Here is a 55,496-nt window from a genome sequence, read left to right as displayed (position 1 = left end):
CGGCGAGCTGGGCGTACGCCTGGCCGACGGGATCGCCGCGGCGGTGGTCTCGTTCGGGCTGGGCCTGCTGATACTGCTGGTGCTGGTCCCCGCCACCCCGGGTGGGCGGCGGGGGCTGCGCGACCTGCGCGCCGCGCTGCGGGACGGTTCGCTGCGCCCGTGGCAGTGCCTGGGCGGGCTGTGCGGGGCGTTCCTGGTGGCCACCCAGGGGCTGACCATCGGCACGCTCGGGGTGGCCGTGTTCACCGTGGCGGTGGTCGCCGGGCAGTCGGCGAGCAGCCTCGCGGTGGACCGGGCCGGGGTGGGCCCGATCGGCCGGCAGCCGGTGACGGCCAGCCGGCTGGCCGGTGCGGCGCTGACCGTGCTGGCCGTCCTGCTGGCGGTGGGTGACCGGCTGGGCGACCCGGGTGCCCTGGTGCTGGCCCTGCTCCCGCTGCTGGCCGGCGTCGGCATCGCCTGGCAGCAGGCGGTCAACGGCCGGGTCCGGGTCGCCTCGGGCAGCGCCCTGGCGGCCACGCTGGTCAACTTCACCGTCGGCACGGTGGCCCTGCTCCTCACCCTCGCCGTCGACGCCGCGGTCCGCGGCTGGCCGACCGGCACCCTGCCGGAGGAGCCGTGGCTCTACCTGGGCGGGCCGATCGGCATCGTGTTCATCGCGATCGCGGCGGCCATCGTCCGCTTCACCGGGGTGCTGCTGCTCGGGCTGGCCACCATCGCCGGGCAGATCGTCGGTGCCGTACTGCTGGACCTGGTCCTGCCGACCGCGGCCTCGCATCCGGGGCCGGCGACCCTGGCGGGCGCCGCGCTGACCCTGGTGGCCGTGCTGGTCGCCGCGCTCGGCCCGGCGCCCCGCCGCTGAGCCGGACCGGGCCGGCGGCGGGTGACCCCGCCGGTCAGCGGCGCAGGGCCGCCACGGTCTCCTCGATCGCCCGGTCCAGCGGGGTCGGCTCGACGCCGAGGGTGGCGGTGGCGGCGGTCGAGTCCATCCGGAACGGCCGGTCGAACTGGTAGGCGGTCTCGCGCAGTTCCCTCGCGAACGGGTTGGCCAGGCCGCCGAGCCAGAGCACCGGGTAGGGCATCCGGGTCAGCTTCGGCGCGGGCGCGGCGACCAGCGCCGCCGCCCGGGTGGCCAGCTCCCGCATGCCGACGGCGGGCGCGCTGGGCACGTGCCAGGCCCGGCCCCAGGCCCGCGCGTCGGTGGCGGCGGCGACGAGGGTACGGGCGACGTCCGGGATGTACGTCCAGGTGTGCGGGGCGTCCCAGTCGACCGGGAGGAAGACCCGCTGCCCGGCGAGCACCCGGGGCAGCACCAGCATCGCCAGGGACATGCCGTCGGCGCCGAGGTAGTCGGAGCCGCGTACCTCGGTGACCCGGGCCCGCCCGGCCCGGTGCGCGGCGAGGGCGTCGGTCCACATCCGGTTGCGTACCCGGCCCTTGGTGCCGGTGGCCGCGAGCGGGGTCTGCTCGGTCATCGGGCCGTCGACCGGGCCGTACCCGTAGAGGTTGCCGACTCCCGCGAGCACCGCGCCGGTCCGCTCGGCGGCGGTGAGCAGCGCGCCGGCCAGCGGCGGCCAGTCGGTCGCCCACCGGTGGTACGCCGGGTTCGCGCAGTTGTACAGCGCGTCCGCGCCCTCGGTCAGCGCGGTGAGCCGGTCGGTGTCGGCGGCGTCGGCGGCGACCCGCTCGACGGCGGGGTGCTCCGGCCCGGCCCCCCGACGGGTCACCACCCGGACGCGCTCACCGCGCTCGGCGAGGAGACGGGCGGTGGCCGTGCCGACCGGGCCGGAGCCGACGATCACGTGCAGCGACATGGGAACGCCTTTCGAAGCGGGGTTACGAATAGAGAGCACTGCTCTCGCTTGCCGCATCAGCATGACCGAGCGCCCGGCGCTCGTCAAGAGCAGTGCTCTCGTTTTTGATTGCCGCTCCGATTCATGGCACAGTGGTCCCATGCCCGCTTCCTCGATCCGCGCCCGGGTCCGCGCCGAGATGCTCGACGAGATCAAGGCGGTGGCCCGCCGCCATCTCGCCACCGACGGCGCCAACCTCTCGCTGCGGGCGGTCGCCCGGGACATGGGGATGGTCTCCTCCGCCATCTACCGCTACTTCCCGAGCCGCGACGACCTGCTCACCGCGCTGATCCTCGAGGCGTACGACGCGCTCGGCGACGCGGTGGAGTCGGCCGACGCCGGCGCCGACCGACAGGACCTGCGCGGCCGTTGGCACGCGGTGTGCCGGGCCGCCCGGGACTGGGCGCTCGCCCATCCCGCCGAGTACGCGCTGCTCTACGGCAGCCCGGTGCCCGGGTACGCCGCCCCAGACGACACCGTCCTGCCGGCCCAGCGCCCCCCGGTGACCCTGGTCGGCATCCTGCGGGACGGGCTGGCCGACGGGCGGCTCGACGTGCCCGCCGACGACCTGCCCGAACCGGTCCACGCCGACCTGGCCGAGATCGCCGCCGGGTTCTTCCCCGGCCTGCCGGAGGCACTGCTGGCCCGGGGCATGGCCGGCTGGACGCAGCTCTTCGGGCTGATCAGCTTCGAGCTGTTCGGCCGGCTCGACCGGGCGGTCCCGCACCGGGACGCGTACTTCGACCACCAGACCGGGCTGATGGCCGACCTCATCGGCCTGCCCCGCTGACGGTGCCGGTCAGCCGGCGTCGGAGGAGTGGCCGGGAAAGAGGTGGGCGCTCGGGTCGATGGCGACGGCGGCGTTGTTGACCGCGGTGGCCGCCTCGCCGAAGCCGGTGGCGATCAGGCGCACCTTGCCCGGGTACTCGGTGATGTCCCCGGCGGCGAAGACGCGCGGCAGGTTGGTCGCCATCGCGCTGTCCACCACGATGTGCCGGCGGTCCAGCCGCAGCCCCCACTCCGCGAGCGGGCCCAGGTCGGCGGTGAAGCCCAGCGCGGCGACCACCGTGTCGACCGGCAGGGTCTCCGCGTCACCGCCGCGCACGGTGATCTCGGCGGCGGTCACCGTCGCGTCCCCGTGCAGCCGGGTCAGCTCGGCGTTGACGATCACCCGCACCGGCAGGGCCAGCACCCGGGAGACCGTCGACGCGTGCGCCCGGAACTTCTCCCGCCGGTGCACGAGCGTCACCGAGCGGGCCAGCGGTTGCAGGGTCAGCGCCCAGTCGAAGGCGGAGTCGCCCCCGCCGACGATCAGCACGTCCTGATCGGCCAGCGCGGCCGGCTCGGGGACGAAGTAGACGATCCCGCCGCCGACGAAGCTCTCCGCCACCGGCAACGGGCGCGGGGTGAAGCTGCCCAGCCCGCCGGTGATCACCACCGCGCCGCAGCTCAGCTGCTCACCGCCGGCGAGCCCGAGCACCGGCCGGCCGTCGACGTGGGCGAGCTTCTCGGCGCGGGTGCCGAGCAGGTACTCCGGGTGGAACGGCGCGGCCTGGGCGACCAGGTTCGCCACCAGGTCCCGCCCCTTGACGGCGGGGAAGCCCGCGACGTCGAGGATCAGCTTCTCCGGGTACATCGCGGTGATCTGCCCGCCCGGCTCGGGCAGCGCGTCGATCACCGCCACGGAGAGCCCCCGGAACCCGGCGTAGTACGCGGCGAACAGGCCTGTCGGGCCGGCCCCGATCACCGCGACATCGACCTCGCGCATGGGCGTACCGTCGCTTTCCGCTGGCGGATCAACGCGTGCTGATGCCGACGGTAGGCCCGCCGCCCCGGCCGGGCAAGGACGTCCCGATCCTCGCCGCGCATTGGCGGGTCGGCCCGACTCAGGGCATCGTCAGGGTCGACTCCGAGTGGTACGGCCCGCCCGCCTCGGGCCGGCGGCGGAACAGGATCGCCGCGACCACCCCGCCGAGCAGCCCGAACAGGTGCCCCTGCCAGGAGATGCGCTCGTCGGTGGGAAGGATGCCGAGCAGCTGCCAGCCGTAGAGCAGGCCGACCAGCAGCACCACCGCCAGGTTCCACCAGCTGCGCTCCACCAGGCCCCGGGTGAGCAGGATGCCGAGGTAGCCGAAGATCACCCCACTGGCGCCGACGACCACCGAGTTGGGCGCGCCGGTGAACCAGACGCCGAGCCCGCTGACCAGCACGATGATCAGGGTGGACCAGAGGAAGCGCCGGGTGCCGGCGGCGAGCACGAAGGTGCCGAGCAGGATCAGCGGGATGCTGTTGCTGTAGAGGTGCTCGAAGCCGTGGTGCAGGAACGGCGAGAAGAAGACCCCGTCGAGGCCCTGGATGCGGTGCGGGATGATCCCGGCCGCCACGTCGAGGCCGAAGTCGAGCCCCTGGTCGACCGCCTCGATCAGGAAGAGGAACGGCACCACCGCGCACATGGCGACGAAGGCCCGGCCGAGGGCGGCGTAGAACGCGTCGGTGCCGAACCGGGTCGGGTCGCCGCCCGTCGGGTGCAGGGTCACCAGAAAAGAGCTATCAGCAATCGGTCCGGACCGCCACCTGGGCGGCGCGCCGGGCCGGGACGCGGCGAGGGCGGGGCGGGTGGTCGCCCACCCGTCCCGCCCTCGTGCGCGACGATCAGTACCAGCCGACGCTCTGGCTGTGCGACCAGGCGCCGCAGGGGTCGCCGTAGCGGCCCTTGATGTAGCCGAGGCCCCACTTGATCTGGGTCGCCGGGTTGGTCCGCCAGTCGTCTGCGACCGAGCCCATCTTGCTGCCCGGCAGGGCCTGCGGGATGCCGTACGCCCCGGAGGAGGGGTTGCTGGCCTTGTGGTTCCAGCCGCTCTCCTTGGTCCAGAGCTTGTCCAGGCACGGCATCTGGTCGATCCCGAAGCCGGCGTCGAGCAGCAGCGCGCAGCCGATCTCGCGGTTGCCGCTGAACTCGTTGCAGGACGCCGGGATCGGGCCGGTGAACGGCTTGGCCTTGGCCTCGGCCTCCTTGGCCGCCGCCTCCCGCGCCTTCTTCCGGGACGCCGCGGCGGCCTCGGCCTCGCGGGCCCGCTCGGCGGCCTCCTTGGCGGCCGCAGCGGCCCGCAGCTTCGCCTGGTACTCGGCGGCCCGCTGCTTGGCGGAGCTCCGCTGGTGGTCGGCCTGCCGCTCGCGCTGGTAGTCGTACTCGACCTGGTCGACCTGGAGGCCGACCTGCGCGGTCAGGCCCTGTTGCTGGGTTTCTCGGTCTTCGCCCAGGTAGAAGCCGCCGGCAACGCCCACGGAGAGCAGTGCGACAGCAGCCGTACGGGCGCCGAACCGGCTCCACAGCCGACTCACGAAGTGTCCCTTCGTCGGGGGCAAGGACGCGGCGCGGGCCGGCCGTCTCCGGACGCGGTCGTGCCGCGAGCGCCCCGACCGGAGCCGGTCGCAACCGACGCACCGACCCTCGCCGGGGCTCGTCCGGGGTGGGACGAACGATGCTCGACGATCTTGTCGGGGCGCGGGCGCTCGTTGGACACCATTGCGCACAGTGAGACTGATGGGAAACCAAGCGGCCCTTTTGTGACCTGCGCCACAAAGTGAATACGGATGAAAAGGGGCGTAACGAGAACCCGGAGCGGCTACTGGGGGATGTCCTCCAGCAGATCAGTCACCATCGCGGCGATCGGCGACCGCTCCGAACGGCTCAGCGTGACGTGCGCGAAGAGCGGGTGACCCTTCAGCGCCTCGATCACCGCCGTGACGCCGTCGTGCCGGCCCACCCGCAGGTTGTCCCGCTGCGCGACGTCGTGGGTGAGCACCACCCGGGACCCCTGGCCGATCCGGGACAGCACGGTGAGCAGCACGCCGCGCTCCAGCGACTGCGCCTCGTCGACGATGACGAAGGCGTCGTGCAGGCTGCGACCCCGGATGTGGGTCAGCGGCAGGACCTCCAGGATGCCCCGGGAGGTGACCTCCTCCAGGACGTTCTCGTGCACCACCGCGCCGAGGGTGTCGAAGACCGCCTGCGCCCAGGGCGACATCTTCTCCGACTCCGAGCCGGGGAGGTAGCCCAGCTCCTGGCCGCCGACGGCGTACAGCGGGCGGAAGACGATCACCTTCTTGTGCCGGCGGCGTTCCATCACCGCCTCCAGGCCGGCGCAGAGCGCCAGCGCGGACTTGCCGGTGCCGGCCCGCCCGCCCATCGAGACGATGCCGATCGACTCGTCCAGCAGCAGGTCCAGCGCGACGCGCTGCTCGGCCGAGCGGCCGTGCAGGCCGAACGCCTCCCGGTCGCCCCGGACCAGCCGGACGGTCTTGTCCGGCAGCACCCGGCCCAGGGCGGAGCCGCGGGCCGAGTGCAGCACCAGGCCGGTGTGGCAGGGCAGGCCCGCCGCGGCGTCCACGTCGAGCGTCTCGCCGGCGTAGAGGCGACCGATCTGCTCCTCGCCCAGCTCCAGCTCGGCCATGCCTGTCCAGGTGGGATCGCTGGCCTGGCCGTGCCGGTACTCGTCGGCCCGCAGCCCGACCGAGGCGGCCTTGACCCGCAGCGGCATGTCCTTGCTGACCAGCGTCACCTCCCGGCCCTCGGCGGCGAGGTTCAACGCCACGGAGAGGATCCGGGCGTCGTTGGACTCGTTGCGGAACCCCGGCGGCAGCACGCCGTCGTCGGAGTGGTTCAGCTCCACCCGCAGCGTGCCGCCCGCGTCGTTGGCGGGCACCGGACGGTCCAGCCGCCCGTGCTGGACCCGCAGCTCGTCGAGCATCCGCAGGGACTGCCGGGCGAACCAGCCCAGCTCGGGGTGGTGGCGCTTGCCCTCCAGCTCGGAGATGACCACCAGGGGCAGGACCACCTCGTGCTCGGCGAAGCGGTGGAATGCCGCCGGATCGGACAGCAGCACCGACGTGTCCAGGACGAACGCCTGGCCGGCTGGTCGGGGCTCCTCGGTGCCGGCCGGGGCGGCGGCCGTCGTGCGGCGGCTCCGGGTGGCTCGGCGGGTCGTGGCAGTCGCGGCCGGGGGCTGGTCGGCACCGGCGGTCGTACGGCGAGTCGTCACAGGCCTGCTCCGACGGATGGGCACCCGCCACCCGCGTTCCGCCTCCTCCGGTGCCCGGGGACACGAGGTCGGATGCGGAACCCCGTGCGCGAGGTCGCAGTTCCGGGCGGACCGGCTGACCCGGGAAAACCCCGTGCCATGCCTAGACGCTAGCGGCGCCGGGTCACCTCGGCTAGAGCTGAAGATGGATCTCCCTCGACCGGGGCGTGAACGGGCGGCGGACCGGCCGGGATGCATGCCCCCTGCGCGCATCCCGGCCGGGTGGGACCAGCGTCACCGGTCTGACGTGGCCCCGACGGTGCGCGCCCGCCGCGGACGACGCACCGGGTCGGTGCCGGCGTGGGCCGTGCTCAGCCCTGCCGCCGGACGAGGGTCCCGGTCGGGTGCCGGCCGGTGACCGGCGCGACCGGGGCGGTGAACGAGGAGCCGGTGTAGGTGGTGCCCTGGCGGCCGACCGTGGTGCTGGTGACCGTCGCGGTGGTCACCACCGGCGGCCCGCTCACCGGCCCGGCCAGGGCCGTGGCGATGGCGGCCTGGGCGTCCCGGCGCCGCCGGTTCCACGCCCCCCGGTCGCCGTCGAAGTAGCCCTGGCGGTAGCCGAAGCGGTAGCCGATCCGGTAGCTGAGCTGCCCGTGCAGCCGGCCCGCCGCGTAGCTGGTGGCACCGAGGACGAGGACGAGGAAGACCGCGAGGAAGGGGCTCATCCGGCGGCTCCGCCGCGCCGCGCCGGCCCGGTCACCGGTCCTCCGGCTCGATCGTGGTGGGGTCGACCACCAGGAGCCGGTCCAGGTCGTCGGTGCTGACCTCCTCGACCAGCTCGACGCTGATCCGGCAGCCGTCCAGGACGACCTCGGCGACCGAGGAGCGACGGATCTCGCCGCCGGCGTCGTAGACCCGGACGCTCAGCTCCGGACACCCGAGATGGGTACGCCAGGCGTTCCACTCCTCCCGGTCCCCCACGCTCAGTGACAGGTAGCGGCAACCTCGGGCGAGGTAGAGGCGCCACGGCGCGCTCAGTCCCGCGGCCACCCCCTCCGCGATCAGGCCGAAGGCCTGGGCGCGGGTCGCGAGCTCGGTCACCGCACCCCCCTCGCGCAGGGGGCGTGACGCATGTGAGCACTGATCGTCTCAAGCACGTGACACACCGTAGATTGTCCCATGAGCGTGACAGTATCAGCTTTTCGTCCGGTTACCGCCGCACCTAAGTCCTCCTATTCTGCCCAGGTGACACCCCTCGGAAAGGCCTCTGGATCGTTTACCCGCGCCCGAATACCGTCGTCCCGTTCGCGTGACACCCGTACGGGCGGGCTCCCCGCCACGACCGTCCGGCCGTACCGTCACGGGGTGACCGAGACCGCCCCCGCCCGGAAGATCGCCTTCGCCAGCTTCGTCCGTCGGGCCCTGGACGACGCCCGCGCGATGCGGGCCTGGACCGGCACCGAGGTCTCCCGTCGCACCGGCGTCTCCCGGCAGACCATCAACCGCTGGGTCCGCGGCGACTGGGCCAGCGACCCGGAGGTCGAGCGGGTGGTCGCCTTCTGCGAGGGGCTCGGCCTCAACCCGGCCACCGCCTTCGCCGCGCTGGGCTGGGACCGGGCCGGCGCTCCGCGCAGCGCGGCGCCGGCGCCCCCGATGGATCCCGACGTGGAGGCGTTGCTGCGCCGGCTGGTCGACCCCGCCGTGTCAGAAGCGGAGAAGTTCCACATTCGGGAAACCATCCGATACCTCGCTTATCGCCCGACTCTGCCGGTGGATGACCGAAAACGAGACGAACGGGCCGGCTAGTTCCTCAGATGGCGAAAGAACGCCTGATCAGACCTCTTCGTTTCCCTACGGGCCAGGAACGGGCGCGCTAGCGTCCGTATTCGTACTGCTTGGGCTCGTCGTCGGCGGGGGGACGGGACAAGGCCGAACCCAGCCCTGCGGGACAGAAGGAGGGGTCTGTCCATGACCCTGAAATGGTGGGGAGTCGTGGTCGCGGCGGTGTCGCTGACATCGTTCGTGACCGCCAACGTCGCGGTAGGCGCGGTCGAGGGCGAGCAGATGCCGCTGTTCGTCAACCTCTTCGCGCTCACCACCGCCGGCACCGCGGTGGTGCTGGCGGTGGTCGCCGAGCTGCACGAGCGGCTCAACGACCGGGTCAGCGCACTGACCGAGTTCCTGGTCGCCCGGCTGAACGAGATCGAGGCGCAGGCCGGCGACCGGAACACCGGGTTCGTCGAGGGCTACCTGCTCAAGCACGGCCAGGATGCCTCGGTGGTGCCGTTCGGGCGAACCCGCCGAGGATCCGCCGAACGCTGACGACCACGGGGAAATTGCCGACCGGTGACGGCGTCGAGGCGTCATCGCGCGGCCACGAATGAGCCGCCGCCGCCGGGGTACGCTGTCGCGCGTGCCGCCGTTGAATCTGGGCAACCAGCAGCCGAAGACCCCGTTGGACGCCGACCACGCCTGGCGGGCCACCGCCGCGCGGGCGGCCCACACCGTGCTCTTCTTCGACTTCGACGGCACCCTGGCGCCGGTCGACGACGACCCGACCGCCGTGCAGCCCGCCCCCAAGGTGCTCGCCGCGCTGGAGGCGCTCGCCCCGGTGGTGCAGCGGGTGGCGATCGTCTCCGCGCGCCCGGTCGAGTTCCTCCGTGACCACCTCGGCGGCCTCGCCGGCGTCGACCTCTACGGCCTGTACGGCCTGGAGCACAGCCACTCCGGGGGCGAGACGGTCACCGAGCCGGCCGCCCTGCCCTGGGTGCCGACCATGGCCGAGCTGGCCGACCTGGCCCGGGCCGAGCTGCCGGCCGGCGCGCTGGTCGAGTTCAAGCGGTTGAGCGTCGCCCTGCACTGGCGTACCGCGCCGGGCCTGGGGCCGCAGATCGAGCAGTGGGGCCGGGCGCAGGCCGAGCGGCTGGGCCTGAAGGTGCAGGCCGGCCGGATGGTGCTGGAGCTCAAGCCGCCGGTCGACCGGGACAAGGGCCTGGTCATCGGCGAAATCGTGCGGGACGCCGGGGGCGCCTGGTACTTCGGCGACGACGTCTCCGACATCAAGGCGTTCGCCGCGCTGCGGGCCCGGGCCGCCGCCGACCCGGACTTCCTCGGCGTCTGCGTCGCCGTGGCCAACCCGGAGACCGGTCACGAGGTGGCCGACGCGGCCGACCTCACCCTCGACTCCCCCGCCGCCCTCGGCGACTTCCTCACCCGGGCCCTGCCCCACCTGACGACCTGACCGGCCGCCGCCGTCCCGCCGCCGCGGCGGCGGCGAGCGGGCTGAGCGTCAGACGCCGAAGCGGCGCTGGCGGGTGGCGTAGGAGCGCAGCGCGCGGAGGAAGTCCACGCGGCGGAAGTCGGGCCAGTTGAGTTCGCAGAAGTAGAACTCCGAGTGGGCCGACTGCCAGAGCATGAAGCCCGAGAGGCGCTGCTCACCGCTGGTCCGGATGATCAGATCCGGGTCCGGCAGGCCCCGGGTGTAGAGGTGCTCGGAGATGTGGTCCACGTCCAGCGCGCCGGCCAGCTCCTCGATGGTGCCGCCGTTGGCGGCGTGCTCCAGCAGCAGCGAGCGCACCGCGTCGGCGATCTCCCGCCGGCCGCCGTACCCGACGGCGATGTTGACCTGGGCGCCGCCGGCGCGGTCCCGGGTGCGTTCCTCGGCGGCCTTGAGGGCCTGGGCGTGGTGCGCCGGCAGCACGTCGAGCGCGCCGACCATCCGCAGCCGCCAGGGGTTGCCCTCCTCGGCCAGCTCGGTGGTCAGGTCCTCGATGATCTGGAGCAGCGGATCCAGCTCCTCCGCCGGCCGGGAGAGGTTGTCGGTGGAGAGCAGCCAGAGCGTGACGTGACCCACACCGGCGGCGTCGCACCAGCGCAGCAGCTCCTTGATCCGCTCGGCGCCCATCCGGTGCCCGTCGTTGGGGTCGACGAAGCCCATCTCCCGCGCCCACCTGCGGTTGCCGTCGCACATCACGCCGACGTGCCGGGGCACCGGTTTGCCCGCGAGCGACGCCGTCAGCCGGCGCTCGTACACGGAGTAGAGGAGGTTCCGCAGAGTCATCACCTTGCAGGGTAGCGACCCGCCCGGCCGATCGTGACCTCGGAGGTTAACTACGCGCCGAGAGACCGATGCCGATCATGGCCAGGGTGCGGGCGTCCAGCCGGCCGTCACCGAGCCCCAACTCGACGACGTTGCGGTAGACCCGGTCGTCGCGGCGGGCCGCCCGGACGGCGGCGTCGACCACTCGCCGGTGCCGGCCCAGCCAGGCGGCGACCGAGCTGTGCCGCAGGTGCGTGCCGAGCCGCCGGCGCAGCGCCCGGGCGTACCGGTCGGCCGCCCGCTCCGGTGCGGTCGCGGCGGCCGCGCCGGCCAGCGCCCCGGAGAGCAGCGCGTAGAAGATCCCCTCGCCGGTGAACGGGTTGATCAGGGAGAGCGCGTCGCCGGCCAGCACCACCCGGCCCCGGCCGGGGGACGGCCGGTGCGTCGACAGCGGCAGGTGGTGGGCGCGCAGCGCGGTCACCGTGGCCGGGTCGGTCGCCGGCAGCAGCGCGGCCAGCCGGTCCAGCAGGTGCGCGCGGCTCAGCGGCTCGCCCCGCAGCACCTCCCCGTACCCGACGTTCGCCCGCCCGTCGCCGATCGGGAAGGACCAGGCGTACGCCGGCCAGCGCGGCGCGGAGGTGACGATGAGCTGTTCGGGGGGGCCGGGCAGCGCCGGGGCGTACCCCCGGATGGCGAGCGCGAGGTGGCGGTCCGGGTTCGCCGGGTGGCCGAGCGCCCGGCGGACCACCGATCCGGCCCCGTCCGCGCCGATGACCGCCCGCCCGGCCACCTCCCCGTCGAGCACCACCCGGTCGTCGCGCGGCTCGACCCGGCGGACGGAGTGCCGGCGCAGCACCGCGCCGGCCGCCACCGCCGCCGCCACCAGCCGGGCGTCGAACACCTGGCGGGGCACCGTGTACGCGGGCCGGGGCAGCGCCCGGGCCACCGCCTGGCCGCCCGGGCCGACCAGGCGCAGGGCGGGCAGCGGGGCGTACCCGGTCACCGCGCCGGTCACCCCCAGCTCGGCGAGGACGTCCAGCGCGTGCGCGGCGATGCCGTCCCCGCAGGCCTTGTCCCGGGGGAAGTCGGACCGGTCGAGCAGCAGCACCCGGGCGCCTGCCCGGCGGGCGGCCAGCGCGGCGGCCGCACCGGCCGGCCCCGCCCCGACCACGATCACGTCGAACTCGTCGCTCACCGCGCCGCCTCCCGCCCGCAGCCGCCCACGGCCCCATCCTGCCCGCCCCACGCCCCCGACCCCCGCCGCCGCACCGACCCATCCACCCGCGCCCCCGGCTCACCCCTACCCGCCCGACACTGTTGATCAAGAAGTTTGCGTCGGGATTCGGTCCCGGTCCGACGCAAACTTCTTGATCAACGGGCTCGGGCGGCTCGGCCGGCCCGGTGGGGGGTGGTCAGGTGGGGGGTGGGGGTGTTTCGGCGTGGGTGGCGCGCCGGAGGCCGTAGAGGGCGAGGACGGCGGCGGCGACCAGCGGCGCACCGTCGCGGATCAGGCCGTCGACGCCGAGCAGCCACCAGCAGAGCGGCAGGTCGACGGCGAGCACCCCCAGGGTGATCGCCACCAGCAGGGTGCGGGCCCAGCGCCGTCCGCGCATCAGGAATGCGGTGCAGAGGAGCACCGCGTAGCTGACCGCGATGCCGGCGAAGAACCAGAACAGCACCGCCGGCACGGCGATCAGCCGGCCGTCCAGGATCGCGCCGCCGGCCACCAGCGCGGGCACCAGCATCAGCGGGCTGTACGTGAAGGCGGCGACCCGGCTGGTGAGCAGCCACCCGGTGACCGGCGGCCGCTTCGGGGCGGCCTCCCGCCAGGAGATCGTGCCGCCGGAGACCACCAGGGTCTTGCGGTGCCGGACGAGGTGCGCGCCGACCGCCTCCGAACGGTAGAGCAGCGCGACCACGCTCACGCAGAGCGCGGTGAGCAGGGCGAAGCCGAGCAGCCCGGGCAGCGGCGGCACCCCCTGCCGGGGCACCACCAGCCGGCCGACCGCGAAGACGGTGGTCACCGCGAGGATCAGCCCGAGCGGCTTGGCGACCGTACGACCCCGGTTGACGTGCCCGATCAGCAGCAGGAAGCCGAGCGAGCGGAGCATCGCCCAACCGGTGCGCACGGCCAGGCCGAACTCCTGCTCCGGGGCGTACCACCAGTTGAGCAGCTCGACCACGACGGTGGTCGCCGCCGTGACGGCGAGCAGGGTGGTCAGCGCCCGGACGGCGGACGGCCGCCGGACCTGGGTCTCGGCGGCCGTCCTCATGGGATCCGATGTTGCCCGGTACGGGCAACCGTCACACCTATTTCTGCGGCTGCTCCGCGTCGAGCCGGGCGCGCAGCGCGTCCAGCTCGGCCCAGAGGACACCCGGCAGCTTGTCGCCGAACTTCTCGAACCACTCGGTGACCAGCGGAAGCTCCTGGCGCCACTCCTCCGGGTCCACCTTGAGCGCGATCCGGACGTCCTCCGGGGTCATGTCCAGGCCCTCGACGTCCAGGGCGTCCTGGGTCGGGACCATGCCGATCGGCGTCTCGACCGCGTCGGCCCGGCCCTCGATCCGCTCGACGACCCACTTGAGCACGCGGGAGTTCTCGCCGAAGCCCGGCCAGAGGAAGCTGCCCTCGGGGTCCTTGCGGAACCAGTTCACGTAGTAGATCTTCGGCAGCTTGGCCTCGTCGCCGTCGACGCCCTTGCCCATCTCGATCCAGTGCCGGAAGTAGTCGCCGGCGTGGTAGCCGATGAACGGCAGCATGGCCATCGGGTCGCGGCGCACCACGCCGACCGCGCCGGACGCGGCGGCGGTGGTCTCCGAGGAGAGCGTGGCACCCATGTAGACGCCGTGCACCCAGTCGCGGGCCTCGGTGACCAGCGGGATGGTGTCCCGGCGACGGCCACCGAAGAGGATCGCGTCGATCGGCACGCCGTTGGGGTCGTAGTAGTCCTCGGCGAGGATCGGGCACTGCGTGATCGGGGTGCAGAACCGGCTGTTCGCGTGCGAGGAGAGGCTGTCGCTCTCCGGCGTCCAGTCGTTGCCCTTCCAGTCGATCAGGTGCGCCGGCGGCTCACCCATGCCCTCCCACCAGATGTCCCCGTCGTCGGTGAGCGCCACGTTGGTGAAGATGGAGTTGCCGCGGTCCAGCGTCCGCATGGCGTTGGCGTTGGTCTTCCAGTCGGTGCCGGGCGCGACGCCGAAGAGGCCGTACTCCGGGTTGACCGCGTAGAGGCGGCCGTCGGCACCGAAGCGCATCCAGGCGATGTCGTCGCCGATGGTCTCGACCTTCCAGCCCGGGATGGTCGGCTCCAGCATGGCGAGGTTGGTCTTGCCGCAGGCGGACGGGAACGCGCCGGCGATGTGGTAGACCTTGCCCTCCGGCGAGGTGATCTTGAGGATGAGCATGTGCTCGGCGAGCCAGCCCTCGTCGCGCCCCATCACGCTGGCGATGCGCAGCGAGTAGCACTTCTTGCCGAGCAGCGAGTTGCCGCCGTAGCCGGAGCCGAAGGACCAGATCTCCCGGCTCTCCGGGAAGTGCGAGATGTACTTAGTCTCGTTGCACGGCCAGGCGACGTCCTGCTGGCCGGGGGCGAGCGGGGCGCCGATGGAGTGCAGCGCGTGCACGAAGTCGACGTCGTCGCCCATCGCCTCGAGGACCTTGGCGCCCATCCGGGTCATGATCCGCATCGAGGCGACCACGTACGGGCTGTCGGTGATCTCGACGCCGAACATGGGGCTCTCGGCCTCGACCGGGCCCATGCAGAACGGGATGACGTACATGGTGCGTCCGCGCATGCTGCCGCGGTAGAGCTCGGTCATCGTCCGCTTCATCTCGGCCGGCGCCATCCAGTTGTTGGTGGGCCCGGCGTCCGCCTCGTCGACGGAGCAGATGAAGGTGCGCTCCTCGACCCGGGCGACGTCCGTCGGGTCCGTGCGCGCGTAGAACGAGTTGGGCTTCTTCTCCGGGTTGAGCCGGATCAGGGTGCCGGACTCGACCAGCTCGTCGGTGAGGCGCCGCCACTCCTCATCGGACCCGTCCACCCAGACCACGCGGTCGGGGGTGGTCAGTTCCGCGACTTCTCTGACCCAGGCGAGCAGCTTGGGATGGGTAGTCGGGGCCTGATCGATACCCCGAACAGTAGCCGGAGCAACCATGACACATCTCCTTGTGGTCGACGCTGACCGTTCTATGGATGCACGAGTCTGGCGGGCGCGAGCCGCGTCGCCATCGTGGAAACCTGGGATTGCGCTCAGCGTAAACCGGGCCGAGCCGCGAGTCAGTGGGACTGGTTGTGAAGAACTGCACAAGGTACGGCCCGGCTGCGGCATCACGAGCTAATACCCGCTTTCGCGCGCAGTTTCACGCAAATCCTGCGGCGAACTCTCGTCGCCCATCGGAACGGACGATGACGGACGGAGGAACCGGCCTTCCGGTGACGGACCCGTCGATGGACGATCCGCACGGCGATCGCCGCACGAGGAGTTACGCTCTCCTCACCGGCGGCGGTGCCGGACGACCGGCGTCAGGAGTGATCCGGCCCGGCTCGCCGTTGCTGCGCGTCCGGCTCGCTCCCGACCGGTACTCTCGGCGGGTGGCCGCGACGATGACCGGCGACCAGCCAGGGTCTCCGCAGACCCGTCCGAGCCTGGTCCGCACACTGCTGGACCGCTTCGGTCACCTCGTCCGCGAGCTGAGCAAGTTCGCCACCGTGGGCGGGATCGCCTTCCTCGTCGACTTCGCGCTCTTCAACTACCTGACGAGCGTGCGCGGCGTCGAGCAGGTGACCGCCAAGACGCTCTCCACCGTCGTCGCGGCCACCGTCGCCTTCATCGGCAACCGCTTCTGGACCTGGCGGCACCGCAAACGCTCCAACCCGGCCCGCGAGTACGCGCTGTTCTTCTTCTTCAACGCGGTGGGCCTGGGCATCGCCGTGGCCTGCCTGGCGCTCAGCCGGTACGGCCTGGGCAGCATCTGGCCCGGGGTGTTCCAGACGCCGCTGGCCGACAACATCGCCAGTTTCATCGTCGGCACCGGCCTCGGGACGCTGTTCCGGTTCTGGTCGTACCGACGGTTCGTCTTCGTGGAAGCGGGAAATCCCCCGGTTCTGGAGGCGGCGCACGACCGGCCGCCAAGGGCGTGACCTGCCGCCCACCCGTCCGGCCGGAACCTGCCGGCCCCGCCCACTGCCCTAAGGTGTTCCGCATGCGTCTTGTCCGTCTGCTGCCCGAGCGCTGGCAGAAGTTCATCCACGAGGCGCTCAAATTCGGCATCGTCGGCGGCATCAACACCGTCATCAATTACGCGGTGTTCAATGTCCTGGCACTCACCGTTTTTGTCAACGGTCAGCTGAAGGCGACCGTGATCGCCACCATCGTGGCGACGATCACGTCGTATCTGATGAATCGGCACTGGACGTACCGGGATCGACCGAAATCCGCGCTGAAGCGGGAATACGTCCTGTTTTTCCTCTTCAACGCGACCGGCCTCCTGATCGAGCTGGGCGTCCTCGCCGCCGCCAAGTACGGCCTCGGCGTCAACAGCCTGCTCGCGCTCAATGTGGCGAAGACCGGCGGCGTGCTGCTGGCCACCATGTTCCGGTTCTGGTCGTACCGGACCTTCGTGTTCCAGCCGGTGCCCGCGCACGCCGAGGAGACCTGGCACACGATCCACCGGGACGAGTGGGACACCATGGCCGAGATGGACCCGGTGGCCGAGCTGGCCGAGTCGATCAGCGAGCTGGAGGAGGCCCAGCAGCAGCCGGCGCAGCGCCAGGGCGCTCCGGCCGCCGAGCCGGTCTTCCGGCAGCCGAATGGACGCCCCGCCCCGCTCGACGCGGGCCTCGGCGGCACGGTCGACGCGGACCTCGACGCCGAATTGGCCGCGGAGCTGCAGGTCGGCACCCGCCGCCCCCGCCGCTGACGCCTCCCGCTGACGGCGGTCGTGGCGGTGTCCGCGCGGACACCGCCACCTCGACGAGCCGGAGGGCCGGTCAGTTGGTGGGATCGCGCAGCGGCTTGCCCTCGCGCATGTCCGCCAGGATGTCGCGCATCTCGCCGTCGCCCAGCGAGTGCTTGTCGTGGTGGGCCTCGACCAGCTCGTAGAGCTTGGTCTGCACCTGCCCCACGGACGGCACGTCGTGCAGCACGGACTGGCCGCGCTCACCCGCCGACTCGATGGTGAGCGTGCCGCAGCCGAGCAGCCGCTCGACGAAGCGCTGGCTCATCGCGTGGTCGTTGACCCGGGTGAGCGGGATGTCCCGCCGGTCCCGGGAGAGCACGCCCTGCTGGAGCAGCACCCGCTCGTTGGTGAAGAGGTAGTGCGTGCTGCGCCAGACCAGGAACGGCCAGAGACCCAGCCAGAGCGCCAGCACCAGGAACAGCCCGGCGATCACGTACAGCGCGATCGTGCCGCCGTCGCCGTCGGGCAGCAGGACCCAGCCCGCCACCACGGCGGCGACGCCGAGGACCAGCACCAGGATCGGCCGCAGCAGCGCCTTCCAGTGCGGGTGCAGATGCAGCACGACGTGCTCGTCCTCGGTGAGCACGTCTTCGGGGAACGCCACGGGAAACCTCCTCGGCACGGATCGGACGCGCTGACCGTAACCGGTCACCGCGACCCGGCGGATCAGCCGCGCGGGCCCGATCGCGCCCCACGGCCGCGCGGGCCGCCCACGATCCCGCTCAGCGCAGGTGCAGCACGTCCCCGGCGGCGAGCCGCCGCTCGCCGGCGCCCGTGTCGACCACCAGCTGGCCGTCGGCGTCCACGCCGGTGGCGAGGCCGGTCAGCTCGTCGCCGTCGGGCAGCAGCACCCGCACCCGCCGGTCGACCGTGGCGCAGGAGGCGAGGTAGGCGTCGCGCAGGCCGCTGGCCACCGCGTCGCCGCCGGCGCTACGCCAGCGGTCGTACCAGTCGGCGAGCGAGCGCAGCAGCGCCCGCAGCAGCGGGTCGCGGTCGGTGGCCGACGCGCCGGCCAGTTGCAGCGAGGTGGCCGGCAGGCCGGTCGGGTTCTCCGGCAGCTCGTCCTCGCGCAGGGTGACGTTGAGCCCGACCCCGAGCACGATCGCGGGCGGCTGGGCCGGGGACGTGCCCGGCACCGCCTCGGCCAGGATGCCGGCGCACTTGGCGTCGCCGACCAGCAGGTCGTTCGGCCACTTCAGCCGGGCCTCCAGCTCGGCCAGCCGGACCACCGCCTCGACCAGCGCGACGCCGGCGAGCAGCGGCAGCCAGCCGTACCCGGTGGGAGGTGCCGGCGGCCAGCCGCGGTCGGCGACGGCCTCGCCGGGCCGCAGCAGGACGCTGGTCGCGATGCCGGCCCGGGCGGGCGACTGCCAGACCCGGCCCCGCCGCCCTCGGCCGGCGGTCTGCCGCTCGGCCACCACCACCAGGCCCTCCGGCTCGCCCGCGCGGGCCGCCGCCACCGCGTCGGCGTTGGTGGAGCCGGTCTCGGTGCGCAGGTCCAGCCGGCGCCAGGGCCCCTGCGGCGCGGTCAGCGCCCGGGCCAGCCGCGCCGCCGACAGCGGCGGGCGGTCCAGATCGGTGTACGGCGAGCCCGGCATCCCGCCAGCCTACGGCGTTGCGACGGAGGGTATTGAGGCGTACTGCACAGCGGCGTCGTCCTGAACCATCGTTATATTCCCTGGGTGACTACCGAGACCGGGATCAACATCCACAGCACCGCGGGCAAGCTGGCGGACCTGGAGCGACGGGTCGACGAGGCGGTGCACGCCGGGTCGGCGCGCGCGGTCGAGAAGCAGCACGCGAGGGGTAAGAAGACCGCCCGGGAGCGGATCGAGCTGCTGCTCGACGAGGGCTCCTTCGTCGAGCTGGACGAGCTGGCCCGGCACCGGTCGACGGCATTCGGGCTGGAAAAGAACCGCCCGTACGGCGACGGCGTGGTCACCGGCTACGGCACGGTCGACGGCCGGCAGGTCTGCGTCTTCGCCCAGGACTTCACCGTCTTCGGCGGCTCCCTCGGCGAGGTCTTCGGCGAGAAGATCGTCAAGGTGATGGACCTGGCCATGAAGATCGGCTGCCCGGTGGTCGGCATCAACGACTCCGGCGGCGCCCGCATCCAGGAGGGGGTCGCCTCCCTCGGCCTCTACGGCGAGATCTTCTTCCGCAACGTCCGGGCCAGCGGCGTCATCCCGCAGATCTCGCTGATCATGGGTCCCTGCGCAGGCGGCGCGGTCTACTCCCCGGCGGTCACCGACTTCACCGTGATGGTCGACCAGACCTCGCACATGTTCATCACCGGCCCGGACGTCATCAAGACGGTCACCGGCGAGGACGTGGCGATGGAGGAGCTGGGCGGCGCCCGCACCCACAACTCGCGCAGCGGCAACGCGCACTACCTCGCCAGCGACGAGGAGGACGCGATCGAGTACGTCAAGGCGCTGCTGTCGTACCTGCCGTCGAACAACCTCGACGAGCCGGTGGTGTACGAGGCCCCCGCCGACCTCGACATCTCCGATGAGGACCGGGAGCTGGACACGCTCATCCCGGACTCGGCGAACCAGCCGTACGACATGCACCGGGTCATCGAGCACGTGCTCGACGACGGCGAGTTCCTGGAGGTGCAGCCGCTCTACGCGCAGAACCTCGTGATCGGCTACGGCCGAGTCGAGGGACGCCCGGTCGGCGTGGTCGCCAACCAGCCGATGCACTTCGCCGGCACCCTGGACATCGCCGCCAGCGAGAAGGCCGCCCGGTTCGTGCGTACCTGCGACGCGTTCAACATCCCGGTGCTGACCTTCGTGGACGTTCCCGGCTTCCTGCCCGGCACCGGTCAGGAGTGGGACGGCATCATCCGGCGCGGCGCCAAGCTGATCTACGCGTACGCCGAGGCGACCGTCCCGAAGGTCACGGTGATCACGCGCAAGGCGTACGGCGGCGCGTACGACGTGATGGGCTCCAAGCACCTCGGCGCGGACCTGAACTTCGCCTGGCCGACGGCGCAGATCGCGGTGATGGGCGCGCAGGGCGCGGTGAACATCCTCTACCGCTCCGAGCTGGCCGACGCCGAGGACCCCGCCGCCGTCCGGGCCGAGAAGATCGCCGAGTACGAGGACACGCTGGCCAACCCGTACATCGCCGCCGAGCGCGGCTACGTCGACAGCGTGATCCCGCCGCACGAGACCCGCGCGCAGATCGTCCGCGCGCTGCGGGTGCTGCGTACCAAGCGGGAGACCCTGCCGCCGAAGAAGCACGGCAACATCCCGCTGTAGCGGGCGGCTGTGCAGCTCCCCGTGTCCCTTGTGGGCGCGGGGAGCTGCCGGGTCAGCAGCGCGGGTGGGCGGCGACGCAGAGCCGACCGGCGGCGGTCCGCCCGAGCCCTTCCAGGTCGGCCTGGCTCAGGCCGGGGCCGGGACGGGTGCCGTCGGTCTTGAGGGTGTGCGGTCCGGTGGTGATCACGGTGACCAGGTCGCCGACCCGCACCACGACGGTGGCCTCCACCGGCGGGAGTTCGGGCGGGGTGCGACCGTCGGCGACGCTGACCGGCGCCAGCGCCAGGTGGCGCAGCAGCACCGACTCGTCGCCGGCGAAACCGCTGGCCGGCCGCTCCCACCGGTGCGGGGTCACGGTCGGCACCGTCCTGCCACGCACCTGTCCCGACCCCCTGGTCTCCCACTCTCCGCAGGTGTCGAGCAGCAGGGCGATGGTGCCGAAGAGCAGCCGGCTCTGCGCCGGACCGATCCGGTAGACGTCCTGGGTGAGCACCGGTGACGCGGCCCCGTCGGCCGCCGCCCGCAGCAGCGTCTGCGATCGGGAGTAGCGCGACCTCGCCGCCGCAGCCGACGGCACACCCCGCTCGCGGCCGCACGTCTCCAGCATCGGGTCGACCCGCACCGCCTCGCCCAGGCCGGCCTCACCCATCCGCACGTCGGTCTTCAGCCGCACGTCCTGCGGCGCGAGCATGGCCTCCCAGGGGATCTCGGCCGGCCCGGTTGCCGTCGACGCGGGGACGGCGGCAACCGGGGGCCCGGGAGGTGTCGGGTTGCCCGACCGGCCCGCCACCGCGTACCCGGAACCGGAGAGCACCGCGAGCACGGCGGTCGCCGCCAGCGCCGCCGTACGGCGGCTGCGACGCCGGGCCCGGGCGCGGATCTCCTCCGGTTCGGCCCAGCGGACCGCGCCCATGTCCCGGTGCAGCCGGTCGACGAAGCTCAGGTCCTCATGCATCAGGCCTCCTCCAGGTCGGACACGGCAAGCAGCCCGGCCAGCGCGGTGCGCCCCCGGGAGAGCCGGGCCTTCACCGTGCCCACCGGGGCCTCGGTCTGCCGGGCCACCTCGGCGACGGGCATCCCGAGCAGGTAGTACAGGGCCAGCGCCACCCGTTGCTCCTCCGGAAGCTGGCGCAGCGCGGCGACCACCTCGACGGTCTCGGTGCCCGGGGCGGGAATGCTCGCCTCCGCGCCATGGCGCAGATAGGCGCGGGCCCGGCTGCGCAGGCTGCGCCAGCGGCTGACCGCGATCCGGGCGGCCACCACCCGCACCCATGCCTCCGGGTCGTCGTACCCGCCGACGGTTGACCAGCGCTGCCAGGCCCGGATGTACGCCTCCTGCACGGCGTCCTGGGCCTCGGTCAGGTCGCCGGTCAGCACGTAGACGTACCCGAGCAGCCGTTGCCGGCTGCCCCGGTAGAACTCGTCGAACCCGTCGACGTCGGGCACCTGCTCACCTCCGGAGGGCGGTCGGAGGTGACACGCGCGGCGGCACCGCCACGGTTGCCCGGATCAGCTGATCATCTTCGCCAGCTCGGCGGGCGGGAAGCCGCCGGCCGGGATCCGCTCCCGGGCCGCCCGGCGCACCGCGGACGCGACGGCGGCGTTCACCGGGGTCGGCACCCCGTGCAGCCGGCCCAGCAGGACGATCTCGCCGTTGAGGTGGTCGACCTCGGTGGCGCCGACGCCCCGGGCCAGGCTCTGCCAGGTGGAGCTGCCGGAGCGTTCCTGCCCGTCGACCGGCCGGTGCCCGACCCGGTCGCTCCGCTCGGCGGCCTCCTCCTCGGTGCCGGTGTGCGCGATCCCGGCCGCCGCGAGCACGGCCTGCCCCTCGGCGCGGACCCGGTCGCGCAGGTCGGCGGGGACGTCGCGGCCGAGCAGCGCCTGGAGCCCGTTGCCGAGGTTGGCCAGCAGCTTGCCGTACTTCCACCGCATCACGTCGTCGCGCACCGGGACGACGAAGCCGGCGCCGAGGAGGTCGGCGGCCACCGCGTGGTCCAGCGCGTCCGAGCCGGACGGGTAGCGCCCCAGGTGCAGCATTCCCGGGTGCGGGTACCCGTTGGCGACGACCACGCCCGGCTCCAGGTGGGTGGCGGGCAGCCAGACGCAGACCGCGTGGACCCGGGCGAAGAGGCGCAACGCGGCCGGCTCGTTGGCGACCCCGTTCTGGGCGGTGAAGAGCGGCAGCCGCTCGCCGGCCGTTCCACCGCCGGCGACCGGCGCGTCCGCCCAGGCGGCCAGCGCGGCCGGGGTGTCCTGCGACTTGACGGTGAGCATCAGGACGGTGTCGGCGGGCAGCGGCCGCTCCCCCGGAGCGTCGATGGCCGGGCCACGCCAGGTCACCGTGCCGTCCGGGGTGCGCAGGGTCAGCCCGCGCCGCCGGATCGCGTCCAGGTGCGCGCCGCGGGCCACCAGCGTCACGTCGTGGCCGGCCTCTCCCAGCCGTACGCCGATGGTGCCGCCGACCGCGCCCGCCCCGATGATCACGTACCGCATGCGGCCATTCTGCTCCCCGACCGGGTCAGATCGTCAGGCCGGCGTCGGTGAGGATCGGGCCGGCGAGCAGCGCCGCGCCGACGGCCAGGGCGAGCAGGTTCACCAGCCCGAACACGGCCACCCAGAACAGCGCGGGGAACGGGGTCAGCCGGGCCAGCTGGTCCGCGTCGGACTGCGGCATCCGTCCCCGGCTGCGCAACCGTTGCAGCTCCACCACCGGCCGTACGCCGCCGAGCAGCAGGAACCAGACGCCGGTCCAGGCGAAGGCGGCCTGCACCTGCGGCGAGGCGTACCAGGAGACGGCGAGCACCACCCCGCCGGTGACCAGCAGCGACAGCACGCCGAAGACGTTGCGGATCAGCACCAGCATCGCCAGCAGCAGCGCCACCGCCACCCAGAGCAGCAGGGTGATCCGGTTGCCGCCGAGCAGCCAGGCGCCGGCGAGGCCGACCAGCGACGGGGCGACGTACCCGGCGAGCAGGGTGAGGATCATGCCGGGGCCGCTGGGGCGCCCGGCGGAGAGGGTGAGGCCGGAGGTGTCCGAGTGCAGCCGGATGCCGTGCAGCCGGCGCCCGGTGAGCAGGGCCGCGAGGGCGTGTCCGCCCTCGTGCGCGATGGTCACCGCGTTGCGGGCGATCCGCCAGGGCAGCCGGGTGGCGACCACCGCCAGCGCGACGAGGGCGGTGACCAGGACAAGCAGCGGGGGTGGGTCGGGCTGCGCGCCGAGAAGCTTGTCCCAGGTCTCACTCAACCCGTCGATCGACACCATGGGCGGGGAGCCTACCGGTACGGCCCGGCTGACCGATACGGATCAGGTGGGCCGCCACATACGTACGTCGATGAAAATTTCCTTAACCCCTCTTGTGATCTAGGGCAACTACCTCCAAGGATTGGCGTCAATCGATCGGCGTCCTCGGGAGGCAGTCATGACCCGTACCAGATTTTTCCTGCGCCGGCTCCTCGCCGCCGGCCTCACCGTCGCCGCCACCGCGGCGGCGGCCCTCGTCGGGACCGCCGGACCGGCGGCCGCGGCCACCACCCCCGGCATCGACGTCTCCCACTACCAGGGCTCCATCAACTGGACCAGCGTCCGCAACGCCGGCATCCAGTTCGCCTTCATCAAGGCCACCGAGGGTACGAGCTACAAGGACCCGAACTTCAACGCCAACTACACCAACTCCTACTACGCCGGCGTGATCCGTGGGGCGTACCACTTCGCCCGGCCGAACATCTCCTCCGGCGCCACCCAGGCCAACTACCTGGCCTCCAACGGTGGCGCCTGGTCGGCCGACAGCCGCACGCTCCCGGCGGCGCTGGACCTCGAGGCCAACCCGTACAGCGGCGGCTACTGCTACGGCCTGAGCACGACCGGCATGCGGAACTGGGTCCAGGACTTCCTCAACACCTACCGCTCGCGCACCGGGCGGTACGCGGTCATCTACACCACCACCAGCTTCTGGAACCAGTGCACCGGCAGTTGGACCGGCCCCTGGGCGAACCACCCGCTCTGGATCGCCCGCTGGTCCACCAGCCCCGGCACCCTGCCGGCCGGTGCCCCGTTCTGGAGCTTCTGGCAGTACACCGCCACCGGTCGGGTTTCCGGGATCAGCGGTGACGTCGACCGCAACTACTGGAACGGCGACCGGACGCGGCTGATCGCGCTGGCCAACAACACCTGATCGGCAGCCGCACGCGAACGGCGGCAGCGGGACCGGTGGTCACCCCTGAGGGGTCGACAACCCGTCCGGCTGCCGCCGTCGTCCGTACGCGTTCAGACCCGGCGTCGCGTGGCCATCGACACGGGCACGGCCTCCCGGCCGGCCAGTGCGGACCGCCGGGACAGGCGCCAGGCGGCGACTCCGGCGGCGGTGACCGTCACGACGGCGAACAGCGCCACCAGCGCCGGCATACCGGCACTGACCAACAGCAGAACGATGTCGCCGAGGGCAACGAGCATCCACAGTGCCAGCCGGGGGCGGGCGTCCTTGCGTCGGTAACCCATGTCGTGCCTCCTTCCGTCGTCACTGGAGAGATACCCCGGACGACGAAAGGTCATGCGAATGCATTTCACACGGATGCAATTCCCGTGTGTCAGCCCTGGCGGTCGGGCTGGAATCCCTTGACGATCACGTCGAAGTTGGCGAGCTGGGCCTGCCAGTCCTTCTCGGCGACCTCCCACCGGATGGCGTAGCCCCGGTTGCTGGCCGTCACGAAGCCCCGGTTGCGCACGTGGATGCGGGTGTTGTCCCGGCTTTCCAGCCACTCCCAGTCGGCGCAGGTCCGGTGCCAGTCGCAACGCTCGATGCCGAGCAGCTGGTAGTTGTTGACGAACTTGCGGCGGTCCGGCTCGATCGCCTTCCAGTCGGCGTACGCGTCGGGCTTCGGGTTGCTCGTCCACTGCACGAGCATCTCGCCCACCCCGCCGCGCTGGAAGAACACGACCGTGTCCGAGCTCGTGCGGCGGGCGCTCCAGCCCGCTGGGAGTGGAACGGAGAAGGTCGGTCCCTTGTGCAGGCTCCAGCCCGCCGGCAGCGCGTTCGGGTCCGTCGAGGGGGTGGCCGAGGGCGTCGGGCTGGGTGGGGCGGCGCTGGTCGGCGCTGGTGCGGCCGGGGCCGACGTCGGGACAGCGGCCGACGAGGTCGCCGCGGCGCCCGTGGGACCGCCGGCCTGCTGCCCGCCCTGCTCCGGGTCGTTCCCGCCCCGGCCGAGCAGCGGCACCAGCACCGCGAGACCGACCAGCAGCACCAGCACCACCGCGCCGATCAGCAGGTTCCGCTTCTGCCGGCCGCGCTTCGTCCCGTCGTACACCGAACCGGGAACGCGCTCGGCGGGCGCCGGCGCGGGCGCGGGGCTCACCGGCGCCGGCATGACCGACGTGGGGTTGCTCGGCTTCTTGGGCGGGTCCACCTTCGCCGTCGGCTCGGCGTCGGCGGCCGGACGCGGCGGGTCGACCTTGGCGGTCGGCGCGGCGTCCGCGCCCGGCGGCGTCGTGTTCGTCTCGTCCTCGGCGGCCGCGGCGACCCCGGCGGCACCCGCCGCGGCCTCAGCTCGCGGCGCGGGGGGCTTCGGCGTCGACTCGGCACTCGTTTCGGCCGGGCGCGGGGCCGGCACCAGCGGCTTACGCGGCTCACGCGGGCCGTTCGGCCCCGGCCGGCGTACCCCGTCCAGCAGCGAGATCCCCTTGGCGCGCTTGCCACCGGCCCGGCGCAGCAGGCGCTCGGCCACCTCGGCGGTGATCCGCTCCTTCGGGTCCTTGCGGAGCAGGCCCTGGAGCACCGGCTTGAGCGGCCCGGCGTTCTTCGGCGGCGGCAGCGGCTCGGTCGCCAGGGCGGCCAGCGTGGCGATCGCCGACGGCCGGGCGTACGGCGACTTGCCCTCCACGGCGGCGTAGAGCGTCGCGCCCAGCGACCACAGGTCCGCCTCGGGACCGGCCGTGCCGTCCTTGGCCCGCTCCGGCGCGATGTACGCGGGCGAGCCCAGGACCATGCCGGTGCGGGTCACGTTCGGGTCGCCGGGGATGGTGGCCAGACCGAAATCGGTCAGCACCACCCGGCCGTCGTTGCCGAGCAGGACGTTGCCGGGCTTGATGTCGCGGTGCATCACGCCGGCCTTGTGCGCCGCCTTCAGCGCGCCGAGCACACCGAGCCCGATCTCCACCGCACGCGCCGGCGTCACCGGGCCGTCCTCGGCGAGAGTGTCCTGCAGCGACTTCGAGGCGACGTACTCCATGACGATCCACGGGTCGCCGTCGGTACGCAGCACGTCGAAGATGCGGACCACGTTGACGTGGTTCAGCCGGGCGATGGCCCGGGCCTCACGCAGCGAGCGTTCGCGCATCTCGCGGCGCTCGTCATCGGTGAGACTGGGCGGCGGGACGAGCTCCTTGATGGCCACGTCCCGGTGCAGGACCTCGTCACGCGCCTTCCATACTCGACCCATGCCGCCCTGACCGAGCGGCGAGATGAGCCGGTACCGGTCAGCGACAAGTTGGGGAAGCGCGTCAGACATCGGAGAGACCGTACCCGGCGCCGTCGATCCTCACACCGGCGGCACGCCACTGTGCGGTGAAGGTCAAGTTCGTGACGCGTACGCTGACGCCATGTCTGCCGAAGAGCCGCTGTTCCGTGTCGTCCGGGGCGTCCCGACCGCCGACGAACTGGCCGCGCTGGTGGGTGCGATCGTCGTCCGGTCCCGGCCGGCCGCCGCGCCCGCGCCGGTGACCACCTCCGCCTGGGCGCGCAGCAGCCGCCCGGCCCTCGCAGCGCCCGCCGCCGGGCCCGGCGCGTGGCGCGCCTCCGGCCTGCCCCGCTGACCCTCCCCACGGATCCGAGCGGACTGAGCTGGGGCATCCGAGCGGACTGAGCTGGGGCGTAGCCACCCAGATGTGCTCAGGGCTGCCGCGATCCCGCCGCACCCACTAACCTCACTCAGGGAAACGGGGCCGTGACGGGTAGGGAGGATCGATGATCCCTGAGGAGGACCGCCCAGCTTCCTGGCTGCGCGACTACGGCGGCATCGAGGCCGACATCCGCCAGATGAGCGAGTTCGCCGATCGGCTCCAGGCCGAGGTCGAACGCAACTACGCGCCACACCTGTCGTACATCGCCGACGACATGAGAGCCGCCGTCCCCAACCCCTGCGACGCCTTCGTCGAGCTGGTGCAGTTCCTGCACGCCCACTGGGAGACCCAGCAGGCCACCGCCACCATGGTGCACGACCTCGGCGGGGCCACCGGCCACCTGGCCTCCGCAGCCGGCCGGATCGCCGCCGACTACCGGGGCGCCGACGCCTTCGCCTCCGCCCGGGTGGCCGACGTGGAGGCAGCGCTGGCCAACCCGTACTCCACCATGCCCGGCGGCCGACCCCGGTTGCCCGATCCCACCGGCCCGGACGGCGGGCCGGTGGTGCTGCCGTGATCGAGAGGGGCAGCGGCCGGACCTCCGGCCTCACCGACTGGCAGCTGATGGACGTGCTCAGCATGTGGGCCTGCGTCCAGGACCACGAGACCCAGGGACACTGGAAGCAGGTCGCCGGCTGGCGCAAGGTCTGCGACCTCGCGATGACCCACCTGCGGCGGCTGCACGAGTACCGGCGGAGCCTGGCCGAGGCGTGGCCCCCGGAGACCAACGCGGCCGCGCGGGCGTACCTGGGCGAACTCGACCAGCTCATCGACCGGGTCCAGCGCACCCACGACGCCGCCGCCGCCAACCACGACGCGCTGGCGGCCGCCACCCGCGCCATCGACAGCGCCCGGCCCGAGTTGAAGCGGCTCTACGAGCAGTACTCGACGAAGCTCCAGCAGAAGCGGTCGTACGAGGCGACGCTGGCCGATCCCAAGGCGGCGGCGGGCAGTCGGGTGGTCGACCCGCCGGTGACGGACGTGGAGTTGGAGCAGCTGAACAGCAAGGCCCGGGGGATCATGTACGGGTTGAGCGGCGAACTCCAGCAGGCCCAGGTGATGCTCCGTCAGCCTCCCCCGCGTTCCGCTCCGGGCCGGCACAATGACAACCCCGACGCCTATGGGGTGAGCCCAGCTCCGATCATTCCTCCGGTTGTGCCAGTGCCGTTTGCGGTTTCTAGTGGGGCACCGCCGGTAGGCCGACCTAGAGTCACGGGGCCCGTCCCGACGCCTACTGCACCGAGCATCGGTCCGGTGCTTGGCGGAGCTGGCACCGGGCTGGCGCCCACCCCGAGCGCTCCCGGGCTGCCTAGCCGTGCATCAACCAGCCCAATCAACTCATCATCTGCCATTGGAATACCACCCACCCTGCCGCCAGCGACCGGCGCTCCTTCCGATCGGGCAGCCCATGGGGGCGGACGGAAGGGCCAGGCCGGACCCGTTAGCCGTCCGGTCGGCGGTGGGGCCAATCAATCCCCACATGCCGCACACCCAGTTCCGCCACGCCCGATGCCGTCAGGCGGCTTGATCGGGGGCGTTCCCGGTATGGCTCTCGGCCAGCCAGCCGGAGGCGCCTCGCCTCGGCGGGTTAATCCGGTGGGTGGCGTGATCGGGGGAGGCGGAGCCGGGACAGCTCCGACCGGCGCCGCTGGCTCCCGCCCTGGGGGAGGTCGAGCCCAATTTAGTGGTGTCCACGGAATGCCTCCCATCGGCGGAGCGCCCGGTATGGGCGGCAGTGCTCACGGGATGAGTGGGGCAACCGGGAGGCCGTCGAAGCGGCAGACAGCTGAGGGTGACTCCCGACGCTGGGACCCTGACCACCCGTGGGATACCGACCAGGGAGTGAACCCGGTGGTCCGTCCGCCAGACGAGGAGGGTCCCATCGACCCTGGCCCGGCCATCGGCTTCAACCGGTGAGCAGTCGCACGACCCGTTTAGCCCTTATTGCACTGCTCCTATTAGCGACTGCGGGGCTCTCGCCAATCTCTTCAGCCCGGGCCACTCCTAAACCGACAGGGGCCGAGCGGGTGCGCGGCGACCAGTGGCATCTAGCTTTCCTAAATGTCCCGAGGGCGCATCGGATTAGTCAAGGCGAGGGAGTCACAGTCGCAATCCCCGATACTGGAGTCGACCCCCATCCTGATCTGCGAGGAAATCTTCTCAGGGGGACCGACATCGTTCCGGGCGGCAGCGGAGACGGCCAACAAGATCGCGATAGCCACGGTACGTCGATGGCCGGGCTCATAGCCGCTCACGGTCAAGGGGCGAACACTGGTGCGTTGGGAATCGCACCTAAGGCAAAGATCCTGCCGATCCGGTCAAGGATCATCAATACTGAGGGGGACACCGAAACCCTTGCTGCCAGCGTTGAGTGGGCGATCTCCCACGGTGCAGATGTAATCAGCATCTCCGCCGTCGCTGGCGCGAGCGCGCGACTTCAGCGAGCAATAAGAGCGGCTCTTCAGGCAAACATCGTCGTGGTTGCGGCAGCCGGTAACCGCCCAGAAGACATAGGAGTCGGATACCCCGCGTCGGAAGAGGGGGTCATCGCGGTAGGTGGCGTCGACCAAGCTGGCGTACATGCGGCCGTCGCGGTGACTGGGTTGGAAATTGACGTCGTCGCCCCAGCAGTGGGCATTTACAGCACCAGCTATGACGGGAAGTACTCAGAGGGCAACGGAACATCCGGTGCCACTGCCATAGTCGCCGGAGCCGCAGCCCTAATCCGAGCCAAGTATCCGTACCTGCCTCCTGAGGAGGTAGTACACCGACTCACGGCCACTGCGGTGGACAAGGGACGGCCCGGCCGTGACGATGAGTACGGCTATGGCGTCATCGATTTGGTAGCAGCTCTGACAGCAGACGTGCCTCCGCTCGGTTTTCAGTCGGAGGCGGCGACCTCACCGTCCGACGGCCACTCGATCACGACGGCCACTGCGGAGCCGGCCAGTAGCGCAGGCGCCGACAGCTCGACTGCCCGTGGCCTGGCCACCCTCGGCGTCATCGTCGCCGCGAGCGCCGGCTACCTGCTCTGGCGGCGGCGCCGCAACGCTCACGATCCGCCGCCGCGGATCAGCCGTTGACCACCGGCACCCATCGCTTCCGGGTCGACGCGGTGTTCGACCTGCCTGCCCGGCGCGGAATCGTCGCCTGCGGGAGCATGCTCGACGGCGTACCGATCGGCACGGTCCGCTTCGTGGACGAACTGACCGGTGCGCCGGTCCGAGTCATCGGCGTCGACTTTTCCACCCCGACGACGCGGCGCACCGGTCAGCACCTTCTCGTGGTCTCCAGGGAGGACGCCGCGCTGGCCCACCCGGGTCGGGTCTGGGCAGGGCATGTCCTCCCCGAGTCCTGACGCCCGGCCGGTCGACCGCCCCTCCCCGTAGCGCAGCCGGTAGCGTCGGAAACGTGCCGAACTCTCTGCCACTGCGCCTCGTCCTCGCCAGCCAGAGCCCCGCCCGCCGCAAGCTCCTCCAAGCTGCCGGGATCGAACCCGACGTGCTGGTGAGCGGCGTCGACGAGTCCCAGGTGGTCGCGGACCGGGCCGAGGATCTGTGCCTGGAACTGGCCCGGCTCAAGGCGCTCGCGGTGCTCGACCGGCTGCGCGCCACCCCGGACGAGCGCACGCTGGTGCTCGGCTGCGACTCGGTGCTCGCCTTCGACGGCGAGATCCTGGGCAAGCCGGCGGACGCGGCCGACGCCACGGAGCGCTGGCGGCGGATGCGGGGTCGCAGCGGGGTGCTGCACACCGGGCACTGCCTGATCGACGTGACGCACGAGGCCCGGGCGGAGGCGGTGGCGTCGACGGTCGTGCACTTCGCCGACGTCAGCGACGGGGAGATCGCCGCGTACGTGGCGACGGGCGAGCCGCTGGCGGTGGCCGGGGCGTTCACCATCGACGGGCTGGGCGGAGCCTTCCTGACCGGGATCGAGGGCGACCCCGGCACGGTGGTGGGGCTCAGCCTGCCGCTGCTGCGTCGTCTCCTCGGCGAGCTGGAACTGAGCATCACCGACCTGTGGACGAAGGTCGCGCCGGGAGGCCAGGAGGTCGAACATCTCGGCTAGCGTCCGTTCATGACCACCAAGCCGCTGCCGCTGACCCCGGAACTGCACGCGTACCTCGTCGCACACGGCTCGCCGCCGGACGAGATCATCCGCGACCTGGCCGAAGAGACGCTGGCCGTCCTCCCCGACCAGGCGATGATGCAGGTGGCGCCGGAGCAGGCCGCGTTCCTCACCTTCCTCACCCGGCTGCTCGGTGTCCGGCGGGCGGTGGAGGTGGGCACCTTCACCGGGCTCTCCTCGCTGGCGATCGCCCGGGGGCTGCCCGAGGACGGGCGGTTGACGTGCTTCGACATCTCTGAGGAGTACACCGGCATCGCCCGTCGGTACTGGGAGCGCGCAGGCGTGGCCGACCGGATCGAGCTGCGCATCGGTCCGGCCGGGGACACGTTGCGCGAACTGCCCCTGGAGCGGCACCTGGACTTCGCCTTCATCGACGCGGACAAGACGGGCTACCCGATCTACTGGGACGAGCTGGTGCCCCGGATGCGTCCGGGCGCGGTCATCGCGGTGGACAACACGCTGCGCGGGGGCCGGGTACTCGCCCCGCAGAACGCCGAGGACCGGGCGATCGCCGCGTTCAACGACGAGGTGCTGGCCGACGTGCGCGTCGAGGCGGTCATGCTCCCCATCGCCGACGGCGTGACCCTCGCCCGGGTCCACTGACGCACCTTGCGGCGTGTCGGGGTGTCCGAGCGGCTCGACACCCCGACACGCCGCAAACCGGGCCGCAACCAACCGCGCCGCGAGGCGGGCGGTGTAACGGCCGGCAGAGGTCAGCCGCCGACCAGGGCCGGGGCGCGGTCGTCGTCCGTCGGCGTGGCGCGCAGGGCGCGGCCGAGTCGCACGGTCAGCAGCAGGGCGGCGGCGATGAAGGCGGGCAGCAGCAGGAAGGCCAGGTGCGGTCCGATCCCGTCGGCCACCGCGCCCAGCGCCACGGGCGCGATCCCGAAACCCACCCCCATCGAGTACGCCGACCAGCCGGCCGCCTTGTCGGCGGCCCGACCGGCGACGGCCAGCGCGATCGAGATGGCCAGCGGGTAGTGCAGCGCGTTGCCGAGTCCCAGCACCACCAGGCCGGTGACGGCGAGCCAGCCGACGGGCGCGAGCCAGAAGAGGGCGAACCCGACCAGGGATACGGTCAGCGCGCCGAGCAGCAGCGGGGCGGGCGGCCAGCGCAGGGCGATCCGGCCGCCGACGAGCCGGCCGAGGAACATGCCGCAGACGATCGCGGCGACGGCGGCCGACGCGGAGGCGGCGGTCATCCCGGCGTGCGAACGGAGCACGTCGGCGGTCCAGAGCGACAGGCAGACCTCGATCGAGCCGGTGACCGACATCAGCACCCAGGCGATCCAGTACGCCCGGGGCAGCCGGTCGGTCGCGCCGGCGCCGCTGCGGGGCGCGGGGAGGCCATCGGCCTGCTCCGCCGCCGAGGCGGTCACCCCGACTCCGGCACGGCCGCTGCCGGGTGTGGGGAGGTCGTCGGGCTGCTCCGCCGCCGAGGCGGTCAGCCCGACCGGGTGGGCGGCAGCCGCGGTAGCGGGGGCGGGCTGCGGCAGGCGTACCCGGAAGAGGCGGGCGGCGAGCGCGACCAGCGCGATCAGCCCGACCTCGACGGCCATCACCGGACGCCAGCCGGCGCCCGCGTCGACGCTGACGCCGATGACCAGCGGGGCGAGAATGCCCATGCCGGCGCAGACGGCGTTGGCCTCGGTGAGCGCGGCGGGCGCGGCCGGGCCGTGCCGGGCGGTGAGGACGACGGCGACGCCACTGACCACCATCATGCCGGCGGTGGCGACGACGGCGACCGCGGCGAGGGTGGCGGGCAGCGGGCGGAGCAGGCCGAACGCGGTCACGCCGACGGCGAGCCCGGCCAGCCCGACCCAGATCGCCCCGCCCCGGCCGAACCGCCGGGCGAGCGGGGCGAAGAGTGCGCCGCCGAGCAGTGCGCCGACGGCGATGGCGGTGCTGTGCAGGCCGGCGACGGCGGCGCTGGTGCCCTGTTCGTCGCGGAGCAGCGGTACGACGGGGCCGAACCCGTAGAGGAAGAAGCCCCACAACCCCAGCTGGGCGTAGGTCAGCCAGGTGGTCCGGTCATGGGTGAGGCGGGGCACCGGCCTTACGCTACAAGCGCCTGGCCGATGCCCCGCTCCTGGGGAGAGGCAGCTCTCGTCAGCGGACGCTGCGGGCGAACTGCCGGGCGGCCCAGAAGACGCCGGCGACGGCGAGCACCGCGGTGATGGTCAGCCCCTGCCAGACCTTGTCGTCGCCCAGGTCCCCGGCGAAGAGCGCCCGGGTGCCGTCGACCGCCCAGGAGAAGGGGTTCCAGTCGGCGATGCCCTGGAGCCAGCCGGGGGCGAAGGTCAACGGCAGCAGGATGCCGGAGAGCAGCAGCACCGGCTGGGCGACGGTGTTCATCAGCGGGGCGAGCGCGTCCTCGCTCTTGACCTTGAGCGCGACACCATAGGACACCGCCGAGGTCATCAGCGCGATCAGGGCGAGCATCAGGTACGCGAGCAGCAGGTCGCCGATGAAGACGCGCAGGTCGAACAGGAGCGCGAGCAGGGTGATGATGACCGCCTGCACGAGCAGCGAGACCACGTCCCGCAGGGAGCGGCCGAGCAGCAGGGCGAGCCGGCTGACCGGGGTGACCCGGGAGCGTTCGATCACCCCGGCGCGCAGCTCGGCGATCAGGCCGAAGCCCTGGAACAGGCCGCCGAAGATGGCCAGCAGCACCAGCAGGCCGGGTACGAAGATCTTGTAGGCGGCGGCCTGGGTGGGGGCGTTCAGCGCGGGCTTGAGCAGCGGGGCGAAGAGCAGTAGGTACATCACCGGCTGGAAGACGCCGACGAAGACCCAGACCGGGTTGCGCAGCAGCAGCTGGATCTGGCGCTGGAAGATGAGCCAGGTGTCGCGGGCGAGTTTCATGACGTTTCTCCTGTGATGAATGCTCAGGACTCGCGCAGCGAGCGGCCGGTCTTGGTGAGGAAGACGTCGTCGAGGCTGGGGCGGTGCAGCTCGATCGAGGAGAGCGTGAGCCCGGCGCTGTCGAGCCGGCGGAGGATCTGCGGGATGGCGGTGGCGCCCTCGTCGACGTAGAGGCGCAGGCCGCCCTCGTCGGCGGTCTCCAGCTTCTTGACGAACTCCTCGCCGTCGAGCAGCTGCGCGGCCTGCGGGGTGCCGGCGACGTCCAGGCCGACCAGCACCACGTCGCCGGAGATCTCCCGCTTCAGCTCGGCCGGGGTCCCCTCGGCCACCACCTCGCCGTGATCCATGATCGCGATCCGGTCGCAGAGCGCGTCCGCCTCGTCGAGGTAGTGCGTGGTGATGAAGACGGTCATGCCCTCGGCGCGCAGCCGGCGGATCTCGTCCCACATGTGCGCGCGGCTCTGCGGGTCCAGGCCGGTGGTCGGCTCGTCCAAAAAGACGATCTTCGGCTCGTGGATGATGCCGAGGGCGATCTCCACCCGGCGCCGCTGGCCGCCGGAGTACGTCTTGCACTTGCGGTCGGCGTACTCGGTGAGCTGGAAGGCGTCGAGGGCGCGGGTGGCGCGGCGGTGCGCCTCGGCCTTGGAGATGCCGTACATCCGGGCGTGCAGCACCAGCTCCTCGCGGGCGGTGGACTCGTCCCAGGTGCTGCCGCCCTGGGCCACGTAGCCGATCCGGCGCCGCACCTCGGCCGGGTCCTTGCGCAGGTCCGCGCCCGCGATGGTGGCCTCGCCGCCGTCCGGCTCGATCAGCGTGGCGAGCATCCGCAGGGTGGTGGTCTTGCCGGCGCCGTTGGGGCCGAGGAAGCCGAAGATCTCCCCCTCGGCGACCTGGAGGTCGACCCCGCGTACGGCGTCGACCGTCTTCGTCTCCCGACCGGCGCGGGAGCGGAACGACTTCCGCAGCCCCCTGGTCTCGATCATGTCTGCTCCTGGTCGTCCGGGCCGGACGCGCCGGCCACCCTGTCCCCTGGGACCGACGCCGGACGGCGCGCTCCCCCGTGGTGCGCGAGAAGGCTAACGCGATATAGCTTTTCTAGTCAACGTTGATTATTCCGTCTCTACGTCGCGCGGCACCGCACCGTCGGTCCACCCCGGCCAGCCCTCCGCCCCGACGAGTCCAGCAGGCAGGTACGACACCCCGGAGTCGATCCGCTCGGCGATCCGGTCGCACCAGGTGACCTCCACCTCGGCGCGGGCCGCCCAGAGCTCGAACATCCAGGCCACGTGCACCGGCTTGGTGTTGCGCATCCAGTCGGAGTCCAACGAGGCACGCATCGACTCGACACCGGCACGCAGCAGATTCGCCCGGTTCCGCAGCGCGGCGGCGGCCTCCTCGCGGGGCATCGCGGGCAGGAAGGAGAAGGCCGCGACGAACGGGTCCGGCGTCTCGTGCAGCTGCCACCAGAAGCCGCGCAGCAGCGTCTCGAACTCGTCCTCCCCCTTCGGCGTCACCTCGTACGTGGTGCGGGCCGGGCGCGCGCCGACCTGCTCGGTCGCCACCTCGCGCAACAGCCCCTCCTCGGTCAGCTTGCGCAGGGCGTGGTAGATCGATCCGGGTTGCACGTTGGCCCACCGATCGGCGTTCCAGCTGAGCAGCTCGCGGCGCACGTCGTAGCCGTGCACCGGCTGCATCCACCGGACCAGGCCGAGAATCATCATCCGAGTCGCAGACACCGGACAAGCGTAATAAACAAGTTTGACTAGAGCGTCGGCGCAACAGTGCGCCATCCCACACTGAGCGATCGTTAGGGCCATCAGAGTGACCGATACACTCCCGGTCAACGACCTCCCGGGAGGAGCCTTCAAGGTGCGCAAGGTACTCATCGCCAACCGTGGCGAGATCGCCGTCCGCGTCATCCGCGCCTGCCGCGACGCCGGCCTGGGCAGCGTCGCCGTCTACGCGGACTCCGACCGGGACGCCCTGCACGCCACGCTGGCGGACGAGGCGTACGCCCTCGGCGGCGACACCGCGGCCGACAGCTACCTGCGGATCGACAAGCTGATCGACATCGCCGGCCGGTCCGGCGCGGACGCCGTCCACCCGGGCTACGGCTTCCTCTCCGAGAACGCCGACTTCGCCCAGGCCGTCATCGACGCCGGGCTGACCTGGATCGGCCCCACCCCGCAGGCGATCCGCGACCTGGGCGACAAGGTGACCGCCCGGCACATCGCCCAGCGCGCCGGCGCGCCCCTGGTCCCCGGCACCCCCGACCCGGTCGGCAGCCCCGACGAGGTGATCGCCTTCGCGGTCGACCACGGCCTGCCGGTCGCCATCAAGGCCGCCTTCGGCGGTGGCGGGCGCGGGCTCAAGGTGGCCCGCACCATGGAGGAGATCCCGCACCTGTTCGAGTCGGCCACCCGCGAGGCAGTCGCCGCGTTCGGCCGGGGTGAGTGCTTCGTCGAGCGGTACCTGGACAAGCCCCGGCACGTCGAGGCGCAGGTCCTCGCCGACCAGCACGGCAACGTGATCGTGGTCGGCACCCGGGACTGCTCGCTGCAGCGCCGGCACCAGAAGCTGGTCGAGGAGGCCCCGGCCCCGTTCCTCACCGCCGCGCAGCGCACCCAGATCCACGAGAGCGCCAAGGCGATCTGCCGGGAGGCCGGCTACCACGGCGCCGGCACGGTGGAGTACCTGGTCGGCGCGGACGGCACCATCTCCTTCCTGGAGGTGAACACCCGACTCCAGGTGGAGCACCCGGTCACCGAGGAGACCGCCGGCATCGACCTGGTCCGCGAGCAGTTCCGGATCGCCGACGGCGAGAAGCTGCGGTTCTCGGAGGACCCGACCCCGCGCGGGCACTCGATCGAGTTCCGGATCAACGGCGAGGACCCGGGCCGCAACTTCCTGCCCGCCCCGGGCACCGTCACCGCGCTGCGGCTGCCCACCGGTCCCGGCGTGCGGGTGGACACCGGCATCTCGGCCGGCGACGTGATCGGCGGCAACTTCGACTCGCTGCTCGCCAAGGTGATCATCAGCGGCGAGACCCGGGCCGAGGCGATCGAGCGGGCCCGCCGCGCGCTGGACGAGATGGTCGTCGAGGGCATGGCCACCGCGCTGCCGTTCCACCGCCTGGTGGTCCGGGACGAGGCGTTCACCAGCGAGCCGTTCACCGTGCACACCCGGTGGATCGAGACCGAGTTCGACAACACCGTGCCGGCGTTCACCGCCGCCGCCGGCCCCGCCGAGGCGCCGGCCGGCCGCGAGACCGTCGTGGTCGAGGTCGCGGGCAAGCGGCTGGAGGTCAGCCTCCCCGCCGGCCTCGGCGCGGGTACGACCACCGCCGCCTCCGCCGCCCGTAAGCCGGCGCGCCGGGGCGGCGGCGCCAAGGCCGGCGCGGCGGTCAGCGGCGACGCGCTCGCCTCCCCGATGCAGGGCACCATCGTCAAGATCGCCGTGGCGGACGGGGACACCGTCGCCGAGGGCGACCTGGTGGTGGTGCTGGAGGCGATGAAGATGGAGCAGCCGCTGCACGCCCACAAGGCCGGCACGGTCAGCGGCCTGTCCGCCGAGGTCGGCGCCGTGATCACCGCCGGCGCGGCGATCTGCACCATCGCCTGACCCCTGCCCCGCCCGCCTCCGCCCGACACGCTCGGCGATCCAGGGACAGTCGTCGTTGCCGAAGATCGACTGGCAGCGTTTCCCGTAGATCGACGCGCTGGGGCGGAGGGCGGGAGGGTGGTTTGGGACACCAGCTACGGCGGAACCGGCTCGGAGCAGGAATGATGGCCGGGTGCGGTTCCTTCATGGCGCGGTCCCCGCGCACGACCTGACCTACAACGACGTCTTCATGGCGCCGGCCCGCTCCGAGGTGGGCTCGCGACTCGACGTCGACCTGGCCACCGGCGACGGCACGGGCACCACCATCCCGCTGGTGGTCTCCAACATGACGGCGGTCTCCGGCCGACGGATGGCGGAGACCGTCGCCCGGCGCGGCGCGATCGCGGTCATCCCGCAGGACATCCCGATCGAGGTGGTGGCCAACGTCGTCGCCTGGGTCAAGCAGCGGCACCTGGTGCACGACACCCCGATCACGCTCGGCCCGACCGACACCGTCGGCGACGCCATCCACCTGCTGCCGAAGCGGTCGCACGGCGCGGTGATCGTGGTCGACGAGGCGGGCCGCCCGCTGGGCGTGGTCACCGAGGCGGACACCGTCGGCGTGGACCGGTTCGCCCAGCTGCGCCACGTGATGTCGACCGAGCTGCACACCGTGCCGGCGGACGCGGACCCCCGTACCGGCTTCGAGCGGCTCTCGGCCGGCCGGCGCCGGCTGGCCCCGGTGGTGGACGCCGACGGCCGGCTGATCGGGGTGCTGACCCGGCAGGGCGCGCTGCGCGCCACCCTCTACCGGCCAGCGGTGGACGACCGGGGGCGGCTGCGCATCGCCGCCGCCGTCGGAATCAACGGCGACGTGACCGGTAAGGCCGAGGCGCTGCTGGCGGCCGGGGTGGACACCCTGGTGGTGGACACCGCGCACGGCCACCAGGAGCGGATGATCTCGGCGCTGCGGGCGGTACGCAAGCTCGACCCCGCCGTCCCGGTGGCGGCCGGCAACGTGGTCACCGCCGAGGGCGTACGCGACCTGGTGGAGGCGGGCGCCGACATCGTCAAGGTCGGCGTCGGGCCGGGCGCGATGTGCACCACCCGGATGATGACCGGCGTCGGCCGGCCGCAGTTCTCCGCGGTGCTCGACTGCGCGGCCGCGGCCCGCGCACTGGGCCGGCACGTCTGGGCCGACGGCGGCGTGCGGCACCCCCGGGACGTGGCGCTGGCGCTCGCCGCCGGGGCGTCCAACGTCATGATCGGGTCGTGGTTCGCCGGCACCTACGAGTCCCCCGGCGACCTCTACACCGAGCCGGACGGCCGGCGCTACAAGGAGAGCTTCGGCATGGCCTCGGCCCGGGCGGTCAGCGCGCGTACCGCCGAGGACAGCGCCTTCGACCGGGCCCGCAAGGCGGTCTTCGAGGAGGGCATCTCCTCGGCGCGGATGTACCTGGACCCGGCCCGGCCCGGCGTCGAGGACCTGATCGACGAGATCATCGCCGGGGTGCGCAGCGCCTTCACCTACGCCGGCGCCCGCAACCTGGACGAATTCCACGAGCGCGCGCTGGTCGGCGTCCAGAGCACCGCCGGCTACACCGAGGGAATGCCCCTGCCCACCAGCTGGTGAACGTCCGGCGGGGTCGACACCCGGTTTGCGGCGGGTCGGGCTGTCCGGGCGACGGGACACCCCGACCCGCCGCGAAGCGGGGTCGATCACCCGGGAGGCGGGGCGGGCCGCGGTCACCTGAGGACGCGGCGGATCACCGCGCGGGCGGCGCGCTCGGGGTCCCGGCCCGCGTCGAGCGGCAGGGCGCCCGCGAGCCAGAGGGTGGCGAAGCCGTGCACGATCGACCAGGCGGCCAGGGCGTCCCGGTCGGGGTCGGCGGTGGGCAGGGCACCGCGCAGTACCGCGCCGGCCCGGTCGCGGGCCGTGGCCACCTCGGGGGCGTCGCCGCGGTAGAGGTCCGGCCGGAACATCACCTCGAAGTGCGCCCGGTGGTCGACCGCGAACCGGACGTACGCCACACCGACCTCCAGCAGGTCGTCGCCGGCCCCGGCGAGTTCGTCGGCGAGGAGGTCGTACCCCTCGACGGCGAGCGCGGTGAGCAGACCGGCCTTGTCACCGAAGTGGTGGGCCGGGGCGGCGTGGGACACCCCGGCACGCCGGGCCAGGTCCCGCAGGCTCAGCGCGGCCGGCCCGGACTCCTCGAGGGCCTGGATCGCCGCGTCGAGCAGGGCCCGCCGCAGGTCGCCGTGGTGGTAGCCGCGCGTCGTCATGACGGGGAGCATAACTTGCCAGCGACAAGATGAGCGCGTCGGAAAATTAGTTTGGTCCCTGACGATCCCGAAGCTAACGTCAGCGCCATGCACAAGGAACCGCTGGCCCGCTTCCCGGAGCTGCTGCGTAACGCGCCGATGGGGCGGCTGGTCGCGGTCGCCGGTCACCTGGTCGACCAGCGCTGGGGCCGCTACCTGTCCGAACACCACGGCCTCACGCCCGCCGGGATGCGGGTGCTCTTCGCGCTGGCCCGCACCGGCGAGACCACCCACCGGGCGGTGGCCGACCATTGCTTCGTCCGGCCCGCCACCCTCACCGGGATCGTCGACACCCTGGAGCGCGACGGCTTCGTCGAGCGCCACCGCGAGGCCGCCGACCGCCGTACGGTGCGGCTCGCGCTGACCGACAAGGGCCGCGAGCACGTGCAGGCCCTCTTCGACCTCATCCACAGCGACACCCCGCTGACCTCCGTCGACGCCGACCCGGCGAAGAAGGCGGTGATCCGCGAGTTCCTGACCGAGTTGATTGTGACCATGTCCAGCGGGGAGGTCGCGAGGTTGAAACCAGCAGACCAGGAATCCGACGAGGCGAGACCGGGAGGCCGCCCGTGCTGATCCGCCTACTGCGCCGCCACCTGCGCCCCTACCGCCGGCCGCTGGCCGGGGTGGTGCTGCTCCAGTTCGTCGGCACGATGGCCTCGCTCTACCTGCCGAGCCTCAACGCCGACATCATCGACCGGGGCGTGGCCCGGGGCGACACCGACTACATCATGCGTACCGGTGGCTGGATGCTGCTGGTCAGCCTGGTCCAGATCGCCTGCTCGGTGACCGCCGTCTACCTCGGCGCGCGGACCGCGATGGGCTTCGGCCGGGACGCCCGGGCCGCCCTCTTCGCCCAGGTCAACAGCTTCTCCGCCCGGGAGGTCGCCCGGTTCGGCGCGCCCTCGCTGATCACCCGCAACACCAACGACGTGCAGCAGGTGCAGATGCTCGTGCTGATGAGCTGCACCATGCTGGTCGCCGCGCCGATCATGAGCGTCGGCGGCGTGGTGATGGCGCTGCAGGAGGACGTCGGGCTGTCCTGGCTGATGCTGGTCAGCGTGCCGGTGCTGGCGATCGCGCTGGGCCTGGTCGTCCGGCGGATGGTGCCGGGATTCCGGGAGATGCAGACCCGGATCGACACGGTCAACCGGGTGCTGCGCGAGCAGATCACCGGCATCCGGGTGATCCGGGCGTTCGTCCGCGAGCCGTACGAGACGGACCGGTTCGGCGTCGCCAACGCCGACCTCACCGCGACGGCGCTGCGGGTCGGCCGACTGATGGCCCTGATCTTCCCGGTGATCATGCTGGTGCTCAACGTCTCCAGCGTCGCGGTGCTCTGGTTCGGCGCACAGCGGGTCGATGCCGGCCAGATGCAGATCGGCGCGCTGACCGCGTTCCTGCAGTACCTGATGCAGATCCTGATGGCCGTCATGATGGCCACCTTCATGCTGATGATGGTGCCGCGCGCGGCGGTGTGCGCCGAGCGGATCGTCGAGGTGCTGGACACCGAGTCGTCGGTGGTGCCGCCGGCCGATCCGCTGATCGCGATGACCAGGCGCGCCGAGCTGGAGCTTCGCCGCGTCGCCTTCCAGTACCCCGGGGCGAGCGCTCCGGTGCTGCACGACATCTCGTTCCGGGCCGGGCCGGGCCAGACCACCGCCATCATCGGGTCCACCGGCGCCGGCAAGACCACCCTGCTCACACTGATCCCCCGGCTGGTCGACCCGACCGCCGGCGCGGTGCTGGTCGACGGGGTGGACGTGCGGCTGCTGGAACCGAACGAGGTGTGGCGCCGGATCGGGCTGGTGCCGCAGCGGCCGTACCTGTTCAGCGGAACGGTCGCCAGCAACCTCCGGTACGGCAACCCGGACGCCACCGACGAGGAGCTGTGGCGGGCGCTGGAGATCGCCCAGGCGCGGGACTTCGTGGCCGAGATGCCGGGCGGGCTGGACTCCCCGATCGCCCAGGGCGGCACGAACGTCTCCGGCGGTCAGCGGCAGCGGCTGGCGATCGCCCGGGCGCTGGTCCGCCAGCCGGAGATCTACCTCTTCGACGACTCGTTCTCGGCGCTGGACCTGGGCACCGACGCGCGACTCCGGGCGGCACTGCGGCCGGTCACCGCGGACGCGGCGGTGGTGATCGTGGCCCAGCGGGTCTCCACCATCGTCGACGCCGACCAGATCATCGTGCTCGAGGACGGCGGCGTCGTCGGCATGGGACGACACGAGGAACTGCTGGTGAGCTGCCCGACGTACGCCGAGATCGTCGCATCCCAGCAGACAGCGGAGGTGCCGGCGTGAGCGAGCCCGACGAGCGGACCACGCGGGCCGGTGACGGCCGGGCGCCCGTACCGCAGCAGAAGGTCCCGGCGGCACGGACGCCGAAGCGGCTGCCCCCCGGCGGCCAGCGCGGCGGTCCGCCGTGGATGGGCGCCGCGATGCCGGCCGAGAAGTCGATGAACTTCGGTCCGTCGGCCCGACGCCTGCTCGGCCGACTGCGGCCGCACCGGCTCCAGCTGTCCGCGGTGATCACGCTCGCCGTGGCGAGCATCGGGCTCAGCGTCATCGGGCCGAAGCTCCTCGGCCACGCCACCGACCTGATCTTCAACGGGGTGATCGGCCGGCAACTGCCCGCCGGGACCACCACGGAGCAGGCCGCAGCGGCGGCCCGGGCCGCCGGCAACGACAACTTCGCCGACATGCTCGCCCGGATGGACGTGGTGCCGGGCGCCGGGATCGACTTCACCGCCCTCGGCCGGGTGCTCGTCCTGGCCCTGGCGCTCTACCTGGCGGCCAGTGTGCTGATCTGGTGGCAGGGATGGCTGCTCAACGGGGTGGTGCAGCGGACCGTGCTGCGGCTGCGCGCCGAGGTGGAGGAGAAGCTCCACCGGCTGCCGCTGCCCTACTTCGATCGGCAGCCTCGGGGCGAGCTGCTCAGCCGCGTCACCAACGACATCGACAACATCTCGCAGACCCTGTCACAGACGCTCAGCCAGCTGCTCACCTCGCTGCTGACCGTCGTCGGCGTGCTGGCCATGATGTTCTGGATCTCGCCGCTGCTGGCATTGGTGGCGCTGGTCGCGGTGCCGCTGTCGGTGGTCGTGACCCAGCGGATCGCCAAGCGGTCACAGCAGAAGTTCATCGCCCAGTGGCGGCACACCGGCGAGCTGAACGGCCAGATCGAGGAGGCGTACACCGGCCACGAGCTGGTCAAGGTCTTCGGCCGGCAGCGCGAGGTGCAGGCCGCGTTCACCGCCAAGAACGAGGAGCTGTTCCAGGCCAGCTTCGGCGCCCAGTTCATCTCCGGGCTCATCATGCCGGCGATGATGTTCGTCGGGAACCTCAGCTACGTCGCGATCGCCGTGGTCGGCGGGCTGCGGGTGGCGTCCGGGACGATGAGCCTCGGCGACGTGCAGGCGTTCATCCAGTACTCGCGGCAGTTCACCCAGCCACTCACCCAGCTCGCCTCGATGGCGAACCTGCTCCAGTCCGGGGTGGCCTCCGCCGAGCGGGTCTTCGCGGTACTCGACGCCGAGGAGCAGAGCCAGGACAGGGTTGCGCCGCCCCGGGTCACCGGCAGGGTCGAGTTCGCACACGTCTCCTTCCGGTACGACCCGGAAAAGCCGCTCATCGACGACCTGTCGCTGGTCGCCGAGCCGGGTCACACCGTGGCGATCGTCGGCCCGACCGGTGCCGGCAAGACCACCCTGGTCAATCTGATCATGCGCTTCTACGAGCTGGACGCGGGCTGGATCACCCTCGACGGGGTGGACATCACCGCCATGCCCCGGGACGAGCTGCGCGGCCGGATCGGCATGGTGCTCCAGGACACCTGGCTCTTCGGCGGCACCATCCGGGACAACATCGCCTACGGCCGGCCGGAGGCCACCGAGGAGGAGATCCTGGCCGCCGCCCGGGCCACCTTCGTGGACCGCTTCGTGCGCAGCCTCCCCGACGGGTACGACACCGTCATCGACGAGGAGGGCAGCAACGTCAGCGCCGGCGAGAAGCAGCTCATCACCATCGCCCGGGCGTTCCTGGCCGAGCCGTCGTTGCTGATCCTGGACGAGGCCACCAGCTCGGTGGACACCCGCACGGAGGTGCTGCTCCAGCGGGCGATGGCGGCGCTGCGCTCGGACCGGACCAGCTTCGTCATCGCGCACCGGCTCTCCACCATCCGGGACGCCGACCTGATCCTGATGATGGAGCACGGCCGGATCGTCGAGCAGGGCACCCACGAGCAGCTGCTGGCCGCGAAGGGGGCGTACCACCGGCTGTACCGCTCGCAGTTCGCCGGGGCGCTGGTGGACGACGAGGACGACGGGGCGGCCCCCCGGACCCCGTCGGTCCAGGGGGCGCTCTCCTCATGACCGGCTCAGGCGGCGGCCGGCAGCAGGTCGGACGAGCGGGCGGCGACCACCGCCCCGACCAGCCCCAACGCCTCCGCGACCGGCATCGGGCCCAACCCCCGGCCGTCACGCAGGCGCAGCGAGACCGAACCGTCGGCCACCTCCCGGGCGCCCACCACCCCGACGTACGGCACCCGGCGGCGGGCGGCGTCCCGGATCCGGGCGCCCAGCGAGCCGCCGGCGTCGACCTCGGCCCGCAGCCCGGCGGCGACCGCCCGGCGGGCCAGTCCGGCCGCCGGCTCCGCCTGGGCGGCGTCGACCGGCAGCAGCACCAGCTGCACCGGGGCGTACCAGGGCGGAAAGGCACCCTGGTGCACCTCGATCAGGTAGGCGAAGAGCCGTTCCATGCTGCCGATTAGGCTGCGGTGCACCATCACCGGCCGCCGCCGGCCACCGGACGCGTCGGTGTACGACAGGTCGAACCGCTCCGGCTTGTCGAAGTCGAGCTGGACGGTGGAGATGGTGGACTCCCGACCGGCGGCGTCGACGATCTGGATGTCGATCTTCGGGCCGTAGAAGGCGGCCTCGCCCGGCGCCTCGATGACGTCGACCCCGTCGAGCGCCGCGCGGAGCAGTCCCTCGGCCCGCGCCCACTGGGCGTCGTCGCCGACGTACTTCTCCCCCGGCCCGCGCAGCGACAGCCGGAACCCGGCCGGGCGGACGCCGAGCGCGGCGTGCGCCTCGCGGATCAGCCGCAGGATCTCCCGCACCTCCTCCCCGACCTGCTCCAGCGCGCAGAAGTTGTGCGCGTCGTTGAGGGAGATGGCGCGGACCCGGGACAACCCGCCCAGCACGCCGGACCGCTCCGCCCGGTACATCCCGCCCAGCTCGGCGACGCGCAGCGGCAGTTGCCGGTAGGAGCGCCCGCGCGCCCGAAAGACCAGCGCGTGGTGCGGGCAGAGCGCCGGGCGCAGCACGAACTCGTCGTCGGCGCTGAGCCGCAGCGGCGGGAACATGTCGTCGGCGAAGTAGCCGAGGTGCCCGGAGAGCTCGAACAGCTCCCGTTTGCCCAGCGGCGGCGAGTAGACGTGCTGGTAGCCGGCCCGACGTTCCAGGTCACGGACGTACTCCTCGACGGCGTGCCGGGCGGCGGCGCCGGCCGGCAGCCAGATCGGCAGGCCGGCCCCGGCGAGGGGGTCGGAGACGAACAGGTCCAGCTCCCGGCCGAGCCTGCGGTGGTCGATCATGTCGCTCTCCTCACGGGGTACGACCCGGGAGCGACCTGGTCCACGGACGCCGCGAGGCCCCGGGGCGGATCGCCCCGGGGCCTCGTCGACGAAAACGTCAGTGCGGCGCGCCGGGGTCTCCCGGCGTCGTGGTCACCACCGCGCTGCGCATGCCCCGACGGTACGGTCCCGGCGCGGGGCGCGGCGAACGGATTTCCGGCACGCGCCGCCGGCCGCTCGGACGGCCCTCGGGGCGGCGCGGAAGGAGGGGCGGGCCGCCGGCACGGGACCTGCCGGCGACCCGCGGCGGCCGGCTCGTCAGGAACGGGGGGCCCGACGCGCGTGCGGCCGCGCGCCGACAACGGTACGCCGACCGGCCTGAATCCGCCGTCCGCTTCCCGCCTGGATCGGGGCCGCTCGCCCGTCACCCCGGGTCAAACCGGATCGTTGTCCCCAGGTGGCCCTGTGGTGTCCACCGTCACCACCGGCCGGGCCCGTCCCCGGTGACGGCGGCCACGCCGTCAGGCTCGGTGGACGTGATCGGCCCTGACCGGCGAGGTGGCAGCCGTGCCCGAACTTCTCACTGACGTCGCTTCGCCGACGTGGGCGTACCTGGTGCTGCTCGCGCTGCTGATCGCGGACGCGTTCGTGCCGGTCATCCCCACCCAGGTCGTGATGATCACCAGTGGCGCGCTGACCGTCTACGGCGGGCTGAGCCTGCCGCTGACCATCGGCGTCGGGGCGCTCGGTGTCTTCGCCGGCGACCTGGCCTGCTACCTGCTGGGCCGCGGCGCCCCGGACCGCCGCCTCCCTCGGCACGCCGAGCCGAGCCGGGCCCGCCGGATGGCCGGACGCGTGACCCGGGGATTGCGGCAACCGGGACCGTTGGTCATCCTGCTCTGCCGGTTCGTGCCCGGCGGCCGGATGGCGGCCTGCTTCTCCGCCGGCCGCAGCCGGTACCCCTACCGGCTCTTCCTGTTCTACGAGGGTGCCGCGGCGACCGGCTGGGCGGCCTACGGCGCGCTGGTCGGCCACCTCGGCGGCACGGCGCTGACCGAGTCCGCCTGGCGGCTGGTGCTGATCGCGGCAGCGGCGGCGGTCGGGTTCGCGGCGGCGGGCTGGGCGATGACGGTGGTCGGTGCCCGGACCCGGGGCGAGGTCCCCGTCGACTGACGGCCGCCCCGCTTCATGCGGGCGTGGTGCCCGTCACCGCGCCAGTCCCGGCACGGCGCCGGCACAGCGCCAGCCCGTCACAGCGCGATGCCTCTTCCGGCGCTACGAAGCTGATCACGTCAATGGATCGCCGCGGCGTGAGTCATTGGGGTCATCAGGCCGCCTTCGTCGACCACCCCGAACCTGTCACCGACACGGTCGAGCGGATCACCGGCCACCCCGCCCGTCCGTACGCCGAATGGGCCGCGGACCACGCCCCCGCCTTCCGCTGACCACCCGCCGCCGGACCGGCGTACCGGCCCGGCGGACGCGGGGATCACTCCAGCTCGTGGAGCATGAGCTGGCGGGCGGCCTCGGTGATCGACCCCGAAAGCGAGGGGTAGATGGTGATGGTCTGGGCCAGCTCGTTGACGGTGAGGTTGTTCTCCACCGCCATCGTGATCGGGAGGATCAGCTCGCTCGCCTTCGGCGCCACCACCACGCCGCCGACCACCTGGCCGCTGGCCGGGCGGCAGAACAGCTTCACGAAGCCGTCGGCCAGGTCGTCCATCTTCGCCCGGGCGTTGCCCGACAGCGGCAGCATCACCTGACGCGCGGGGACCTTGCCGGCGTCCACCTCGTCCTGGGAGACGCCGACGGTGGCCAGCTCCGGGTCGGTGAAGACGTTCGCCGCCACGGTCCGCAGCCGCAGCGGGCGGACCGCCTCGCCGAGCGCGTGCCACATGGCGATCCGACCCTGCATCGCCGCCACGCTGGCCAGCGGCAGCACACCGGTGCAGTCGCCGGCCGCGTAGATGCCGGGGACGTTGGTACGCGACACCCGATCGACGGTGACGTAGCCGCCCCGGGCCAGCTCGACGCCGTACTCGGCGAGCCCCAGGCCGGCGGTGTTGGGGATCGAGCCCACGGCGATCAGCGCGTGCGAGCCGGACACCAGCCGGCCGTCGGAGAGCTCGACCTCGACGCCGTCACCGGTGCGCCGGACCGCGTCCGCGCGGGAGTTGTTGAGGATGCTCATGCCGCGGTTGCGGAAGACCCGCTCGATGGCCATCGCCGCGTCGGCGTCCTCGTGCGGCATGACCCGGTCCCGGCTGGAGACGAGGGTGACCTGGACGCCCATCGCCAGGTAGGCGCTGGCGAACTCGGCGCCGGTGACGCCGGAGCCGACCACGATCAGGTGCTCGGGCAGCTCGGGCAGGTCGTACACCTGCCGCCAGGTCAGGATCCGCTCGCCGTCGGGCAGCGCGGTGGGCAGTTGACGCGGGGTGGCGCCGGTGGCGACCAGGACGGTCGACGCGGCGATCGACTGCTCGTCGCCACCGTCGGCCGGGGTGACGATCACCCGGTGGGTGTGACCGAGCGTGTCCTCGCCCAGCCGGGCGGTCCCGGCGACGAAGGTCACCCCGGCCTTGACCAGCTTCGCGTGGATGTCGTCGGACTGGGCCAGGGCGAGCCGCTTCACCCGCTCGTGGACCGCGCGGGCGTCGACCGTCACCGCCTCCAGCCCGTCGGAGTGCACCCCGAACTCCTCGGTGTCCCGGTAGCCGGTGACCACCTGTGAGCTGGCGATGAACGTCTTCGACGGGACGCAGTCGGAGAGCACGCAGGCGCCGCCGGCCCCCTCGGCCTCCACCACGGTGACGTCGGCGTCCAGCTGCGCGGCGACCAGCGCCGCCTCGTAGCCGGCCGGCCCCCCGCCGATGATCACGATCCGGCTCACAGCGCTCGCCCCTCGTCGTTGTTCACAGTGACTTTCTTCTCCCGAACGCGTTCGACACGCACCGTCGTATTCTCCCCCACCCGCCCGCCGGGCTATCGTCATCGCCGTGCGTCACTACGCCGCCTACGGCTCAAACCTGGACCCCGCCCGAATGCGTGCCTACTGTCCGCATTCGCCGATGGTGGGCATCGGCTGGCTGGAGGGCTGGCGGCTGACCTTCGCGGGCGAGGACGTCATCGGCTGGGAGGGCTCCGTCAGCACCGTCGTGGAGTCCCCGGGCGACCGGGTCTTCGTGGCGCTGTACGACATCCACCCGTACGACGCCGCCCAGCTCGACGAGATCGAGGGCGTGACCGCCGGCACGTACCGCAAGCTGCACGTCCGCGTCTCGACCCTGGACGGCGACGTCACCGCCTGGATCTACGTCTTCGACGGGTACGAGGGCGGCCTGCCGACCTCGTGGTACCTGTCGGAGATCGCGAACGCGGCCGAGAAGGCGGGCGCGCCGGACGACTACGTCACCGAGCTGCGGTCCCGCCCCACCGGCACCGCGTCGGCGTAGCGCGTATCGCACCCCTCCAGTCTGCTCCGGGGACGACGGACCGTCACCGTCGGCCCCGCCCGGCGTCGCCCATCACACACCGGCGGCCGGGACGATCCGCTCGTACATGTCGGTCCAGCGCTCCTCACGCAGCCCCACGGAGCGGTAGAGGGTCACCGGGGCGGTCGGGTTGGTCAGGTCCACGCCCAGTCCGGCGGCGGCGCGGCCCTTGCCCGCGTAGCAGGTGAAGGCCCGCCACAGCAGCGCCGCGCCCACCCCGCGCCGCCGGTACGCGGGCAGCACGGACAGCGTGCGGACCCAGCCCATGTCCTGATCCAGCGCCTGGTCGGAGGATTGCAGGGCCCCCGCCGGCTCGCCGTCGACCTCGGCCACGAACCACTCGTCCCAGACCCGCCCGGACGCCGGGATCTGCTCCCGCCAGCGGTCGAAGCCGACCGGCTCGTAGTCCGGGGTGTCCCGGAACGCAGTGTCGAAGATGCGGTGGAACAGGCGCAGGTCGGCCTCGTCGTCGACGCGCAGCGGGCGGACGGTCACCCCGGGCGGGGGCGGCGGCTCGGCGGGCAGCCCGGCCAGCGACCGGCTCATCCGCACGTACCGCTTGACCAGGGTGAAGCCGGCCTCGGCCAGCTCCGCCGCCCAGCGGCTCTCCGGGGCACAGGCGGTGGCCCGGGTGGTCAGCGCGGGGAGCCCGCGCTCGGCGGCCCGTTCGGCGATCCGGTCGAGCATCCGGGTCAGCAGCGGGGCGCGCAGCGCCGCCGCGCGCTCCGGGTCGACGTAGACCTCGACGAAGTCGCGGCCCACGCCGGTCGGATTGTCCACCGCCGTCCAGGCGACGACCGTCCCGTCGGGGTCGGTGACCAGCCAGGAGTCGCGGGCGGGGTCGAAGAAGGGGGCGGTCAGCGCGGCCCGGACGTCGTCGGCGTCGAAGTCCGGGTAGCCGACGGCGAAGGTGTCGGCGGCGTGCACCACGGCGAGGATCGCCGGGACGTCGTCGAGGGTGGGGCGGCGGGCGGTCCAGCCGGCGGGAAGCGTCACGCCGCGATCCTGGCAGGGCGGGCGGGTCCCGCGCCGCCGGTTTTTCGCTCGGTCGCCAGGTATGCGGGACCCGCGCGAAGACGTGGCGCCGGCCCCGGGGCGGCGGTCAGCGCGGGGTGGCGCCGGAAAGCAGGGCCCGGGTGGCGGTGAGCAGTTCCACCAGCTCCGCGCCCTCCCCGGCACGCAACGTCCGGAAGGCGGTGGAGGTCAACCGGTCGGTCATCGCCTCGGCCCAGAGCCGCCGCCGGACCAGCGGGCCCACCGGCGGGTACGGCGGCGACCAGCCGCAGGCCGACGCCCCGGCCTCCCCCTCCGGCCCGGCGAGCACCGCCTCCAGCGGGGTCATCCCGCCCGCCCGCACCGCCAGCAGGTACGCCCCGGTGAAGTGCTCGCGGAGCAGCAGCAGCGCCACCGCGGCGCGGGCCCCCGCCGCGTGCTGCGGCACCGGCATGGCGCGCCACGCCGCGAAGAGCGGCATCCCGGTGGCGTCCGCCGCGGCGACCACCCGCTCCAGCAGCACCGCCAGCCGGGGCATCCCGGGCAGGTCGTCCAGGTGCTGGGCGCCCCAGCGGCAGCACTCGGCGAGGTTGACGGTCGCCACCTCCAGCGGACGGACCACCCGGACGGCGGCGTCCCAGCCCTCGGCGACCGCCTCCGGGGCGATGAAGCCGAGCGCGGCGGCGACGGTCTGCGCGCGGACGTCGCCGAGCGCGCCGGCCCGTCCGGTGATGTAGAAGGCCCAGCCGGAGATGCCCAGCAGCCGGACCCGGCGCAGGGTCCCGGGGCAGCGGCTGAACAGGTCGCCCAGTTCGAGCACGGCGGGCTTGCTGGCGGCGGCCACCTGTTCCGGCGTCATCCCGACCACCCACTGCACGCATCCATCGCGCTCAGTCTGCCTCGCCGTCGCCCCCAGCGACATCCTCCTCTTCGGCGTCCAGCGCCTCGATCGCCGCCTCCACCTCGCCGGCGCGGCGGCGCGCGGCGGTGAGCGACCGTTCGGCACCCCGACGCGCCAGTCTGGACCGGCTCAGCTCCTGCTCGGCGGCGGCCCGGCGGCGCTCCAGTTCGGCCAGTTCCGCCTCGATCTCGTCGAGCGCGGCGGCGCCGTCCCGCTCGGCCGCCGTCGCGCCGTCGAGCTCCTTCTCGGCCCGCCCCAGCTCGGTACGCGCCGACGCCAGCTCCCGTTCCAGCGCCCGGCGTCGTTTCTCGCGCTCGGCCCGGGCGGCCCGCTCCGCCGCCCGCTCGTCGCGCGCCCTGCGCTCCCCGGCCCGATCCGCCGCCCGGTCGGGTGCCCGCGGGGGCTCCTCCGCCCCACCGGTGACCAGTCTCAGCTGGGGCCGGGGCACCTCGCCGAAGCCGGCGTAGTGGACCGCCCGAAGCAGGGTGCCCGCGCGGACCTGCTCGGCCACCTCGGCGTCGGCGAGCGCCGCGTTGAGGGTGGCCTCCACCTCCCCCAGCGGCAGCTTCCCGCCCGACGGGGCGTCCGGCGTCCGGGCCGCGATCCGCCGCACCTCCGCTACCAGCGCGGCGACGACCGCGCGCCGCTGGGCGGAGAGCTCGCGCAGCTTCGGTCCCTTCAGGTCACGCTGGGCGGTCCGCAGCGCCTCGGCGAGCTGGGCCAGGTCGGCGACCAGCTCGGGGCGCTCCAGGGCGAGCAGGTTGACCAGCCAGGCGGCCACGGTGGGTCGCTTCAGCCGGGCGATCTGGCGGGCGCCGGCCGCGTCACCGGCCCGGCGGGCCTCGGCGACGGCGGCGTCCCGGGCGGCGACGAACCGGTCCGGGGGCGTGCGGTACAGCCGCTGGACCAGCTCGGACGAGAGCGCGGGCACGGCTCAGACGTCGATCCGGCTGCCCGGTTCCAGCCGCTGGTAGTCCGTCCCGGACAGGGCCGTGTACTGCCGGTCGACCACGGCGAGCCCGTTGTCGTTGAGGTAACCGTCGTGCAGGGCGTACGCGCGGCGCGGCGCGACCGCCCGGATGAAGTCAAGCACCTCGGAGAACTTCGACCAGGGCGCGTGGATCGGCGCGAAGAGGGTGTCCACCTGGACCTCGTCGGGCACGACCAGCGAGTCTCCCGGGTGGTAGACGACGTCGTTGAACAGGTATCCGAGGTTCTCGATGACCGGGATGTCGGGGTGGATGACGGCGTGCCTGCCGCCGTAGGCGCGGACGGCCATGCCGGCGGCGGTGAAGGTCTCCCCGGGCGCGACCACGGTCAGCACCTCCGCCGCGTCACCCAGGACGCCGGCGAGCGAGGCCGGGCCGGTGACGGTGAACGGGCGGCGGTCCAGCGCCCGGGTCAGCGCGTCGACGTCCACGTGGTCCGGGTGCTCGTGGGTGATCAGCACCGCGTCCGCCCCGTCCAACGCCGCCGGCTCGCTGACCACCCCGGGGTCGACGACGAGCACCCCGCCGTCGTGCTCCAACCGCAGGCAGGAGTGGGCGTACTTGGTGAGCTGCATACGTGACTCCTCGATTATCGAATCGTGACGTCCTCAGCGCAGTCTGCCGGAACCGGCGCGGTGTCGCGTCGCGTCCGAGCTATCGCCCCGGACCGGGGCAGTCAGAGGACGGAGCGGGGATGGACGGACAGACGGGACGACGCCGGGGCAGAGCCCTGGCGGCGCTGGGGTTGGCGGCGCTGCTGCTGGCCGGTTGCGGGGCGGCGGACCGCTCGACCTCGGCGGGTGACTCGGCGGCGGAGGCCCCGGCGGCCGGGGCGCCGGCGGGTGGGGCGGGCCAGCCGGGCAAGGCCGGCGCGGGCGCGCCGGACCTGCGGGTGGACCAGCGGTCGATCATCTACACCGGAACGATGCGGGTGCAGGTGGACGACGTGGAGGGCGCCGCCCGCCGGGCGGTCGCCGCGGTGGTCGCGGCCGGCGGGTTCGTCGGCGGCGACAACCGGCGCAGCGTGGCCGCCGACGCCGAGGCCGAACTGGAGCTGCGGGTGCCGGCGGCGAAGTTCACCGCGCTCATCGACGAGCTGGCGACGTACGGCAAGCAGCAGCGCCGGGAGGTGCGGACCCAGGACGTCACCGAGGAGACCGTTGACCTGGACGCCCGGATCGCCACCCAGCGGGCCAGAGTGGAGAGTGCCCGCAAGCTGCTCGCCCGGGCCACCTCGGTCAGCGAACTGGTGTCGCTGGAGGACGAGGTGGCCAAGCGGGAGGCCGACCTGGCGTCGCTGGAGGCGAAGAAGCGCCGGCTGGCCGACCTGACCGCGCTCTCCACCATCACGGTGAGCTTCGTCGGCAAGGACGCCTCGACCGCCGAGGAGGAGACCGAGACCGGCTTCATGGTGGGGCTGCGCGGTGGCTGGAAGGTCTTCGTGGCGTCGATGACGATCCTGCTGACCGTGCTGGGGGCGGTGCTGCCCTGGCTGCTGGCGTTCGGCGTACCCCTGGTGGTGTTCCTGGCGGTGCTGCGCCGGCGGCGTCGGCAGCGGCCCGCGCCACCGGCACCGCCCACCACGCCGGTCGGCACGCCGCGCCCGCCGGCACCTACCGCACCGCCGCCAGTGCCCGCAGCGCGGTCTGGACCATGAGGCGCACCCCGGCGGGGATGGCCCGCTCGTCGACGTCGAACGACGCCCGGTGCAGGTCCACGTTGGGCCCGGACCGGCCGACGCCGAGGCGGGCCAGCGCGCCGGGGACGTACTCGAGGTACCAGGAGAAGTCCTCGCCGCCCATGCTCTGCGGCGTCTCGGCGATCCCCTCGGGGCCGAGCGCCGCGGCGGTGGCGGCGGTGAGGACCCCGATGGCGCGGGCGTCGTTGCTCACCGGTGGGCGACCGCGCAGGTATTCCAGGTCGACCATGGCGCCGGTGGGCGCAATGACGTCCCGGACCACCTGAGCGACGATCTTGGGAGCCAGCTCCCAGGTGTCGCGGTCCATCACCCGCAGGGTGCCCGAGGCGCACGCCTCGGACGGGATGACGTTGTACCGGGTGCCGGCCGAGGCGTGGCCGAACACCAGCAGCAGCCCGCTGTTGGCCGGCACCCGCCGACTCACCAGGGCCGGCACCTCGGTGACCAGCCGGCCCAGCGCGTCGACCAGGTCGACGGTCAGGTGCGGCCGGGCGGTGTGCCCGCCCGGGCCGGTGAGCCGGACGGTGACGTTGTCGGCGGCGGCGGTGATCGGGCCGACCCGCAGGCCGACCTTGCCCACCGGCAGGTTGGGGTCGCAGTGCACGGCGAAGATCTGGACCACGTCCTCCAGGCCGCCGGCCTCGATGACCTCCAGCGAGCCGCAGGGCAGGATCTCCTCCGCCGGCTGGAAGATCAGCCGGACCCGCCCGTCGAGCTGGCCGGCGTCGGCGAGCTGGGCCAGCAGCATGCCGACGCCGAGCATCACCGTGGTGTGCACGTCGTGGCCGCAGGCGTGGCAGACGCCCTCCACCGTCGACCGGTACGACACGTCCTTGACGTCGGTCAGCGGCAGCGCGTCGATGTCGGCGCGGAGCGCGATGACCGGGCCGTCGGGGCGGCCGTCGATGTCGCAGATGACCCCGTTGCCCTTGGGCAGCATTCGCGGGTGCAGGCCCGCCAGAGAGAGTTCCCGAGCGATCAGCGCCGCCGTTTCGAACTCCTCGCCGGAGAGCTCCGGGTGGGAGTGGATGTGGCGACGGGTGGCGATGAGGCCGGGTACCCGCAGGGCGAGGAGATGGTCGAGCTCGAAGGGCAGGGGCTGGGACCCGGATGGCGCCTCCGGCCAGGACGACGCCAGCTGGCTGCCGTTCGGCAGCGTCAACGCACTCGTCACGTCGAATTCTCGATCACTAGGAATGGATGGATCGTCGGGGAGGACAGCAGACAGCCTAGACCTCCGTCGGTGACTCTGCGCAACCTCGTTACGGTAATGATCGGACCGCACAGCGTCACGTAAGCCCTGGTGAGAGGGCTCAAATATCTGCGGGACAGCAGGTAGATCGCGTTCGAACGCCGTCATCTGCCCCACACCTCCTACAACGCGTAACCGATTCGGCGGTCGCGAAATCGGCGTCGATCCGGGGCCGTCGTTCCGAATTGTCGCATTAGTCGCCGCAATTAACTGCCGCTCGGACAATTAACCGACGACAGTCGGCGACCAGGCGACTCCCGACGGTGACACGGTCGTCCCGCGCGCGGCCGGACACGCTGTCCGTCCCGTTCACCCGTCCGGGTTACCCAGGAACCCTCGCGGCACACGCCCCGCCCGGCGGGCCACGTTGCCCGGGCGCCCACGGAAGCCTCGAGGAGCTCCGTGCCGCACCGGGAACCTGCACCGACCGTAGCTCCGCCGGGGCACCCCTGACGACCCCTGTCGACCCCGACGCACGACGACGGCGGCCTCCGCCGGCACCCGGGGGCGCCGGCGGAGGCCGCCGTTCACGCGCTGGTCAGAAGCGGTCGCTGGGCCGGTACGTCCCCCAGACCTGGCGCAGCGTCCCGCAGACCTCGCCGACCGTGGCCCGCGCCCGCAGCGCCTCCTTCATTGGGTAGAGCACGTT

The 55,496-nt window shown here is 72.8% G+C and carries 56 protein-coding genes and 1 pseudogene (2 of these 57 only partly in view); 24 read left to right on the top strand and 33 right to left on the bottom strand.

Annotation, left to right across the window (positions count from 1 at the left end):
* Positions 1-859 carry the 3' portion of a DMT family transporter gene (locus tag V6U88_RS09280; RefSeq protein WP_442934598.1) on the top strand. The gene continues 113 nt to the left of window position 1, outside the view, so only the last 859 of its 972 coding nucleotides appear in the window; its start codon lies beyond the left edge, outside the window; it ends in the stop codon at positions 857-859.
* 34 nt (positions 860-893) lie between these two features.
* Here V6U88_RS09280 and V6U88_RS09275 read toward each other — a convergent pair whose 3' ends face one another.
* Entirely contained in the window at positions 894-1,811 is a 918-nt protein-coding gene (locus tag V6U88_RS09275; protein WP_334451585.1) for an NAD-dependent epimerase/dehydratase family protein, read from the bottom strand.
* Positions 1,812-1,950: 139 nt separating this feature from the next.
* Between V6U88_RS09275 and V6U88_RS09270 the strand changes: the two genes are divergently transcribed.
* Positions 1,951-2,640, top strand: coding sequence for a TetR/AcrR family transcriptional regulator (locus tag V6U88_RS09270; RefSeq protein ID WP_334451583.1), 690 nt, complete (start codon positions 1,951-1,953; stop codon positions 2,638-2,640).
* A 9-nt stretch (positions 2,641-2,649) separates the two neighbouring features.
* On the opposite strand, the gene V6U88_RS09265 is transcribed toward V6U88_RS09270, so the two are convergent.
* From V6U88_RS09265 to V6U88_RS09240, 6 genes are all read right to left on the bottom strand, one after another.
* The gene (locus tag V6U88_RS09265; RefSeq protein WP_334451581.1) at positions 2,650-3,618 is read right to left on the bottom strand and encodes an NAD(P)/FAD-dependent oxidoreductase; all 969 of its coding nucleotides are present in this window, start codon (positions 3,616-3,618) and stop codon (positions 2,650-2,652) included.
* 118 nt (positions 3,619-3,736) lie between these two features.
* On the bottom strand, positions 3,737-4,387 hold the full coding sequence (locus V6U88_RS09260; RefSeq protein WP_334451577.1) for a rhomboid family intramembrane serine protease: 651 nt from the start codon (positions 4,385-4,387) through the stop codon (positions 3,737-3,739).
* Between the two features lie 115 nt (positions 4,388-4,502).
* Complete coding sequence (locus V6U88_RS09255; RefSeq protein WP_334451576.1) at positions 4,503-5,192, bottom strand: lytic transglycosylase domain-containing protein; 690 nt, start codon at positions 5,190-5,192, stop codon at positions 4,503-4,505.
* A 284-nt stretch (positions 5,193-5,476) separates the two neighbouring features.
* A complete protein-coding gene (locus V6U88_RS09250) occupies positions 5,477-6,892 on the bottom strand; it encodes a PhoH family protein (RefSeq protein ID WP_334451575.1) in 1,416 nt (471 codons plus the stop codon).
* Between the two features lie 350 nt (positions 6,893-7,242).
* Complete coding sequence (locus tag V6U88_RS09245) at positions 7,243-7,596, bottom strand: hypothetical protein (protein ID WP_334451574.1); 354 nt, start codon at positions 7,594-7,596, stop codon at positions 7,243-7,245.
* A gap of 31 nt (positions 7,597-7,627) precedes the next feature.
* A complete protein-coding gene (locus tag V6U88_RS09240; RefSeq protein ID WP_334451573.1) occupies positions 7,628-7,972 on the bottom strand; it encodes a hypothetical protein in 345 nt (114 codons plus the stop codon).
* 264 nt (positions 7,973-8,236) lie between these two features.
* Here V6U88_RS09240 and V6U88_RS09235 point away from each other — a divergent pair, with 264 nt between their 5' ends.
* From V6U88_RS09235 to otsB, 3 genes are all read left to right on the top strand, one after another.
* Complete coding sequence (locus tag V6U88_RS09235) at positions 8,237-8,677, top strand: helix-turn-helix domain-containing protein (protein WP_334451571.1); 441 nt, start codon at positions 8,237-8,239, stop codon at positions 8,675-8,677.
* A 162-nt stretch (positions 8,678-8,839) separates the two neighbouring features.
* Complete coding sequence (locus V6U88_RS09230) at positions 8,840-9,193, top strand: hypothetical protein (protein ID WP_334451570.1); 354 nt, start codon at positions 8,840-8,842, stop codon at positions 9,191-9,193.
* Between the two features lie 91 nt (positions 9,194-9,284).
* Positions 9,285-10,112 carry a trehalose-phosphatase gene (otsB, locus tag V6U88_RS09225; RefSeq protein WP_334451569.1) on the top strand — a complete coding sequence of 276 codons (828 nt, stop codon included), beginning with the start codon at positions 9,285-9,287 and terminating at the stop codon, positions 10,110-10,112.
* Positions 10,113-10,160: 48 nt separating this feature from the next.
* Here otsB and V6U88_RS09220 read toward each other — a convergent pair whose 3' ends face one another.
* From V6U88_RS09220 to V6U88_RS09205, 4 genes are all read right to left on the bottom strand, one after another.
* Complete coding sequence (locus V6U88_RS09220; RefSeq protein WP_334451568.1) at positions 10,161-10,931, bottom strand: isoprenyl transferase; 771 nt, start codon at positions 10,929-10,931, stop codon at positions 10,161-10,163.
* 46 nt (positions 10,932-10,977) lie between these two features.
* Positions 10,978-12,126 (bottom strand): geranylgeranyl reductase family protein, encoded by a 1,149-nt coding sequence (locus V6U88_RS09215; protein ID WP_334451909.1) that lies wholly within the window; start codon positions 12,124-12,126, stop codon positions 10,978-10,980.
* 196 nt (positions 12,127-12,322) lie between these two features.
* On the bottom strand, positions 12,323-13,183 hold the full coding sequence (locus V6U88_RS09210; RefSeq protein WP_334451567.1) for a hypothetical protein: 861 nt from the start codon (positions 13,181-13,183) through the stop codon (positions 12,323-12,325).
* Positions 13,184-13,220: 37 nt separating this feature from the next.
* Positions 13,221-15,065: a phosphoenolpyruvate carboxykinase (GTP) gene (locus tag V6U88_RS09205; RefSeq protein WP_334451566.1), complete on the bottom strand. Its 1,845-nt coding sequence runs from the start codon at positions 15,063-15,065 to the stop codon at positions 13,221-13,223.
* A gap of 449 nt (positions 15,066-15,514) precedes the next feature.
* Between V6U88_RS09205 and V6U88_RS09200 the strand changes: the two genes are divergently transcribed.
* Both V6U88_RS09200 and V6U88_RS09195 read left to right on the top strand, forming a co-directional pair.
* Positions 15,515-16,051, top strand: coding sequence for a GtrA family protein (locus V6U88_RS09200; RefSeq protein WP_334451908.1), 537 nt, complete (start codon positions 15,515-15,517; stop codon positions 16,049-16,051).
* Between the two features lie 62 nt (positions 16,052-16,113).
* Complete coding sequence (locus V6U88_RS09195; protein ID WP_334451907.1) at positions 16,114-16,830, top strand: GtrA family protein; 717 nt, start codon at positions 16,114-16,116, stop codon at positions 16,828-16,830.
* Positions 16,831-16,900: 70 nt separating this feature from the next.
* On the opposite strand, the gene V6U88_RS09190 is transcribed toward V6U88_RS09195, so the two are convergent.
* Both V6U88_RS09190 and V6U88_RS09185 read right to left on the bottom strand, forming a co-directional pair.
* The gene (locus V6U88_RS09190; protein ID WP_334451564.1) at positions 16,901-17,473 is read right to left on the bottom strand and encodes a PH domain-containing protein; all 573 of its coding nucleotides are present in this window, start codon (positions 17,471-17,473) and stop codon (positions 16,901-16,903) included.
* A 118-nt stretch (positions 17,474-17,591) separates the two neighbouring features.
* Positions 17,592-18,467, bottom strand: coding sequence for a biotin--[acetyl-CoA-carboxylase] ligase (locus V6U88_RS09185; RefSeq protein WP_334451562.1), 876 nt, complete (start codon positions 18,465-18,467; stop codon positions 17,592-17,594).
* Between the two features lie 84 nt (positions 18,468-18,551).
* Between V6U88_RS09185 and V6U88_RS09180 the strand changes: the two genes are divergently transcribed.
* Positions 18,552-20,135: an acyl-CoA carboxylase subunit beta gene (locus V6U88_RS09180; RefSeq protein WP_334451560.1), complete on the top strand. Its 1,584-nt coding sequence runs from the start codon at positions 18,552-18,554 to the stop codon at positions 20,133-20,135.
* 52 nt (positions 20,136-20,187) lie between these two features.
* Here the strand turns inward: V6U88_RS09180 and V6U88_RS09175 are convergent, their stop codons facing one another.
* The 4 genes from V6U88_RS09175 to V6U88_RS09160 form a co-directional block, all read right to left on the bottom strand.
* On the bottom strand, positions 20,188-21,090 hold the full coding sequence (locus V6U88_RS09175; protein ID WP_334451559.1) for a hypothetical protein: 903 nt from the start codon (positions 21,088-21,090) through the stop codon (positions 20,188-20,190).
* Complete coding sequence (locus V6U88_RS09170; protein ID WP_334451557.1) at positions 21,090-21,581, bottom strand: RNA polymerase sigma factor; 492 nt, start codon at positions 21,579-21,581, stop codon at positions 21,090-21,092. Before V6U88_RS09170 ends, V6U88_RS09175 begins: the two co-directional genes overlap by 1 nt.
* Before the next feature lie 63 nt (positions 21,582-21,644).
* Positions 21,645-22,628 (bottom strand): ketopantoate reductase family protein, encoded by a 984-nt coding sequence (locus V6U88_RS09165; protein ID WP_334451555.1) that lies wholly within the window; start codon positions 22,626-22,628, stop codon positions 21,645-21,647.
* Positions 22,629-22,653: 25 nt separating this feature from the next.
* The gene (locus V6U88_RS09160) at positions 22,654-23,397 is read right to left on the bottom strand and encodes a M50 family metallopeptidase (protein WP_334451553.1); all 744 of its coding nucleotides are present in this window, start codon (positions 23,395-23,397) and stop codon (positions 22,654-22,656) included.
* 157 nt (positions 23,398-23,554) lie between these two features.
* On the opposite strand from V6U88_RS09160, the gene V6U88_RS09155 reads away from it, so the two are divergent.
* Positions 23,555-24,307 carry a GH25 family lysozyme gene (locus V6U88_RS09155; RefSeq protein WP_334451552.1) on the top strand — a complete coding sequence of 251 codons (753 nt, stop codon included), beginning with the start codon at positions 23,555-23,557 and terminating at the stop codon, positions 24,305-24,307.
* 92 nt (positions 24,308-24,399) lie between these two features.
* Here the strand turns inward: V6U88_RS09155 and V6U88_RS09150 are convergent, their stop codons facing one another.
* Both V6U88_RS09150 and V6U88_RS09145 read right to left on the bottom strand, forming a co-directional pair.
* Entirely contained in the window at positions 24,400-24,630 is a 231-nt protein-coding gene (locus V6U88_RS09150) for a hypothetical protein (RefSeq protein ID WP_334451550.1), read from the bottom strand.
* 89 nt (positions 24,631-24,719) lie between these two features.
* Positions 24,720-26,636 (bottom strand): serine/threonine-protein kinase, encoded by a 1,917-nt coding sequence (locus V6U88_RS09145; RefSeq protein WP_334451549.1) that lies wholly within the window; start codon positions 26,634-26,636, stop codon positions 24,720-24,722.
* A 91-nt stretch (positions 26,637-26,727) separates the two neighbouring features.
* Here V6U88_RS09145 and V6U88_RS09140 point away from each other — a divergent pair, with 91 nt between their 5' ends.
* Complete coding sequence (locus tag V6U88_RS09140; RefSeq protein WP_334451548.1) at positions 26,728-26,940, top strand: acyl-CoA carboxylase subunit epsilon; 213 nt, start codon at positions 26,728-26,730, stop codon at positions 26,938-26,940.
* Between the two features lie 151 nt (positions 26,941-27,091).
* A complete protein-coding gene (locus V6U88_RS09135; RefSeq protein ID WP_334451547.1) occupies positions 27,092-27,544 on the top strand; it encodes a hypothetical protein in 453 nt (150 codons plus the stop codon).
* 355 nt (positions 27,545-27,899) lie between these two features.
* On the opposite strand, the gene V6U88_RS09130 is transcribed toward V6U88_RS09135, so the two are convergent.
* Entirely contained in the window at positions 27,900-28,049 is a 150-nt protein-coding gene (locus V6U88_RS09130; protein ID WP_334451546.1) for a hypothetical protein, read from the bottom strand.
* Positions 28,050-28,940: 891 nt separating this feature from the next.
* Here V6U88_RS09130 and mycP point away from each other — a divergent pair.
* Genes mycP through V6U88_RS09110 form a run of 4 tightly spaced genes read left to right on the top strand, consistent with a single transcriptional unit; the run spans position 28,941 to position 31,758 of the window.
* Positions 28,941-30,110: a type VII secretion-associated serine protease mycosin gene (gene mycP / locus V6U88_RS09125; protein WP_442934597.1), complete on the top strand. Its 1,170-nt coding sequence runs from the start codon at positions 28,941-28,943 to the stop codon at positions 30,108-30,110.
* A complete protein-coding gene (locus tag V6U88_RS09120) occupies positions 30,107-30,385 on the top strand; it encodes a hypothetical protein (RefSeq protein ID WP_334451542.1) in 279 nt (92 codons plus the stop codon). The genes mycP and V6U88_RS09120 overlap by 4 nt, the downstream gene beginning before the upstream one ends.
* Positions 30,386-30,438: 53 nt before the next feature.
* Positions 30,439-31,095 carry a Maf family protein gene (locus tag V6U88_RS09115; protein ID WP_334451540.1) on the top strand — a complete coding sequence of 219 codons (657 nt, stop codon included), beginning with the start codon at positions 30,439-30,441 and terminating at the stop codon, positions 31,093-31,095.
* Positions 31,096-31,104: 9 nt separating this feature from the next.
* Positions 31,105-31,758 carry an O-methyltransferase gene (locus V6U88_RS09110; protein WP_334451539.1) on the top strand — a complete coding sequence of 218 codons (654 nt, stop codon included), beginning with the start codon at positions 31,105-31,107 and terminating at the stop codon, positions 31,756-31,758.
* A gap of 110 nt (positions 31,759-31,868) precedes the next feature.
* On the opposite strand, the gene V6U88_RS09105 is transcribed toward V6U88_RS09110, so the two are convergent.
* The 4 genes from V6U88_RS09105 to V6U88_RS09090 all read right to left on the bottom strand — a co-directional run bounded on the left by V6U88_RS09105 (position 31,869) and on the right by V6U88_RS09090 (position 35,741).
* The gene (locus tag V6U88_RS09105; RefSeq protein ID WP_334451537.1) at positions 31,869-33,206 is read right to left on the bottom strand and encodes an MFS transporter; all 1,338 of its coding nucleotides are present in this window, start codon (positions 33,204-33,206) and stop codon (positions 31,869-31,871) included.
* Positions 33,207-33,264: 58 nt separating this feature from the next.
* Positions 33,265-34,020 carry an ABC transporter permease gene (locus V6U88_RS09100; protein ID WP_154939599.1) on the bottom strand — a complete coding sequence of 252 codons (756 nt, stop codon included), beginning with the start codon at positions 34,018-34,020 and terminating at the stop codon, positions 33,265-33,267.
* A gap of 23 nt (positions 34,021-34,043) precedes the next feature.
* The gene (locus tag V6U88_RS09095) at positions 34,044-35,003 is read right to left on the bottom strand and encodes an ATP-binding cassette domain-containing protein (RefSeq protein WP_334451535.1); all 960 of its coding nucleotides are present in this window, start codon (positions 35,001-35,003) and stop codon (positions 34,044-34,046) included.
* A gap of 126 nt (positions 35,004-35,129) precedes the next feature.
* Positions 35,130-35,741, bottom strand: coding sequence for a PadR family transcriptional regulator (locus V6U88_RS09090; RefSeq protein WP_334451905.1), 612 nt, complete (start codon positions 35,739-35,741; stop codon positions 35,130-35,132).
* A gap of 148 nt (positions 35,742-35,889) precedes the next feature.
* On the opposite strand from V6U88_RS09090, the gene V6U88_RS09085 reads away from it, so the two are divergent.
* Together V6U88_RS09085 and V6U88_RS09080 are read left to right on the top strand one after the other, a co-directional pair.
* Positions 35,890-37,641 carry an acetyl/propionyl/methylcrotonyl-CoA carboxylase subunit alpha gene (locus V6U88_RS09085; protein WP_334451533.1) on the top strand — a complete coding sequence of 584 codons (1,752 nt, stop codon included), beginning with the start codon at positions 35,890-35,892 and terminating at the stop codon, positions 37,639-37,641.
* Positions 37,642-37,813: 172 nt separating this feature from the next.
* Positions 37,814-39,253: a GuaB1 family IMP dehydrogenase-related protein gene (locus tag V6U88_RS09080; RefSeq protein ID WP_334451532.1), complete on the top strand. Its 1,440-nt coding sequence runs from the start codon at positions 37,814-37,816 to the stop codon at positions 39,251-39,253.
* 113 nt (positions 39,254-39,366) lie between these two features.
* Here the strand turns inward: V6U88_RS09080 and V6U88_RS09075 are convergent, their stop codons facing one another.
* On the bottom strand, positions 39,367-39,903 hold the full coding sequence (locus V6U88_RS09075; RefSeq protein WP_334451531.1) for a TetR/AcrR family transcriptional regulator: 537 nt from the start codon (positions 39,901-39,903) through the stop codon (positions 39,367-39,369).
* Positions 39,904-39,990: 87 nt separating this feature from the next.
* On the opposite strand from V6U88_RS09075, the gene V6U88_RS09070 reads away from it, so the two are divergent.
* The 3 genes from V6U88_RS09070 (at position 39,991) to V6U88_RS09060 (ending at position 44,314) form a co-directional block, all read left to right on the top strand.
* Entirely contained in the window at positions 39,991-40,518 is a 528-nt protein-coding gene (locus V6U88_RS09070; RefSeq protein WP_334451530.1) for a MarR family winged helix-turn-helix transcriptional regulator, read from the top strand.
* Positions 40,512-42,245, top strand: coding sequence for an ABC transporter ATP-binding protein (locus V6U88_RS09065; RefSeq protein ID WP_334451528.1), 1,734 nt, complete (start codon positions 40,512-40,514; stop codon positions 42,243-42,245). Before V6U88_RS09070 ends, V6U88_RS09065 begins: the two co-directional genes overlap by 7 nt.
* A 125-nt stretch (positions 42,246-42,370) precedes the next feature.
* Positions 42,371-44,314, top strand: a complete 1,944-nt coding sequence (locus tag V6U88_RS09060; RefSeq protein WP_334451904.1) for an ABC transporter ATP-binding protein — start codon at positions 42,371-42,373, stop codon at positions 44,312-44,314.
* A gap of 5 nt (positions 44,315-44,319) precedes the next feature.
* Here V6U88_RS09060 and thrS read toward each other — a convergent pair.
* Positions 44,320-45,543: pseudogene (thrS, locus tag V6U88_RS09055) on the bottom strand (threonine--tRNA ligase); the annotation flags it as partial.
* 543 nt (positions 45,544-46,086) lie between these two features.
* Between thrS and V6U88_RS09050 the strand changes: the two are divergent.
* Together V6U88_RS09050 and V6U88_RS09045 are read left to right on the top strand one after the other, a co-directional pair.
* Positions 46,087-46,692 carry a DedA family protein gene (locus V6U88_RS09050; protein ID WP_334451526.1) on the top strand — a complete coding sequence of 202 codons (606 nt, stop codon included), beginning with the start codon at positions 46,087-46,089 and terminating at the stop codon, positions 46,690-46,692.
* Positions 46,693-46,829: 137 nt separating this feature from the next.
* Positions 46,830-46,964 carry a hypothetical protein gene (locus tag V6U88_RS09045; protein WP_442934596.1) on the top strand — a complete coding sequence of 45 codons (135 nt, stop codon included), beginning with the start codon at positions 46,830-46,832 and terminating at the stop codon, positions 46,962-46,964.
* A gap of 44 nt (positions 46,965-47,008) precedes the next feature.
* Here V6U88_RS09045 and V6U88_RS09040 read toward each other — a convergent pair whose 3' ends face one another.
* Positions 47,009-48,412, bottom strand: a complete 1,404-nt coding sequence (locus V6U88_RS09040; RefSeq protein WP_334451524.1) for an NAD(P)H-quinone dehydrogenase — start codon at positions 48,410-48,412, stop codon at positions 47,009-47,011.
* A 106-nt stretch (positions 48,413-48,518) separates the two neighbouring features.
* Between V6U88_RS09040 and V6U88_RS09035 the strand changes: the two genes are divergently transcribed.
* Positions 48,519-48,974 carry a gamma-glutamylcyclotransferase gene (locus V6U88_RS09035; protein WP_334451523.1) on the top strand — a complete coding sequence of 152 codons (456 nt, stop codon included), beginning with the start codon at positions 48,519-48,521 and terminating at the stop codon, positions 48,972-48,974.
* Positions 48,975-49,046: 72 nt separating this feature from the next.
* Here the strand turns inward: V6U88_RS09035 and V6U88_RS09030 are convergent, their stop codons facing one another.
* The 4 genes from V6U88_RS09030 to V6U88_RS09015 all read right to left on the bottom strand — a co-directional run bounded on the left by V6U88_RS09030 (position 49,047) and on the right by V6U88_RS09015 (position 52,471).
* A complete protein-coding gene (locus tag V6U88_RS09030) occupies positions 49,047-50,009 on the bottom strand; it encodes a GNAT family N-acetyltransferase (RefSeq protein ID WP_334451522.1) in 963 nt (320 codons plus the stop codon).
* Positions 50,010-50,115: 106 nt separating this feature from the next.
* The gene (locus V6U88_RS09025; protein WP_334451520.1) at positions 50,116-50,865 is read right to left on the bottom strand and encodes an SCO6745 family protein; all 750 of its coding nucleotides are present in this window, start codon (positions 50,863-50,865) and stop codon (positions 50,116-50,118) included.
* A gap of 31 nt (positions 50,866-50,896) precedes the next feature.
* Positions 50,897-51,838 carry a hypothetical protein gene (locus V6U88_RS09020; RefSeq protein WP_334451518.1) on the bottom strand — a complete coding sequence of 314 codons (942 nt, stop codon included), beginning with the start codon at positions 51,836-51,838 and terminating at the stop codon, positions 50,897-50,899.
* Positions 51,839-51,841: 3 nt separating this feature from the next.
* Positions 51,842-52,471 (bottom strand): MBL fold metallo-hydrolase, encoded by a 630-nt coding sequence (locus V6U88_RS09015; RefSeq protein ID WP_334451517.1) that lies wholly within the window; start codon positions 52,469-52,471, stop codon positions 51,842-51,844.
* A 119-nt stretch (positions 52,472-52,590) separates the two neighbouring features.
* Here V6U88_RS09015 and V6U88_RS09010 point away from each other — a divergent pair, with 119 nt between their 5' ends.
* On the top strand, positions 52,591-53,553 hold the full coding sequence (locus V6U88_RS09010) for a DUF4349 domain-containing protein (RefSeq protein ID WP_334451515.1): 963 nt from the start codon (positions 52,591-52,593) through the stop codon (positions 53,551-53,553).
* On the opposite strand, the gene V6U88_RS09005 is transcribed toward V6U88_RS09010, so the two are convergent.
* Both V6U88_RS09005 and V6U88_RS09000 read right to left on the bottom strand, forming a co-directional pair.
* A complete protein-coding gene (locus tag V6U88_RS09005; RefSeq protein WP_334451514.1) occupies positions 53,510-54,769 on the bottom strand; it encodes an amidohydrolase in 1,260 nt (419 codons plus the stop codon). The two genes, V6U88_RS09010 and V6U88_RS09005, sit on opposite strands and share 44 nt — an antisense overlap.
* Positions 54,770-55,385: 616 nt before the next feature.
* On the bottom strand, positions 55,386-55,496 hold the 3' end of the coding sequence (locus V6U88_RS09000; protein WP_334451512.1) for an acyl-CoA mutase large subunit family protein. The gene runs 1,473 nt beyond the window's last position; the window shows 111 of its 1,584 coding nt (coding positions 1,474-1,584); the start codon falls outside the window, past its right edge; its stop codon occupies positions 55,386-55,388.

Origin of the sequence: Micromonospora sp. CPCC 205739 (assembly GCF_036906795.1) — a bacterium.
In the GTDB taxonomy this organism is placed as follows: domain Bacteria; phylum Actinomycetota; class Actinomycetes; order Mycobacteriales; family Micromonosporaceae; genus Micromonospora.
Note: the sequence above shows the minus strand (reverse complement) of the source record. Positions and strands in the feature narration are given on the sequence as shown.

What these genes read in the sequence shown, in the direction of transcription:
- V6U88_RS09130 (WP_334451546.1), bottom strand. Translation starts at nt 28,049, where the DNA reads ATGATCCCCCGGGCCTTGCTGTTCAGCTGCTCCAACTCCACGTCCGTC.
- V6U88_RS09010 (WP_334451515.1), top strand. Translation starts at nt 52,591, where the DNA reads ATGGACGGACAGACGGGACGACGCCGGGGCAGAGCCCTGGCGGCGCTG.
- V6U88_RS09270 (WP_334451583.1), top strand. Translation starts at nt 1,951, where the DNA reads ATGCCCGCTTCCTCGATCCGCGCCCGGGTCCGCGCCGAGATGCTCGAC.
- V6U88_RS09160 (WP_334451553.1), bottom strand. Translation starts at nt 23,397, where the DNA reads ATGGTGTCGATCGACGGGTTGAGTGAGACCTGGGACAAGCTTCTCGGC.
- V6U88_RS09070 (WP_334451530.1), top strand. Translation starts at nt 39,991, where the DNA reads ATGCACAAGGAACCGCTGGCCCGCTTCCCGGAGCTGCTGCGTAACGCG.
- V6U88_RS09150 (WP_334451550.1), bottom strand. Translation starts at nt 24,630, where the DNA reads ATGGGTTACCGACGCAAGGACGCCCGCCCCCGGCTGGCACTGTGGATG.
- V6U88_RS09060 (WP_334451904.1), top strand. Translation starts at nt 42,371, where the DNA reads ATGGGCGCCGCGATGCCGGCCGAGAAGTCGATGAACTTCGGTCCGTCG.
- V6U88_RS09230 (WP_334451570.1), top strand. Translation starts at nt 8,840, where the DNA reads ATGACCCTGAAATGGTGGGGAGTCGTGGTCGCGGCGGTGTCGCTGACA.
- V6U88_RS09220 (WP_334451568.1), bottom strand. Translation starts at nt 10,931, where the DNA reads ATGACTCTGCGGAACCTCCTCTACTCCGTGTACGAGCGCCGGCTGACG.
- V6U88_RS09110 (WP_334451539.1), top strand. Translation starts at nt 31,105, where the DNA reads ATGACCACCAAGCCGCTGCCGCTGACCCCGGAACTGCACGCGTACCTC.
- V6U88_RS09165 (WP_334451555.1), bottom strand. Translation starts at nt 22,628, where the DNA reads ATGCGGTACGTGATCATCGGGGCGGGCGCGGTCGGCGGCACCATCGGC.
- V6U88_RS09100 (WP_154939599.1), bottom strand. Translation starts at nt 34,020, where the DNA reads ATGAAACTCGCCCGCGACACCTGGCTCATCTTCCAGCGCCAGATCCAG.
- V6U88_RS09265 (WP_334451581.1), bottom strand. Translation starts at nt 3,618, where the DNA reads ATGCGCGAGGTCGATGTCGCGGTGATCGGGGCCGGCCCGACAGGCCTG.
- V6U88_RS09205 (WP_334451566.1), bottom strand. Translation starts at nt 15,065, where the DNA reads ATGGTTGCTCCGGCTACTGTTCGGGGTATCGATCAGGCCCCGACTACC.
- V6U88_RS09175 (WP_334451559.1), bottom strand. Translation starts at nt 21,090, where the DNA reads ATGCATGAGGACCTGAGCTTCGTCGACCGGCTGCACCGGGACATGGGC.
- V6U88_RS09015 (WP_334451517.1), bottom strand. Translation starts at nt 52,471, where the DNA reads ATGCAGCTCACCAAGTACGCCCACTCCTGCCTGCGGTTGGAGCACGAC.
- V6U88_RS09210 (WP_334451567.1), bottom strand. Translation starts at nt 13,183, where the DNA reads ATGAGGACGGCCGCCGAGACCCAGGTCCGGCGGCCGTCCGCCGTCCGG.
- V6U88_RS09145 (WP_334451549.1), bottom strand. Translation starts at nt 26,636, where the DNA reads ATGTCTGACGCGCTTCCCCAACTTGTCGCTGACCGGTACCGGCTCATC.
- V6U88_RS09135 (WP_334451547.1), top strand. Translation starts at nt 27,092, where the DNA reads ATGATCCCTGAGGAGGACCGCCCAGCTTCCTGGCTGCGCGACTACGGC.
- V6U88_RS09075 (WP_334451531.1), bottom strand. Translation starts at nt 39,903, where the DNA reads ATGACGACGCGCGGCTACCACCACGGCGACCTGCGGCGGGCCCTGCTC.
- V6U88_RS09200 (WP_334451908.1), top strand. Translation starts at nt 15,515, where the DNA reads ATGACCGGCGACCAGCCAGGGTCTCCGCAGACCCGTCCGAGCCTGGTC.
- V6U88_RS09025 (WP_334451520.1), bottom strand. Translation starts at nt 50,865, where the DNA reads ATGACGCCGGAACAGGTGGCCGCCGCCAGCAAGCCCGCCGTGCTCGAA.
- V6U88_RS09275 (WP_334451585.1), bottom strand. Translation starts at nt 1,811, where the DNA reads ATGTCGCTGCACGTGATCGTCGGCTCCGGCCCGGTCGGCACGGCCACC.
- V6U88_RS09090 (WP_334451905.1), bottom strand. Translation starts at nt 35,741, where the DNA reads ATGATGATTCTCGGCCTGGTCCGGTGGATGCAGCCGGTGCACGGCTAC.
- V6U88_RS09140 (WP_334451548.1), top strand. Translation starts at nt 26,728, where the DNA reads ATGTCTGCCGAAGAGCCGCTGTTCCGTGTCGTCCGGGGCGTCCCGACC.
- V6U88_RS09195 (WP_334451907.1), top strand. Translation starts at nt 16,114, where the DNA reads ATGCGTCTTGTCCGTCTGCTGCCCGAGCGCTGGCAGAAGTTCATCCAC.
- V6U88_RS09095 (WP_334451535.1), bottom strand. Translation starts at nt 35,003, where the DNA reads ATGATCGAGACCAGGGGGCTGCGGAAGTCGTTCCGCTCCCGCGCCGGT.
- V6U88_RS09185 (WP_334451562.1), bottom strand. Translation starts at nt 18,467, where the DNA reads ATGCCGGGCTCGCCGTACACCGATCTGGACCGCCCGCCGCTGTCGGCG.
- V6U88_RS09155 (WP_334451552.1), top strand. Translation starts at nt 23,555, where the DNA reads ATGACCCGTACCAGATTTTTCCTGCGCCGGCTCCTCGCCGCCGGCCTC.
- V6U88_RS09245 (WP_334451574.1), bottom strand. Translation starts at nt 7,596, where the DNA reads ATGAGCCCCTTCCTCGCGGTCTTCCTCGTCCTCGTCCTCGGTGCCACC.